Below are 57,671 nucleotides of genomic sequence, written 5' to 3' on the forward strand. Positions count from 1 at the left end.
TTCTCGTGCTCGTTGTCATAGAGAATTTTCACTAAATTTTCATCATCCGGGTTTTCGTTAAAATCACCGCACAACACTACATGCTCTTTCTCTTCATGTACCAATTTCATGATCCGCTGCCGGACCTCGTTCAATATAAAGGCTCTTTTGGGCTTATTAATATCTTTTTCTCGCTTAGAGGGAAGATGAGAGATAAAAACATTAATAAGAGTACCTTTGTATTTTACTTTTGAAAAGAGTACGTCTCTGGTTGTGTCGTAATTCTGTGTGTTTTTTTTTATTATTTCGAAGAAGAAAGTAATAGTTTCTGAGTCTATTATTTCTACTTTATTTTTATCATACAACATGGCTACATCTACCTTTCTTTCATCCATGGAATTATAATGAACAATTCCATATTCAGAATTAAAGGGATCCATTTCCACCAGATCTTCCAAAACTTTCCTTCCGGAAATCTCAGATAACCCAATGATAAACGGCAGAACACCATTTTTCTCCTTCATCAATTGAAAAACGTGTGAAATTTTAAAAAGCTTATTTCTGTATCTTTTCTCATCCCAATTCCTTAATCCTGATCTGGTTGGATCTAATTTATGAACGGGGACGGGGTCGGGCAAAAATAAATTTTCGACATTATAAAAAGAAAACACCTCCATCTGCACTAATTGCTATCTTTAAAATTGCCACTCACTTTTCAGACGTAAATTTATTATTTTTTTTCAAATTCTATTAATTTATTTATAATATTTTCATATTAATATTATGCGTAAAATACACAAACTTTAGTTTAAAAAATTAATCAAAGCACAATATAAACTGCAATTTATCAATATTTTCCATTTACAAATTAACATTCTGAAAATAAAACAACATATACAATTCAAAATAATAAGAATAAAATGACAAATAATAAATAATTATATTAATAATTTCCTGTGATTTTCAAATTACATCAATTCTTATTCCGTTATAGATATAACTTTTTAGAAATGTGAAAAAAAAGAATAGAATCGCAGAATTTAGCGATCATTTTTAAAGTAAATCGGGACGTTTTTCCTGAGTAATTCTTATGGCTTCCTCATGACGCCACTCTTCAATTTGCGCAAAATTACCACTTAAAAGAACTTTAGGAACCTCCAGTCCTTTGTATACTTCAGGTCTTGTATAAATTGGTGGTGAAAGGAGATCATCCTGAAAACTGTCGGTTAAAGCACTCTGCTCATCATTTAAGACTCCGGGAAGAAGTCTGATTACCGAATCAGCCAGCACGCATGCAGCCAGTTCTCCTCCGGTGAGCACATAATCACCGATTGAAATTTCTTTTGTAATATGAAGATCCCGTACTCTCTGATCAATTCCTTTATAATGACCACAGAGAAAAATCAGGTTATTTTTTATGGAAAGGGTATTGGCTATTTTCTGGTTCAAGGTTACTCCGTCCGGTGTAAGATAAATCACCTCATCATAGGTTCTTTGAGATTTAAGTTCGGAAATGCACTTATCCAATGGTTCCACCATCATGACCATTCCTGCACCTCCACCATAAGGTTCGTCATCAATCTGCCTGTGCTTATTGATGGCCCAGTCTCTGAGGTGGTGAAAGTGTACTTCTGCCAAACCTTTATCCATTGCCCTTCTTAAAATAGAAGTCTTAAACGGACTTTCCATCAATTCAGGAAGTACGCTTATTATATCAATTCTCATTGTAATGTTCCGTTTTTCTTAGTAGGTATAATAATTAATCTTAAAGAAGAATCTTTGTTGAAATAGCTCCACATCCAGTTAAAGAATATGGCCAGTTTATTTCGAACGCTCAAAATTAGCATTAAATGGAGAAACATCCAGAAATACCATGCCAGAAAACCCTGAAATTTTATAAAAGGTAGATCAACAACAGCCCTGTGCTTTCCTATGGTAGCCAAAGATCCTTTGTCATCATATTCGTACTCTTTCCATTCGCCCGGATTTTTCTTTAAAATATTTCTCCCCAGATTTCTCGCCTGATTAATGGCTACGTTGGCAACCTGCGGATGCCCCTGTGGATATTTAGGTGTTTCCATGTAGGCAATATCTCCGATGGCATAAATATTATCGTACCCTTTTATTTTATTATGCCGGTCTACAATGTATCTGTTTCGGACCAGTTTTTCTTCGGGGAAGCCAGCAACAACATTTCCTGTAACTCCGGCTGCCCAGATAACATTATTGGAAGGAATTGATTTTCCGCTTTTCAAATGCACTTTATCCCCGTCATAATCCGTTACAACCTCTCCGCTAAGGAAAGTTACTCCGAGATCTTTAAGGTATTTTTCAGATTTATCCTGAGCCTCACTGCTCATTACAGCAAGCGGTTTTTCTGTAGAGCTTACCAAAATAATCTTCAGCTGGTCAAAATTCATATAAGGGTAATCCCTTGGAAGGATTTCTTTTTTCATTTCGGCAAAAGCACCTGCCAGCTCTACCCCAGTTGGTCCGCTGCCAACAATCACTATATTCCAGTTTCCGTCGTCACTGCGGCTTTTTTCAAGGATCAGCTTTTCAAAAGTCATCAGTACATGATTTCTGATTCCGATAGCTTCCTGGGTATTTTTCATTCCGAAAGCTTTTCCTTCAAGATCTTTGTTACCAAAAAAATTGGTTTTACAGCCCGTTGCGATGATCAGTTTATCATAGGTGAATTCGGCTTCATCGGTGATTACTTTGTTGTGCACAGGATCAATTTCTTTCACTTCTGTCATCCGGAACTGTGTATTTCTGGAACGCTGAAAAATCTTCCTGAACGGGAAAGAAATATTGGAGGGTTCTATCCTTCCGGAAGCAACCTGATAAAAAAGCGGCTGAAACATATGATGATTCACCCGGTCCAGAACCATTACTTTTTTATTCTTGTTATTCAATGTTTTTGCAAGCTGCAGCCCCGCAAATCCTCCTCCTATAATGATGATTTTTTCGCGTGTTTCCATAATACACAAATTTACTGATTTTATTTAGCATTTAGAGGTGAAAAAAGTTAGTTTTGCAAAACTTTATGACACCGAAGAAGTACACCAAAAAAACTGCCAAAAAGGTACACGGGCACCGACGGAAGAACTATTTTTTCCGCAGAAAAGTAATTTTGGGCATCTTAATCATCGCTTTAATAGGAACAGGGTTTTATTTGAAGCAATCCATCAGCTATTATTACGCTTTGTACTTTAATAAATTCAGTCATAAAAAACTTCACAACAGCGAAAGAGAAACGTTAAGGATCCAAAAAATCCTGACTTCCAATCTGGACAAGACGTATGGTTTTGACATTTCACATTATCAGAACAGAGAGGATATCAAATGGGACAGTCTGAGTATCGGAAATAAAACAATTCCTCTGGAATTTGTTGTTATGCGCGCTACCATGGGAAACCGGAATGCTGATAAACATTTTGGCGATTTTTGGGAGCAGGCTAAAAAACATAACCTGATTCGTGGTGCTTATCATTTTTACAGGGCAGATGAAGATCCTGTGATTCAGGCCAATAATTTCCTGGACAATGTAAAACTGGAAAGTGGTGATCTGCCACCTATTTTAGATATAGAAAAGATCCCAAAACGCAAGACCAACAAAAAGCTGGTTGAGGATCTTAAAGTATGGTGCAGGATTATAGAAGAAACGTATGGTGAAAAACCTATTATCTACACCTATTATCATTATTACAAAGATTTTTTAAAAGGTGAATTTGACGATTATCCTCTCTGGCTGGCCAATTACAATGACGTGCCATCTCCTACTCCTGAAGGAAGCTGGGATTTCTGGCAGTTTACCGAAAACGGAATCGTTCATGGTATCAATACCAAAGTAGATCTGGATATTTATAATGGCAGCTCATGGTCTTTAAAGAGACTGACGCTGGATTAAAAGAAAGGAAGATGAGGATGGAAGCAGAAGGTTATAGAAGTACCTATAATAAATAAAGTCTCTTTCATCAACAGGTATCCTATTTAATGAAAGAGACTATTTAAATTTTATAGACCGTTCAAAAACTTCCGGTATTTATTTACTTCTTACCAAGAAAACTTAGAATATCTGCATTTAGTTCATCCGGCCTTTCATAAGGCACCATATGGGTTGTATCCTTATAGATTTTTTTCTCTCCGTTCGGAATTTGTTTGGAAATAAATTCGGTATGATCCGCCTTAATCACATCTCTGTCCCCGGCAATAACCAGAACCGGACTTTTAATTTTATTTAAGTCATTTTTATTGATATTGGGCTCTGTAAGCATGATTTTTAAAAGCCTGCGCTCATTGAATGTTTCAGCAGGGGCTAATTGATTCAGCTGTGTCATTTGATTGGTGAACCTTTCGATAAGTTTTTCTTCTACTCCTTCAGGAAAAGCATTGGCTCCGATGGTCACCAATTTATTAAGCCTCTCCGGATATTTCAATGCAAACTCCAATCCTGTGTTTCCTCCGTCACTCCAGCCAACAATATTAATTTTATCGAGCTTCAGATCGTCTGCTAATGCTTTTACATCATCTGCAAACAATTTATAGGTAAAATCTTTTTTGGAAGTATCTTTACTTTTACCCTGCCCTCTTGTATCCATCACAATTACTTTGTATTGCTTGGAAAGAACCGGGATCTGCTGGTAATAATCTTTTATACGTCCGGAGTTCCCATGAAGTAATACCAAAGGCTCACCTTCGCCATATACTTCATAATAAAGATCCGTATCCTTTAATTTCAGGTACTTTCCTGCCGATTCATTCTTTCCGTATATGGACTGATCTGCTTCCTGTATATTTTTTGAATTATCTGCAAGCCATCTCTCAGAAGCATCAACATCATCTGCGTATCCTCCATCATCATCTTTTGTATCTTTTCCGCTTTTATCCATTTTTACATCAATATTAATAGCCGGAGCTGCAATCGTCATTTTTTTCCAGTCGCCATAAAACTCCCTGATGAACCCTGTTCTGAACAGAGCCGCACTTATTTTAATGCTTCCGTTAAATTCTTTTAAAAACTGGATTCCTACAAAAAACTTTCCTTTAACCCAAATACCATAATCATTAACATCAAGGGTATAAGTTCCGTCTTTAATCATATCTTCAGTAAGCTGAACAGTAATTTCTTCCTCCAAAATATTTTTATCCGGGAACCCGTTTTTCTCACTGTAAATACTATATCGCATCAGAACCGGTTCTGTGGAAATATAACGGGCAATATTCAGATTAATATTCCTGATTTTTGATCTTTTCTTTGCATTGAATTCCAAAGCTGTTTCTCCCAGGAAATTTTCTTTGTTTCCTGCTGGATTAACGAAATATAAAACACTTTTGGTTTTCGTATTGACTCCCCAGTTTTTATCAACCAGCTTTTTAGCCTTAATGACAACTTCTCTAATAGATTTACTTTTTTCCTGCAGAAGGATTTTTTTAGGATTCTGTTTTTTAAAATCCTGTACGGTTTCGGAATAGGCTTCATATCCGGGAACTTCTATCCGTACTTTGTGCAACGGATCCATTCCTGAAAGATCAATGGAAAAGCTGCCCTTATTGTCTGATATCGTTCCTATCGTTTCTTTTTCCACCCCGATTTTTACGTAAGGAACCGGCTGATTCTCGTTTTTAGAAATTATACTGCCGGAAATAACCTGTGCATGGAGGCCATAAGCCATTAAAAAAAGAAATAAAGCGTTTAATTTTTTCATGTTTAAAAGTTTGGTGCAAAATTCCTTATTTCCGGGATTTCTTACTCATAATACATTATTAAATTTAATCTCAGTTTAGTTAAATTTATTGTAAAACATTCTTTATTTACGGGCATTATTCTAAAAAACAGATAAAATAGCCTGCTACAGAATCCGCATGATCTCTTCCCAGGAATTCACTCTTTTGTAATTTTCATTTTCCAGAAGCTCATTATGAGGCTGGGTAAAAATGAATTTTTCACCGGAAAAATGATCAGGATTTCTAGGATAATCATCAATCATTACATCCCCTGAAACTACTTTTTTACTTCCGCATAAAACAATCTGTTCCCAGGAGATAAACGGAAAATGTTCTGCCAGCCAGTCAAACTTTTCCCTTAAGCTGTTGGAAAATTCCATTCCCGCTGAAACAATATACAGTTCATATTTATCATTTAAATATTTCAAAGCTTCGCGGCTTCCTTCCATCACCGGAAGTGTTCTGAAAAAACCAATTTCATTGACATGTTTTTTACCATTCGGAAAAGCTTCAATTTCAGGCAAACCTGCCAGACCACTGATCTCAATTTCATCTCCTGAATCTCTTTTTTCAAATTGTAACAATTGATGATAAACATCTGCCATCACCCCATCCATATCAACAATTACTTTTTTCATAGTATTTTAAATGGCAGGAAGATGGAAGAATGAGGCTGAGGGTTATTTTTAGTTATAAGTATTGAAGTCCATTGTAAAATCAAATGATTTTCAGAATGACGCTTATTATTGATGACTTTCATAACTTCCCTCTTCCATTACCAGCTTCCAACCTGTATAAATCAGAAATTATGATCCCGAGCTGAAACCAAAATACAATGGGAGATATAAGGCAAAATACCCATTCACTTTCCTTTGTATAAAAGTTTTCTAGCTACATTTTCGTACTTTTGCGGCTCAATTGAAAACCAAAATCAAACCATTACATTCCAATGAATTACGTTTCTGCAGAAAACCTGACCAAATCTTACGGCATCAAAGTTTTGTTTGAAAATATCTCTTTCCACATCAATGAAGGAGATAAAATAGCTATTGTTGCCAAAAACGGAAGCGGAAAATCTACCCTTCTTAAAATATTGATGGGTAAAGAAATTGCAGACAGCGGAACGGTGGTCATCAATAAAGATATCCAGGTTGTTCTGTTTGATCAGGAAATTGATTACAATCCGGATCTTACCATTGACGAATTTATGATGACTCTGGATTCAGAACCGATTCTGGCCCTTAAGAATTATCATCAATCCTTGCATTCTACAGACTCTGCTTTTATTGAAAAGGCTTTGGCTGATATGGAAGTTCATAAAGCCTGGGACCTGGAAAATGAAATGAAGCAGATCCTTTCCCAGCTGAAGATCACAGATCTGGAAGCTAAAATGGGAACTTTATCAGGAGGGCAGATCAAGCGTGTTGCCCTGGCCAAGCTTTTAACAGAAACCAGAGCCGAGCACAGACATACCCTGCTGATTATGGATGAACCTACCAACCACCTTGACGTGGAAATGGTTGAATGGCTTGAAAATTATCTGAACAAAGCAAAAATCACCTTACTGCTGGTTACCCACGACCGTTATTTCTTAGACAGCGTTTGCGATATTATCTGGGAAATGGAAGATCAGAATCTTTATCTTCATAATGGTTCGTATGCCGTGTATCTGGAAAATAAAATGATCCGCGAGGAAAATATGAATGCAACGATTGACAAGGCCAACAATCTTTACCGGAAGGAACTGGAATGGATGCGCAGACAGCCGAAAGCCAGAACTACCAAATCAAAAAGCAGAATTGACTCTTTCTATGAAACAGAAAAAGTAGCCAAAACGGACACCAGAAAACAGGGGCTTGAACTGGATTTTGAAATGAAACGTCTGGGCCAGAAAATTCTTGAACTTAAGCATATTGATAAAAGTTTTGGTGACAAGCTGTTGCTGAAAGATTTCAGTTACCAGTTCCAGCGTGGTGAAAAAATAGGCATCATCGGAAAAAACGGTGCCGGAAAATCTACCCTTCTGAATATTATCCAGGGATATGAAAAAGCCGACAAAGGTGAAGTAGAAACCGGGGAAACAATATCTTTCGGGTATTTTTCACAAAAAGGACTTACCTATAAAGAGGATGAACGGGTTATTGATTTCATTAAAGAAATTGCAGAATTCTATCCTCTTGCCAACGGAAAAAGTCTTTCCGCTTCACAGTTCTTAAGGCTGTTCCTGTTTGATGACCAGACGCAGTACTCCCCTATTTCCAAGCTTTCCGGTGGGGAGAAAAGAAGGTTGCACCTGATGCATATCCTTTATCAGAACCCTAATTTCCTGATTTTTGATGAACCTACAAATGATCTTGATCTTCCAACACTTACCGTTTTGGAGAACTTCCTGCAACAATTCCAGGGATCACTAATCATCGTATCTCACGACCGTTATTTTATTGACCGAATCGTAGATCACATTCTGGCTTTCGAAGGAAACGGAAAAATAAAAGATTTTATTGGAAATTTCTCAGAATACAGGGAAGCCAAAAGCAGAGAAGAAGCTCTGGAAAAGAACACAGCACCAAAACCTGAACCTGCTAAAGAAACAACACCTGCTGCTGATATTTCAAATTCCAAGAAAAGAAAACTGACTTTCAAAGAGCAAAGAGAGCTGGAAACGATTGAAAAAGAAATGCCTGAACTGGAAGACCAGCGTTCTAAAATCCTTGATCTGCTTAATAACGAAACCGACTATGAAAAAGTAGCCAAACTTTCTGACGAGCTGGAAACTGTTTCCGAAAAACTTGGCGATCATGAGATGAGATGGCTGGAGCTTCAGGAGCTTTTATAAATACAAATGTCGGAGGGGTAAAATAATACCTCTCCGACATTCATACTTTCTGACTTTATAGCTCAATAACTCTTCCTTCCTTGGCACTTTTCAGAGCAGCATCAATGATTTTCATGTTCTGTACCACTTCTTTTCCCGGAGAGGGCAGTGGATATCCGAATACGATGTGCTCATAGATCTGTTGGTAGTAATCCATGTAATTGCCGGGCTCGCTCAGGGTTAATGCTCTTTCAGTTTCGTTATTTTCATTTAAAAAATTCAGAATACCGTCATCCTCTTTTAATACAACAGTCCATTCTTCTCCATATACAGGAATGGCTCCGGCTACAAGCTCATTTTCCTGATTATCGGTTCTTTCCTGAAGGAAACTTCCTTTTTCGCCGTGGATGGCATAAGCATAATGAGCCTCTTTGGTGAAAACTGATGACTTCAGCCTTACCCGAAGTTCATTTTTATAAAATAACAGGAGCTCAAAATAATCATTGGCAAACTCGGGACCTTTCATAGAAAATACATCCGCAAAAAGTTTTTCCGGATACCCGAAATACTGTACAGCCTGATCCACAAGGTGGGCGCCAAGATCATGCAACGAACCTGAACCGTCCTGTTGTGGATTTTCTTTATGCTTCTTCCCGCTTGGAGAAGTACGGAATCTGTCGAAACGGATCTCAGCTTCTTTTATAGAGCCTAGTTTTCCGCTGTTCAGGATATTTTGTACCTGCAAAAAATCACGGTCAAATCTTCTGTTCTGATATACACTTACAAACAGTCCTTTTTCATCTGCCAGTTTCACCAGCTCTTCTGCTTCTTCAACATTGACTGTAAATGGTTTTTCAACAATGATATTTTTCCCGGCTTCCAGTGCTTTTTTGGCATATTCATAATGAGTCTGAACGGGGGTATTGATAATCACCAGTTCTATTTCTGCATTATGAAGCATTTCTTCCACAGAGCGGTAGATTGTTGTCTGCGGATATTTTTCTTTAGAATCCTCTTTGCTTCGTTCAACGATACCGGAAATAAAAAATCCGGGATGTTCCTTTAAAAAAGGGGCATGAAATACCTTCCCACTCATCCCGAAAGCGCAGAGACCAGCTTTTACCAATTGCATATTTATAATTTTTCAACAAAGATATTCAATATCCTCCAAATGATCAGTCTATCAAAGAAATAGAGTATTTATCGTATTACAAAATAGATGATAAAAATCATAAAATTATTTTTAACTATTCTAAACAAATACTTACATTTGCGCCTTATTTAAAACTGTTCTACATAAAAATAAAATGAAAAGACAACTACTTTCTTTAGGCCTTCTATTTACCGCTGTTTCATTGGGCGCACAGCTAAAAAACGTTGAGGCAGATACCATTAGAACCCAAACTATTGAAGACATCAATCTTCATAAAACAGGGAACCCGAACCAGGCTAGGACTTTATCTACAAAATCCAACCTGACGGTAATGGAAAATCCACAGGCAATTGCCATTGTAACGCATGAAATCATTGAGCAGCAACAGGCCAAACAGTTAAGTGATGTTCTTCAGAATGTAAACGGAATGTATGTTACGTCTTCAAGAGGAAACTCTCAGGATAGTTTTGGAGGAAGAGGCTATATGCTGGGGAATGATAATATGTTTAAGAACGGTACCAGAATTAACAGTGGTGTTTTTCCTGAAGTAAGCGGTTTAGAAAGAGTGGAAGTTCTGAAGGGAGCTAATGCTATGCTTTACGGAAATACAGCAGCTGGTGGGATTATCAATATGATCACCAAGAAGCCTAAATTTAATTTCGGGGGAAGTATCGGCATGAATGCAGGAAGCTGGAATTCTTATAAGCCAACTGTGGATATTTATGGGCCGTTGTCTAAAAATATAGCCTTCAGAGTAAATGGTGCTTATGAACATTCTGAAAGTTTCAGAGATATAGTAGAATCTGAAAAATATTATTTCAATCCATCATTCTTATTTAATATCAGTCCAAAATCACAATTAATTGTAGAAGCAGATTATTTAAAAAATAATTTCACACCGGATTTTGGTTTGGGAACTATTACCAACAGGGATAAAAGCTATTCATTAGTTACCGGGCTGCCAAGAAATGCATTTTTAGGAACAGACTGGCAATATCAGAATGTAGAACAGGTTTCTACCAATGTTACCTTTAATCACCAGTTTAATGAAAAATGGTCATTAAACACAGTAGCGTCTTATCAGAATTATACGAAAGATTATTTCTCTACAGAAAGAGTACAATGGGAATATGCTCCTGACAGCAGACTGGCATGGAAAAGACCGTTGAACAGAACATACAACGAGCAGAACTATACTTCATTACAGGCAAACATTAATGGTGAGTTCAATACAGGAAAGATCAGTCATAAGATTTTGATGGGAGCAGATGCAGATTATGGTACTGCAGATGCTTACACTTACTATAACCCTTCCAACGGACTTACCTATGGTTCAAATTATGTGTATGGTACCAACGGCGGTAATAGTCTGCTTTACCTGGATGATCCTGCCACATGGGCTGGCGGAGCTATTCCAGCAGCGGAAAAATCTGATAAAACCCGTATCAATACAAGAAGAATTGGGGTATATGTTCAGGACTTCATCAGCCTTACCAAACAATTTAAAGTGATTGCAGGTTTACGCTGGTCTTATATTGAGAATATGCCAACCCTCAATACTAAGTTCAGAACCGATCTTAAAACTGAAACTCCTAATTCAGCGACTTCTGATCAGGCTGTATCTCCAAAAATCGGGTTAGTGTATATGCCTGATGATAATTTATCTGTATTTGCAACCTATACCAATTCATTTGCGGCCAATGCGGGATATATGTCTAATGAAATTGATAATCTTAATACTACAGGAACAGCAAATGATGTAGTCAACAGAGTAAGATTGCTGTCTAAACAGGCGATAAGACCTACAACCATTGATCAATATGAAATCGGTGCTAAGAAAAACTTCTGGAATAATGCGCTGGCAGTAAATTTAACATTGTATCAGATCAACAACAATAATACCTACCAAAACTATTTTTATCTTGATGCAGCCGGAAGCCCACAGACTCCAGACAGCAATTTAAAAGAATTCGCAGGAAAAACCAGAAGCCGCGGGGTTGAATTGGATATTACCGGAAATCCTAATGAAAACCTTTCCATCATCGGAGGTTTCTCATACAACAATACGGTTTATACCAGCACTCCGGAAAAAGGGTATGTTGAAAACCAGAGACTGGTAAGAACTCCGGCCACAACAGCCAATCTATCTGTTTTTTATAAATTCTCCAATTATGTGAAAGGCTTGAAAGTAGGAGCCGGAATTTATTATATCGGGGACAGGCTAGCAGGATGGAATGATTCAAAATCAACAAATGTAAGCAGAAATAACGTTACCAGAATGTTTGAGCTGAAAGATTATATGACGGTAACTCTATCTGCTGGATATGACTGGAAAAAATTCTCTATCCAGGGGAAAGTGGGTAACTTATTCGATGTCGTAAACTATAATGTTCACGAAAATTATTCTGTAAATCCTATCACCCCGAGAAACTTCTATTTCACATTGACTTACAAGCTATAGGAATTAAATATTTATAATAATTTCATCAATCAAAGTGGAAATTGCATTTTTGCAGTTTCCGCTTTTTGAATTTAAAAAAACAAACAATACGATATGGACAAGATTAAAGACACGAGAAGTTTCATGAGAATCACCCATCGATATCTGGGTTATTTCCTTGCCGGAATTATGGTAATTTATGCGGTGAGTGGTGTACTGCTCGTTTATAGGGATACTGATTTTCTGAAGAAAGAAAAAAAGTATGATAAAACCGTAGCGGTTCACCTTTCAGAAAAGGAATTGGGAAAAGAACTGAAAATTAAAGGGCTGGAAGTTGAAAAAACAGAAGGTACTATCCTTCACTTCAAACAAGGAACTTATGATGCTTCTACCGGAAAGGCAAAATACGCTAAAAAGGAACTTCCTTTTGTTCTGGATAAGATGGTAAAACTTCATAAATCCCAATCTAAGGAACCGCTATCCCCATTGAATACATTCTTTGGAATCTCTTTATTTTTCTTTGTTATTTCAAGTTTCTGGATGTTTAATCCTAAAACTAAAGCTTTCAAAAGAGGAATTAAATTTACCATTGCAGGACTGGTAATTTCGATTATTCTATTGTATATCTAAATTGTAAAATCTTCAAAAATTTAACTAAATAATTCCTATTTTCATTCTTCTAAAATTAACACTTATTCTGAGTTTTTATCTAAAATTAAGAATCTTGGCACATTTCTTGTTTTTTTTCTTAAGTCTACAAATGATAACATTTAATTATTAAAATAATAAATTATGAAAAAACTAATTTTTGCAGGGATATTGGCAGCAGGTTTAACAACAACCGCTAATGCTCAGATTCAAAAAGGTAACTGGCTGGTAGGAAGTAGCCTTTTAACAAGTAATTTCGGATTAAATACTGGTGGTGGATACAGCGTGGCCCTTCAGCCAAAAGGTGCTTATTTTATAGAAGACAATGTTGCAGTTGGGGGATATGTTAATTTAGGTATAAGCAAAGTTACAAACGGAAGCCCAACCAGATTTGATTATGCGGTAGGTGGATTAGGACGTTACTATCTATCTCCGGGTGAAAAAGGAGTAGATAATTTATTAAATCACGGACGTTGGTTCTTTGAAGGTAACGTAGGTATCGGAGGATCATCTGTTGAAAACGGTAATTCTACAACAGGTCTTGACTTCGGTGTAGGTCCTGGTTACTCTTATTTTATTACTCCAAATATCGGACTAGAAGGTCTTGTTAAATATCAGGGACAAACTGGTTTTGGTAGTGAAGGTTTAAATTCAAATATTACATTCAACGTAGGATTCAGTATTTATTTACCTACTTCAAAAGCTAAAGACATCGCAAGAGATGTAAAATAATCATTTTACACTAACTGATACAAAATTGAAAGCGCCCCGGAAATATTTCCGGGGCGCTTTTCGTACAAATTAAAACTAAACTATAAAAAATCAAATAAATCATGTATTGGGCTGGGGCGTATATCTCAGATACGGCTTTATTTCTGTTACTCCTTTCGGAAATATTTTCCGGGCATCTTCTGTAGAAATGGTTGGAGGTACAATTACATCATCACCGTTTTTCCAATTGACAGGAGTGGCTACTTTATGAGAGTCAACCAGCTGCAGGGAGTCTAATACTCTGATAATTTCATTAAAGTTTCTGCCTGTAGAAGCCGGATAGGTAATAATCAGTCTTACTTTTTTGTCAGGATCAATAATCAGCAGAGAGCGTACGGTAGCCGTTCCTGAAGCATTGGGATGAATGAAATCATAGAGTTCAGAAATTTTCCGGTCTTTATCAGCAATAATAGGAAACTGTACTTCTGTGTTCTGCGTTTCATTAATATCTTTAATCCAGTTCTGATGATCTTCTACTCCATCTACACTCAAGGCAATTACTTTTGTATCCCGTTTCTCGAATTCAGATCTCAATTTTGAGGTATATCCCAATTCAGTAGTGCATACAGGTGTATAATCAGCAGGATGAGAGAATAGAATTCCCCAGGAGTTTCCTAAGAATTCGTAAAAATTAATATCTCCTAATGAGGTCTCTGCTTTAAAATCCGGTGCGGTATCTCCTAGTTTGATTGACATATTATTTCATTTTATTAGTCTACAAATTTAGTAGACTTTTTGAAACTGGCAAAACTTTTGCTAAAAATTAATATATTTATTTAAAAATAATTTATTTATGGAGAAAACAGGGCTCAGTTATGTAGATATGGTTTACAAAGTATTGGAAAACTGGTATATAACATTCGCCGAACTTACCCCTAAACTGATTGTCGGAATTCTGGTATTTACCTTCTTTCTTATTACCAGTAAATATTTAAGCCAGATTGCGGTAAAATTATTCCATAAATTTTTTCCTAAGAGCCAAAAAGAAAGTTCTCTGGTAACACTGATTGGTGTATTCCGGTTTTTGATTATGCTGATGGGATCCTTTATTTCCCTGGAAATTATGGGCTTCAGCGGATTCCTTTGGAAATTTATCGGAAGTCTAGGGGTAGCCGGGGTTATTGCCGGGGTTGCGTTGAAAGATCTTGTCTCAAGTATTTTTTCAGGAGCACTTATTGGTATAGACAAAGCTTTTAAAGTCGGGGATTATATTACCATCGGGGCCCATTCAGGAACGGTTCAGGAGATTGGTTTTTTAACGACAAAAATTCTTACAGATGATGGAAAGAAAGCTTATATTCCCAATCAGGTAGTATTCAATGCACCTTTTTACAACATCACCGCTTCGCCACAGCGCAGAATCATTTTAAATTTTGAAATCCCTGCCGATGAAGATATCAGCAAAGCACAGAAAGGTATTCTTGATGTGGTAAAAAACCTTGAAAATGTTGATAAACTGGATACCGCAGAAGTGATTTTCACAGATCTGAAGCAGGGTTCATTTAACCTTCAGGTTAAGTTCTGGATTAAAATAGGGGCCAATCTGGCGCAGATAAAAAGTAAAGCCTATCTGAATATCAAAGAACGTTTTGATGCGGATAAAATTCTGCTGGTAACGCCTACGAGTATTAACATTACTACCGGGGAAAATAGTTTACCGGAAAGTCAGGATAAATAATTTTTTATTTCCCGCAGATCGCTCAGATTTCACAGATCTTTGTTAATATTTTTCCTTCTTTTGATTTTCCTAATACAAGAAAACCGTCCCACAAGTGAGACGGTTTTCTTATTTATTTAAAAATTTTAGATTATGCTAAAACTTCTTTTACTTTGTTTGCAGCTTCTTCTAAAGTAATTGCAGAGTGAACCGGAAGACCAGACTCGTCAATTAATTTTTTAGCTTCTACAGCGTTAGTTCCCTGTAATCTTACGATCAATGGAACCGGAAGGCTTCCCATAGCTTTGTAAGCATCTACAACTCCCTGAGCTACTCTGTCGCATCTTACGATACCTCCGAAGATATTGATCAGGATTGCCTTTACGTTCGGATCTCTTAAGATGATTCCGAAAGCAGTCTGTACTCTCTGAGCATCAGCAGTACCACCTACGTCTAGGAAGTTAGCCGGGTTACCACCTGATAATTTGATGATATCCATTGTAGCCATTGCAAGACCAGCACCATTTACCATACAAGCAACGTTACCATCTAGTTTTACGAAGTTAAGACCAGCTTCACCAGCTTCAACATCCATTGGATCTTCTTCTCTTGTATCTCTTAATTCAGCTAAATCTTTGTGACGGAACAATGAGTTGTCATCCAAAGTTACTTTAGCATCTACAGCGATAATTTTGTTATCAGAAGTCTTCAATACAGGGTTGATCTCGAAAAGAGAAGCATCTATTCCTGTATAAGCATTGTAAAGAGAACCAATGAATTTCACAAATTCTTTGAAAGCATTCCCTTCAAGACCTAGGTTGAAAGCAATTTTTCTAGCCTGGAATCCCTGAAGACCTAAAGCTGGATCAATGATTTCTTTGTGGATTAAGTGAGGAGTTACTTCAGCAACATGCTCAATATCCATTCCTCCTTCAGTAGAATATACGATAGTATTTTTACCTTCAGCTCTGTCTAAAAGAATAGAAACATAAAATTCTTTAGTTTCTGTCTCACCTGGATAATATACATCCTCTGCAACCAAAACAGAATTTACTTTTTTACCTTCAGCAGAAGTCTGAGGGGTAATAAGCTGCATTCCGATGATGTTCTGAGCGTTTTCTTTCAACTTGTCCATGTTTGGAGAGAACTTTACACCACCACCTTTACCACGACCACCTGCGTGAATCTGTGCTTTTACAACCCAGCCTTGAGCTCCGGTTTCAGCAGTTAGTTTTTCTGCAGCAGCAACAGCTTCGTCTACATTGTTTGCAACGAAACCACGTTGGATGGCTACTCCATACTTTGATAAAATCTCTTTTGATTGATACTCGTGAAGATTCATATTATTTTTATTATTTTATTTTAAAATTTAAAGGTTGACAAATTTACTAAAAACAGATGAAATATCAATTTTTATTTTAAAGAAAGCAATGCATTCTGAAGAAATTTAAAGGAGATAAAAATCATGTTTTTGACCTGAAAAAAGGACTATAGACAATCTATCGTTTTTTATCCTACAATTCCAAATTTTTTATTCATAAAATCAATAATTACAATTTTGTCCATGAAAAAAACGTTTCCTATAATTCCGTCAATCCCATCCTGTTTCAAAGAAAAATAATCTTCATCTGTATACCAGAATTCCCGGGTTCTGAAATATTGATTTCCAATCTGAATCTTTTTATCTGTTTCCACCGCTTTTACAACCAGTGGATTGTTGAAATTACGAATATTCAGTTCTTCTTTATACTTTGACTGGTTAATCAGGTCTGCAAAATTCTGTTTGTAGGTAACAATCGGAAATATGCTGGCTCCACTGTCATACTGAAAATTGTATATTTTATTTTCAACTTTCAAAGGAATAACCGGTTTGTTGTTTTTGATCTGCATGGTGACAAAATCAGCCTTAGATTCTAATTTCCGGCTCAATTTATTGCTTACTGTGATCTTCTTGCCAGGAAAATCAATCACAAGATATTTGTTCTGAAAAATATCAGCGCCCACTATTCCACAAACTTCTCCCTGATCAAAATTTAAAAGCCCCTGCAGCTTATAGTTCTTTATAGCATACTGATCGATACTGAAATTCTGATTTTCAACAAAAAATACCGGATGTCCGGCTGCATCGGATGTGGGATCTATTTTTTTAGTTTTCAAAAGCTCTGTATTTTCAAAGCATTTATCATAGATCAGCGTATAATTGGCTCCCAGATCGAAGTGGAAAGGATAGGTTTTATTTTCGATGGTAAAAGGAACACTCATCGCAATATGATCAATTAATTTGTTTCCGATAGAGTCTTTTTCCCATTTGAAATGGATGGTCTGTGCATTGACTGCTGCGGACAGAGCAAGAAATACTGATGAAATAATGGTTTTTAGTTTCATATGTGATTCAAATATATTTAAGAAATCATAGTTAATTTTCAAATATGCAACTATTTATAAAGTCAGCAAAGCTTTGGCAGAGTTTTAACTGATTATTAACCTAGTGATACAAAAAAAGCTCTCCGGTTAAGGAAGGCTTTGTGATATTCATAAGATTATTTATTTTATTCCTCAGTCTGTTTTTCCGACTGTGAACCGATAAACGGAATTCTTGGAGCCAGAAAATATCCGGTTAGACTCGCAAAAAGAATCGGTACAAAATAGGTAAACCCGGTAAGTGTTCCCAGAATAATGGTGGTACTCATCGGTGTACGGGTAACACAAGCATTGATGGCAGCCATACAGCTCACAATCGCTAAAGTAGTATCTACATTCGGGAACAGATTGTGAATAATTAATCCTAATGTTGTTCCTACAAAGAACAGCGGAATAATAAAGCCTCCTCTCCATCCTGAGGTTACCGTTATGGCAATCGCCAATATTTTAAAAACTAAAATAATGATCAGAAAGTTCAACGCAAAATTTCCGTTGATCAGTTGATTAATTTCGTTGTGTCCAAAATATCTTGTAAGGGGAAAATAGTAAGCAATAATTCCTAAAATAATTCCTCCTGTTAATGTTTTAATAAAGATTGGAAATTTTCTGTACTCAAAAACTTTTTTGAAAAATTTCACCACAAAAATAAAGATCCATCCAAAGGCTGTGGCCACTACTCCGAATAAGGAAGCATACAAAAAATCATACACTCCGGTATAGTGATAAGCCTTCAGATTCCAGGTTGCCCCGATTCCCAGATGAATAATCAGAGTAAACATCAGATAACTGAAGCAGCTTGCTACCAATGCAGGGATAATCGCTTTGTAATATTCCACTGCATGTTTATGATGCAGAATTTCAAGGGAAAAAAGACTTCCTCCAAGCGGTGCTCCAAACAGGGCTGTAAATCCGGAAGCCATCCCGGCAATACTCAAAGAACGCAGCTCTTCCCCTTTTAATCTGAAAATTTTCCCAAGCCATGTTCCGGTAGAACCGGTAACCTGCACCAAAGGAGCTTCCGGTCCCAGACTTCCTCCTGATGCTACACAAAAAAGCGAGGAAAGAATCATTGACGGATTGTTCTTCGGATCTAATTTTCCTTTATTGAATCTGATGTTATTAACAATCAGGTGAATTTCTCCCGGATCGCCGATAAAATGAATAACCAGCCCGGCCAGAAGACCACAGATCGCCATAGTGGGAATCACCATCCATCCTTGGAATTCAGCCAGAAATTCGGTAAAGTGCTCTAAAACGATCCAGTAAAGTCCGGCTATAATGCCGCCTACCAAACCTGTAAAAGCCCACATAAAAAAAGTACGGCTAAATACAAAAGGATTGAATCTTATAGGCTGATCCAGAAGATTGAATGTCTGTATTAGACGTCTTCTTCTATTGATCTTCATTTCTAGATTTTATTTTTGGCGAAATAAAAAATCAGCATTCCCCAGCTTAAGATCATCAACAGGCCTCCAAGTGGGGTAATTGGACCTAAGAATTTCAGATTTGCTCCTAAATAATCCTGTAAACTCAGGAAATAGATGCTTACTGAAAATAAAAATGTTCCTGCAATCATCAGGATGGAGGTCCATTTTTCGGAAGAGGTTTCAAACTTCAGGATATATCCGATGATCAGTAAGAAGAACGCCGCATACATCTGGTATCTTACTCCGGTTTCAAAACTTTCCAGTCTTTCCACAGATAATATTTTCTTTAAGGCATGTGCTCCAAATGCTCCCAGGATCACTGAAAGCATTCCATAGACTGCTCCAAAAACTAAAGTAACTGTTTTCATTTTATAATTCTTCTAATTCTAGGGTTAAATATTTTTTTGTTTTATAATCCTGCCAGGTTCCGGAGATTTTATTTCCTTTTATATCTGCTTCTACGAAACCTTTCAGCATCCATTGCCTTGTCTCTTCACTATAATAATCACTTTCTGTAAGCGAAAGATGGCTGCCTTTCAGCTTTCCGTGCCATTCGATCAGTTTTTTATTTTTATCATACCAATATACCGCGGCAACGGAATTATCATCCTTATCGCCATAAACCTCTTTAATTAAAACAGTTATCGGATATTTCCCGTCAATTTTTCCTTTATACAGCTTATTGAGCAGGCTTGTTTTTTCCACCAGATCAGATCCGTTGAGTAAATTCTTGGCATAAGGGCTCAAATACTTGTCCAGATCTTTGTACGAAAACTCCACCACGTGTTCAGCCAGTTCATCCAGTGCCCTCATCGCATGATTGGAACATCTTTCTGTAATAAATTTTATCTTGTCTGTTTTGAAATAATATCCAATACTTACTAATGTATAGTTTGTATAACATTCTTCATACATTCCAATCTGGCTCAGAATTTCTTCAGTCTGCTTAGGCTCGGCTTTCAACCGGACAATAAAATCATTAATTTCCTTTTTTACTCTTTTCTGAATTAAACTTTCTATTGTTTTAACAGCCTCTGGTCTGAACAGATCCTTGGCATTGATGAGATTCCCTGTCCGCAGATCAAAATTTTTCCAGAGAAAAAAACTTTCCGGGTAAGCCCCTGAACTTTCACCATCCATAGCGATACTCAGGATATTCTTCGGCGTATCCATTTTTTCCCAGCTGTAAAAATGAACATAGTTGGCGCCTTCTCCCCCTGAGACAAGATTAAAAGGGTTCCCTCCTGCTCCTGGAACATATTCCAGTTGATCTACCTGTAAAAGCGTATTAATTTTATTGGCTGCAACAGGCTTTTCAGCATAGGTAACAACAGGAAAATAGCGGTTTTCAGATGCTGGCTGCAGATGGGATATTTTCACATTCTTCTGTTGTGAAAAGCTTAAAACTGAGATCAGTGTACATAACAATAGGGTTCCTTTCATTATTCTGCTTTTACGTAGTATAAAAAAATTCCTTTTACCAGACTGGAAATTCCCAATATAATCAAGACATTGGAAACTTTTTTAGGATCAATCAGACTTTCCCACGACATTTTTCTCAGAACAGTTCCGAGTATAATTAATAATATGGGTATAATGAGTTGCCCCATTATTGTGCCCTCATTCGGTTAAACTCATTGATCACTTCGTGGTGGCTTACCGTTTTATCTTTAAAATAAGTTACAAAATGCTGTTTTTCTTCTTCCGTAGCTCCTAATTGATTTAATATATTCAACAGGTGCATTTTCATATGCCCTTTCTGAATTCCGGTGGTTACCAGAGAACGAAGCGCTCCAAAATTCTGGGCCAGTCCGGAAACTGCCAGAATACTCATTAATTCCTGTGCAGAAGGTTTTCCCAGAAGTGCTAAAGAGAATTTTACCAACGGATGAAGATTCGTCAGACCGCCTACAACTCCTACGGAAATCGGAAGATCAATCCAGAATCTGAAAATCCCGTTATCTGTTGTACAATGAGTCAATGATCTGTACTGTCCGTCTCTTGCGGCATAGGCATGGGCACAGGCTTCTGTAGCTCTGAAGTCATTTCCTGTAGCAATCACCACTGCGTCTACTCCGTTCATTACCCCTTTGTTGTGGGTTGTTGCACGGAAAGGTTCTATTTCGGCAATGGTAACGGCCTGCTTGAATTTTGAAGCAAATTCTTCAGGAGAAATTCCGCTATCGTCTTTTAAATCTTCCATTTTACAGGAAACCTCAGCTCTTACCAGACAGTCCGGTGTGAAATTGGAAAGAATATTCATCACGATCTGAAGAGAATCTTTTTCTTCTTTTGTGAAGTCTTCGCTTACTGCCACTTCCTGTCTCAACGTTTTTCCAAACTGCTCCAGACAAGAATTGATAAAGTTCGCTCCCATGGAATCTACTGTATCAAAGCTGACTTTAAGCTGGTAATAATTCGGCATTTCTGCGGTTTTATCTACCAGTTTAATATCTAAAATACCACCGCCACGTTTTCTCATGTTTGCGGTAATATCTTCTGTAGTTTCAAATAATTTTTTCTTTAAGCTGAAATTAAAAAAATGAAGCAGCTTATGAGGTTCTACATTGAATACGAAATGGGTATGTCCTAATTTTTCGTTGTTGATGATCGTTGTTTTAAAACCACCTTTATCGATCCAGAATTTAGCAGCTTTGGAAGCGGCTGCTACTACTGAACTTTCTTCCACAGCCATCGGCAGGGCCAGTAATTTACCATCGATTAAAAAATTCGGGGCAATTCCGTAAGGCATATAAAAATTGGAGATTGTATTTTCAGAAAACTCCTCATGAAGCTTCTGAAGATCAGCATTATCGTTCCAGTATTGTTTCAGTATAGTTTGATATTCCTCGTTTCCTTCAAGATATTCATTAACGAGCCAGTCGATCTTCCCCTGCTTGGTCAGCTTGGAAAAACCTTCAATTGGTTGATGATTCATAATCTAATTTTAATGAAGCGTAAATATAGTGATTTTGAGACAGTGTTTTGTGGATAACTTCTATGAAAAAAGATTGATATTTATCAATTTTGGAACTAAATTTGAACAAAATTCAGATACAAATTATAACACCTCTTCAAAAATATGAACTTTGAACGCCTGAAAGAAAAACTTGAAATCCTTGCCGATGCCGCGAAATACGACGTTTCCTGCTCATCCAGCGGAGGAACAAGAAAAAATAAAAAAGGCGCTTTGGGCGACAGCTCCGTAAGCGGAATCTGCCATACCTATACTGAAGACGGACGATGTGTTTCCCTGCTCAAAATTCTGCTGACGAATCATTGTATCTACGACTGCGCTTACTGTGTATCCCGAAGTTCCAATGATATTAAAAGAGCTGCTTTCACCGTGGAAGAAGTGGTTGATCTTACCATCAATTTTTACCGCAGAAATTATATTGAAGGACTGTTCCTAAGTTCCGGGATTTTCAAAAATGCAGATACCACCATGGAACGCCTTGTGAGGGTAGCCAAAAAATTACGTCTGGAAGAAAATTTCAACGGATATATTCACTTGAAATCCATTCCCGGAGCAAGTGATGAACTGATGGAAGAAGCTGCCCTGTATGCAGACCGTCTTTCCGTTAATCTTGAAATTCCCACAGAAAGCGGACTAAAATTACTGGCACCGGAAAAGAACCGTCAGGATATGATCAGTCCGATGCGTTATATTCAGAAAGGTATTGATCAATACAAAGACGAAAAGAAAATTTTCAGAAAGGTCCCTAAATTTGCTCCAGCCGGACAGTCTACCCAAATGATTGTAGGAGCCACCAATGAAAATGACCTGCAAATTATAAAAGTTGCAGATCATTTTTACAGAAATTTCAACCTGAAAAGGGTTTATTATTCGGGGTATGTTCCTGTTCTGGAAGATAAAAGATTACCATCATTAACGACAGAAGTTCCTATGCTCCGTGAAAACAGATTGTACCAGTCGGATTGGCTGATGAGATTCTATGGTTTCAAAGCAGAGGAAATTTTAGATCCGAATATTCCTTTCCTTGATCTTGAGATTGACCCCAAATTAAGCTGGGCGCTCCGGCATCTGGACCAGTTCCCTATTAATCTTCAAACTGCCGATTATCAGATGATTTTAAGGATTCCCGGAATTGGAGTAAAAACCGCACAGAAAATTGTCAATGCAAGACGTTTCCAGGTTCTGACAATGGACCATCTGAAAAAGCTGGGCGCTGCTGTGAACCGGGCTAAATATTTCATCGACTTTAATGCGGGAAATGCTTATCTGAGATATCTTACGGATAAAAATTTCAGGAAATTGCTTACAGCAGGAAGCTCTTCCAAATTCCACAATCAATTTTCCCAGCAGCTGAGCTTGTTTTAGTTTTCCAAATACTCTTCTGCAAACTTCACCCAGTCTTCAATACTGCTGTCGAGGTAAATCTTTAATGAAATGAGCCTGATCATAGTATTGATTATGATAAGCAACTGCAGCCAGTGAATTTTCCGGTTTCAGGAAGTCATTTAAAACATTCCTGAATCTTAATGTTTTTAAATATGACTTGGGATTCTGCCCCAGCTGACTTTTAAACAACCGGAATAATGTTGCTTCACTTATTTTAAGTTCTCCGGAAAGATCATCAATATTTAAAGCTTTATGGCTATTAATCAGGATAAGGGCCTCTTCTATTTTCCCGGGAATATTATCTCTTAAGTTTTCACAAAGAAAATATTCCAGTTTTTCTGCTCTTTTGGGGAAATCAGTTATTTCGAAGATTTCTTCCAGAATGTTTTTGCCTGTGGGGAAAATATCATCAATACATGTTCAGATTGCATAAGATCATCATAGGATGCTCCGGTAAAGGCTCTTAAAGCAGAGGAATGGAAGACAATACAAACCTGGTCAAGTGAGGAATGGATATTGACGTGAAAAGGCATTTTATGAAATCTGTACAGCCTGCTGCTAAAAGTATTGCCGATTTCAATATCACAAAAGCTGGTTTCTGCCCCATACCTATACGAAACTTTGTTATGCTTATAGATCGCCAGACAAAGGTTGGTATTCGGAAAAGTAGTATATTCTAAAAACTCATGATCCGTCTTTTTGAAAAACAGAAAATACTGAATGTATTTCTTCAGGATCTCATTTTTAGGTTTTATGATAACTGAATTCATTGATTAGGTCTGAATTTTATGGTATCTTCGTACTGAACTTGAAACCGGATTCTGAAAGCCTAAATTTAAATAAACTTTCTTTTGTCTGAAAATTTTTAAAACCTGTTTAAGGATTCAGGATTAATTTAATCAACATTTTACTCATGATTACCCTTCTCTATGATGGAAGCTTTGACGGCCTTTTCACCGCAGTATTTGAAGTTTTTGAATACCGCTACAAAGATATAGAAATCATCAGCAGGGAAAATTTCAGACAGGAAAATATGTTTGCAGAAATTCATGAAGTGATCACACAGCATGAAAAAGCAGAAAGAGTACTGAATAAACTTGAAAAACAAATTGAGAAGCAAGGCATCCGGGAACTGCTGAAAGTTTATTTATCTGAAGATCCTGAACGTGAAAACCTCATTCTGTCAGCCGTTAAGCAATCCGTACAGCATCCGGAAGAAAATATTCTTCATAATTATGCGGATCAGGACATCCTGAAGATCTCAAAGATCAGTAAATCCGTAGGCCGGGAAAGCCACAGAATGACGGCATTTGTCCGGTTTGAAAAAATGCAGGATGGTGTTTTCTTTGCTAAGATAGATCCGGATTTCAACGTACTTCCTCTCATCAGAAAACATTTTACAGACCGTTATCAGGATCAGAAATGGATGATTTTCGACCTGCGGAGAAACTATGGTATTCTCTATGATCTTGAGACATCCGAATTCTTTTACCCTGAAGAACGATTAAATTTAAATCAGTACCAACAGCACTTCCATGACGAAGAAAAAAATTACCAGACGCTATGGCAGCGGTATTTTACTAAAACCAATATTACAGAAAGGAAAAATTTAAAACTTCATATTCAGCATGTCCCGAAAAGGTATTGGAAATATCTGACGGAGAAGGGATAATTTGAAGATTTGAAAATGGAATCATTTGAAAATTGGAGTCTATTAAGCTTAGATACTTTAAATTTTCTTTTTCCCGATCGTCCTCAATGCTTTTTTAACGATATAGGCTGTTTCTTTGGAAGGACTTTCTCTTAGCCATTCATCACAGATTTCCACTACAAATTCCGGCTGGGATTTGCTGGCATCGTTCAGCCAGTTTCCTACGCTGTCCTGTACATAACGGGAAGGATCTGACCTCAACGGTTCTAAAATCTGAAGCCCTGGGGTTGGACTTTGTTTTAATGCTTCAATATGAGCACACCATACTCCGCGAGGTCTTGTGGATTCACTGGCAAAACGTCTTACATTCGGATCTTCATGAGCGGTCCAGTCTGCGAGTATAGATAAGCTTTCTTCAAGTTCTGTTGCAATAGAAGGTCTTACAGCCATCCAGCAGATCTCCCGGACCCCGAAATGTCCGTCTGCTGCAAAGTGTTGTATCTGATTCAGCTTTTCTTTTAAAGGTAAAGCATCATTCCGTCCTATCATGTAGGCAGCCCAGCATCTTACCAGATCGGAAATATGACCGGAAATAACAGTCAGAAATTCTTCATCATTATTTTTCAGGGTTTCAATAAGAACTCCTGTTCCAATAGCTTCATTTATAGTATTAACAGTCTGCTTTTTTAATCCATCAATTCGTTTCAGAACAGAACTCAGATATTCTGAACGTTTATTTTGTATCAACAGATTCTCTAATAACCTTCTTTGATCTACAGCCAGCCATTCCGTAAGGTTTACTGTTTCGGTTTCTCCGTGGTTCAGCTGTTCTAGGATCGTAGGTGGAATATCTTTTATTGAACGGGCTCCTTTTCGTTTTTCGATCATCCTATTTTAATTATTAACTTTACAAAAGTCTGAAACTATCTTAATATAAGCAATACCGCATATTTTCTGCCCATAGGGATAAAAAAGTCAATATTATGAAAACAAAGGAGAAAACGGAGGAAAATAAAATCTGTCCATTGGAAGTTGCTGTCAATACCATCAGTGGAAAATGGAAAATTCCTATCGTCTGGCAGATTAATGAAGGGAAAAAACGGCCGAGTGAATTTCTGCGCGGCATTGCCAAAGTGGACCGGCGGGTATTGAATCAACAGCTCAGCGAAATGGTTACTGACGGAATTTTAATGAAAGAATCTTTTAACGAGCTTCCTCCCAGAGTTGAATACAGGCTGACAGAGCTGGGTGAAAAACTGGTTGAAATCCTGTGGCAGCTGAATGACTGGGGAAAATTGCTAATCCCGGAAGAGGAAATAATTTCCCGAAGATCTCCCAGATAACACAGATCTTTATATACATTCTGTATTAGTATTTATTAATGGCTGTTTTTTAACAAATGATAAAAAAAGACTGCTCAATAAGACTTTCTTAAAGTGCTTAAGCCCCCATTCCATTTTTAAGTTTTATCTTTGCAAAAAATTAAAAAATGAGCAAACCGATAACTGAATTCATAGAAAAGTATTACCTGCACTTCAACGCAGCTGCATTGGTGGATGCTTCTAAAGGATATGTTGCCCATCTTAAAGATGGCGGAAAAATGATGATTACTTTGGCAGGAGCAATGTCTACTGCTGAATTGGGAAAGATTCTTGCTGAAATGATCCGTCAGGGCAAAGTAGACTTTATTTCTTGTACAGGAGCGAACCTTGAAGAAGATTTAATGAATCTTGTGGCACACTCTCATTACGAAAGAGTTCCTCATTACAGAGATTTAACGGCTCAGGATGAATGGGATCTTTTAGAAAGAGGTCTGAACAGAGTTACAGATACCTGCATCCCTGAAGAAGAGGCTTTCAGAAGGTTACAAAAACATATTGTAGAGATCTGGAAAGATGCAGAAGCTAAAGGAGAAAGATATTTCCCGCATGAGTTTATGTACAAAATGATCCTTTCAGGTGTATTGGAGCAGTATTATGAAATTCCAAGAGAAAACTCATGGATGATTGCTGCTGCAGAAGCTAATCTGCCGATTGTAGTTCCGGGATGGGAAGATTCTACAATGGGTAACATCTTTGCTTCTTACTGTATCAAAGGAGAGCTTAAAGCGACTACAATGAAATCAGGTATTGAATATATGACATATCTTGCTGACTGGTATACTAAAAATTCAGGTGGAAAAGGAGTTGGATTCTTCCAGATTGGTGGAGGTATTGCAGGAGATTTCCCTATCTGCGTAGTGCCTATGCTGTATCAGGATATGGAAATGCATGACATTCCGTTCTGGTCTTATTTCTGCCAGATTTCTGATTCTACAACGTCTTACGGTTCTTATTCAGGAGCGGTTCCAAATGAGAAAATCACTTGGGGTAAACTTGATATTACTACACCGAAATTTATCGTTGAAAGTGATGCTACGATCTGTGCACCATTGATGTTCTCTTACATCTTAGAAAACGCATAAGAATAAAATTCTCACCAGAGATTATAATATCAGCGCTTCAATTTTTGGAGCGCTTTTTTGATGTTTTTTTAAGTCTCGTAGATCAAGCAGATTGTTTTGATTGTTTTGTTGGGTTTACGCAAAGACACTATTTTTTTACTTGCTTCATGGGTATAAGGGCGCAAAGATTTTATCTCCGATAAAATTTGATGCTGTATAACCTGCTGAAAATATCAGATTTTCTAGCGCCTTAAAAACAACATAATAATAAAAAATCCTTGCGGCCTTGCGTAAACCCAACAGAAAATCCTGAACCATCCGCATGGTCTGCGAGCCTATATTTCAATCCCATTGGTGTCTGTAAAAATCTGTGTATTCTGTGGGAAAATAAAATCAATCCAAAGAATTCACCAGTACAAAATAACGATACGCCAGAATTCCTTTCTCTATTTGGGTCAGTTTGGCAGGATCCTTCTTACTCAGCTTCGGAAGAACCTTTTTATTGATGGCATTCAACAGCCGGAAAAATGATTTTTTCATATCTTTATCTTTACAATGAAACATCATTGGGTACAGAAGAGTTCAAAAATGATGCAAAAGCTGTGATATCAATACAGTACATTTTCAAACAGATAAAAAAGAACATATGGACGAGATTTTCAAACAACAGGTATATGAAGTTTCAAGACTTATTCCCAAAGGAAGAGTTTCTACCTATGGAGCTATCGCAAAAGCGGTCGGCTATCCTAATCATTCGCGTCATGTAGGAAAAGCAATGGGAGGCTGTCCGGAAGATGTGCCTGCTCACCGTGTTATTTCAAGTTCGGGCGTGTTATCTGTTCCTGAATTTCAACCTAAACTGGAAGCTGAGGGAATTACTGTAAAAAATCTTAGAATAAAGAATTTTAAAAAGCTCTTCTGGGATCCAATGAATGAATTATAAATACCTGATTATAAAATTATTTAACTTCAGTTCGGGATAAGAATATCTGATAGATGTAGGTTTGAAGCTGGATGAGGGAAGTTATGAAAGTCATTAAGAGCAAATATTGATCTGTTTTTATTTAATTTTCTGGAGGTTTTCAATATATATAACTAAAATTAACTTCCAGCCTCCTTTTTCCATCTTCCTGCCTTTTACATTTAAACTCCTTAACCCGAACTCACGTTATTTAATTTTTTTTTGCAGGACAATATATAAAAATACCCAAAAACATCCGTGAAATTTGCGGGATCTGTGGGAAATTCATTTAAGCACATAAAAAATGTCACTCATATCATGGATACAAGTGACACAAATATTTTTACAGTCTAAAACCGTATTATTTCTTAATTCTTGAAGGACTTTGAGAGCCTTTCAATTCTTCCTTCAGCCTTTCGTTTTCTTCCTTCAGTAACGTAATATAAGCTTGCAGGTTTTCAATAATAGCTCCAGGAATATTATCATAATTATTCTGGTTAGTAATTACTCCCGCGGAAGAAGATCTATCATTAAATACCGGATGATCATTATTAACAATTATTTTAGAATCTTCTTCTTCATAAATTTCCTCAATCGGAACCTCTAGAAAACGGGCAATTTTGTCCCATTCATCAGGGATGATTCTTACATCACCACTTTCTTTTCTGCTGTAGTTAGATACATCCGTTGCAATAAAATCAGCTACCTGTTGCTGCGTGTAGCCTTTTTGTTTTCTGATAAGACGTAATTTTTCTTTTTGCATGTCCGACATTTTATACAAAAATGGCAAAAAAGCACAATGTATACAACAGAAAATATAAAAAAATGCGATTGCCCTTCTTGTATTTTAGAATCACCAGAATCGATGAAATAAAAAATGAACGCGGATATTTACGTTTTATACTAAACCTTATCGTTTTTTGAAACCTATAAAGTTTGTAAGATTTTTATTTATACTAATTTTTAAAAGAAAAATATTATAAATAAATTTAAAATCACTTTAAATAATGATTTTATTATTTAAAATCCCTGTATTCTTCGAGCTGAAAAATTCGTACAGATTAGAAAATATCTACACTTTATTTAGAAATCCGCTTTTTGAAATCTGAAAACCTATCTGATGGTTTGAATTTTCTTTCCCGGGTAAAAAGCATTTTCATATATCCAAAAAAAGAAGGAATAAGAATGGTAACAAAGAGGCTGCAGATTCCCAATGCCCAGAGTGGCATATCATCTCTCCTGCCTTGAAAATACTCCCAGATTACCCAGGACATCACTCCTAAAAAAAACAGCATCCCCGCCGGAAAAACAAAATAAATTACAAAGCCTAACCCTATACTGAAAACAATTGATGTATCCCAACCTAAGGAATAGAGAGTAATCCATGCCATGGCCAGACCGAGAACAAACAGGAAAAGGGCCACAATAAAAATAATAAGTTTTTGTGTTCCAAAGCTTAAATTAGCCACACTCTGATCTCCGTTTTTGTAACTGATGGTAATGGTTTTCCCAACTTCCACAGGGTGGCTGCTTCCATAGTTTAAAGGCTTTTTGATCAGCTGGTTTTTATCATTTTTAAACTCCACTACCGCTGTATAGGTATTGTCTCCGTCACTGGAATCCATTATTTCGTGGGCAACTACCCTAGCTTCATATTTCGGACCGAAAAAAAATTTAATAACGGGGGAAACGGCAATTGACACCAGCCCGAAAAACAGACTGGAAACTACGTAAACTACAATTCCCGGATAGATAAAAGAAATGATAGAAACCGGCTTTCCGTCATTTTTTAATTTCTTCTTTCTATAATTAAGCAGAAGGATAAAGGCTGTAAAAATAAGAGGTGCCCATATTATAAATTTTCCCATAGTCTTATTTTAAAGATTTTGTTTGTCCTTTAATTTGGAAGTGTCTTTTATAAAATTAATGGTTTCTTCTGTATTAAATAAGGTAAAAACGGTGACACATATAAGAATTGACAGATAAATCAAAGCTAATTTCAGTTTTTCAAAATCGGCAAAAGCAGAGAAGAATACAAAAGGGATCAACAGGATTATGGAAAGCCCGAAAGTGAGAATAATAAATCTCAGAATTTTTCTGATAAAGAAAATCTTTTTGAAAATACTGTATAATACAAACAGCCCTATAGTCAATACAGGAAAGCCGATGGCAAGACTTCCGAAAAATTGCCGGGAGTTAATAAAATCTCCAAAAATTCCTAAATCAATTTCCATAATTATAGTGTTGCAGGGTTATTTTGTTTTTCTGTATCAGAAAACTGAAGCATTTCTTTTTTCCGGTAGCTCATCATTTTCGCGAAAATACTATCAGGAAAAGTTTCAATTCCGGTATTGTAAAGATTCACAGATTCATTAAAAAAAATTCTTCGGGCAGCAATAATCTCTTCCAGGTCGCTTAATCTTTTCTGAAGTTCAAGATACGACTGGTTCGATTTTATTTCAGGATAATTTTCAATAATAAGCATCACTGATTTTAATTTTCCGTCCATCCGCTCTGCAGTCTTTATTTTTTCATGAACCTGATGGGCACCTAGATATTGAGAACGAAGAGTAACAAGCTCTTTAAGAACCGTGTTTTCATACAAGGAAGTCGCTTTTACAACACGTACAAGATTGGGGATTTCATCTGCACGCTGTTTCAGGATCACCTCTATATTGGCAAAAGCTTTTTGTGAATTGTTGTTCAGGATAACCAGCCTGTTGTAGGTGTTGATTAAAAAAGTAACCAGACCTACAATGACAATAATGATTATTAAAAGAGAAATAATAGAAATCATGGGCAGTCTGTTTTTAAGGATTAAAAATGTCTTTAAAAGGATTAGACTGTAAAGTTTCTTTCCAGTTTTTCTGCTCGAAAATAATTTTACTGCCATTTATTTTAACAGGAGTAAAAATAATAATGGTCGCCAGAATTGCAATGCAGGCCAGTGTAGTAAGCGCTCTTAGCTTTAAAGGTCTCCATTTATTGGCGAAATTAACAATGTCTAAAGGAGCAATTCCAAAAACTTTTCTGCCTTCATCAAAACGGAAAACAGAGTGTGAATCTTCATAAAAAACCTGCCCGATTAAAAGAAAAACTGTTTTTTCATCAATGATAAATTCCTGATACCGTCTGTTTCCGGTTTCCCGCGAATGGGCAGGTAAAAAACTGATCCATTCCAATTGATCGGGAATAACTTCTATCCTACCCGTTTCATCTTCCATATAAAATCTTTTGATCTTAGTTTCCCTTGAAATTTCGTGGTATGATGTAGAAGTTCTGCCATCATCGTCCCGCGTTGTGCGGATTTCGTCAACAGTATAAATATAGCCTACACATGAAGTGTCTGTATCCGGCGAGATAACCGGTTCAATAGCCTTTGCCTTCCCAGAAATCTCAGCAAGACCCATTGCTGCACTTTTTAGAGTGGAAGTTGGCAGAGTTCTCTGATAAAAATAAAAACGGTTCTTATTGTTGGGAAGAATAGAGCTTAAAATAATCAGAAAGAAAATAAAAAGGACAAAATAAACTCCGAAATAAAAAAAAGCAAGATAAGACAAAAGGATCAGAAAGCCACCGCCGACAATTTTCCATACAGGCTTATTCTTTCTTCTCTGTTCCCTGAAAGATTCGATGCCGGATTGAACGCCATGTGTAATCATTCCAATAATACCCAATACAAAAACAGAGAGAAATAGCCCGATAAATACAATTCCGGATTCTTTTTGGAAGAATAGAAATGCAACTCCTAAAATTGCAGGATCGATGAGAAACATAATCCATGACGGTCTCAGTTTTACATTAAAAATTCCCGATAAAATAAAAGTATGAAATAATGCAATCCCTAAACTAAACAGGAGCAGAAAAGGGAAAATTTCAGCAGGTATTTCAAACATGATCTGATGTTTTCACCAAATATAATGAACTCTTTTAAATCAAAGAAAAATTGAACATTAAAAGGTAGAAAAGTTTTAGAGGTTGTTTAAGTTTTTGCCACTGATGCACGAATGATTTTATTCATGTATTAGTGGCAATGATTTTTTAAACTACAAAAGTCTTTTACACTTTAGCCTCAATAGATCTAAAGCTTTATGCATAAAAAGGACTCATTAGTTTTTAGAAATCGCCGATTTCTATTAATCACAGAAGAAAAAATCTGTTCAATCTGCTGTATCAATGAGAGATTAAAAAAAATATCGGAGATAAAGTTTCTTAAAATATACATTTGTAAAATACCAGGTTCTCCAACATTCTAACCCCTTACAACAAAAAAAAGACTGCTTCAAATGAAACAGTCTCTTGTGTATTATTTTTCAAGTTGCTTATAGCTTCTCTGTATAAAATCTGTCAGTTCTTTTCCTTTCAGTAAGTTTTGTGATAGTTTGGCGAGATCCAGAGCATATTTGATCAGGTTTTCCTTTTCTTCAGCATTTTCCGTTTTTAAGATCTGACCGGATAGCTCACTGTTGGAATTCACCACCAGGTTATACATTTCCGGGAAACCACCCATTCCAAACATACCGCCTCCGCCTGTTGCCTGCATATCTTTCATTCTTCTCATGAATTCCGGCTGGGTGATGGTGAAAGGAGCATCAGTACTGTCAAGGTCTTCAAGCTGAACCGTGAATTTAGTATCTTTTACCGCTTCTTCAATATTGGTTTTTAAAGTTTCCTTTTCAGTTTCGTTTAGTTTAGAAATAACCGGTTCATCTTTTTTGATCAGGTTATTGATGTGGTCCGCATCCACTCTGGCAAAAGAAATTTTCTCTTTTGAGGTTTCCAGCTTCTGAATCACGTGAGGAATGATTGGAGAGTCCAGGAGAAGAACCTCATAGCCTTTATCTTTAGCAGATTGAATGTAGCTGTGCTGTTCGTCTGCATTGGTTGCATAAAGGATCACCAGCTTATCGTCTTTATCAGTCTGTGAAGGTTTGATCTTTTCAACCAACTCATCCCACAGGAAGTATTTTCCGTCTGTTGTAGGATATAATGTGAACTTATCTGCTTTCTCAGAGAATTTTTCTTCTGTAATGATCCCGTATTCGATAACGATTTTAATGTCATTCCATTTTTTCTCGTAATCTTCACGGTTTTCGTTGATCAGGGAAGCCATCTTATCAGCTACTTTTTTGGTGATGTAAGAAGAAATCTTTTTTACAGCACCGTCTGCCTGCAGGTAAGAACGGGAAACATTCAGCGGAATATCCGGAGAATCAATTACCCCTCTAAGAAGCATTAGGAAATCAGGAACAATCCCTTTTACTTCATCTGTTACGAAGACCTGATTTTGATATAATTGAATTTTATCTTTATCAATATTTAAATTATTGCTCAGTTTCGGGAAAAACAGAATTCCGGTAAGGTTGAAAGGATAATCAACATTCAGGTGAATATTGAATAAAGGTTCTTCAAACTGCATCGGATACAGCTCGTGATAGAACTTCATGTAATCCTCATTATTCAGTTCGCTTGGAGCAATTGTCCATGCCGGCACCGGATTGTTGATGATGTTGTCTACTTCTTCTGTTTCTGCCACGGCATCTTCAGGAGCATCCTCTGGTAATGGCAGCGTATGTGTTTTTGTTCCGAATTTAATAGGAACAGGCATAAATTTATTATACTTCAGTAACAGTTCACGGATTTTTCCTTCTTCCAGAAACTCTACAGAATCTTCTGCAATGTGAAGAATAATTTCCGTTCCTCTGTCTGTTTTATCCGTTGTTTCTTCAAGGGTAAATTCAGGGCTTCCGTCGCAAATCCATCTTACAGCAGGTTCATCTTTGTAAGATTTGGTAAGGATTTCCACTTTTTCAGCCACCATAAATGCAGAGTAGAATCCAAGTCCGAAATGTCCGATGATGCCTGAATCTTTCGCGGTATCTTTATATTTTTCCAAAAACTCTTCCGCTCCGGAAAAAGCCACCTGATTGATATATTTTTCAACCTCTTCTCCGGTCATCCCGATTCCCTGGTCGATGATGCGTACCGTTTTCTGGTCCTTATCGATCTTTACTTCAATTTTCGGATTTCCATATTCTACTTTAACTTCCCCGATACCTGTCAGGTGCTTTAATTTCAATGTAGCATCCGTTGCATTGGAGATCAGCTCTCTTAAGAATATTTCGTGGTCACTGTAAAGAAATTTTTTGATAAGCGGGAAAATATTTTCCACAGATACATTAATATTTCCTTTAGTCATCATATTTTTTGATTTTTATTTTCTACATCTTTCTCAAAAAAAATACCACAAGGCAGAATGTGACAGAATGACATTTTTCAGCTTATCATGAAACCAACGGAACATGTAGATTTGTCAAAGAAATAGCTTATTTTTAATCCTTAAAATTATTTAAAAATGAAGTTGAAATGTACAGTTTTCATTCTGTTCATCATGACCTGCTGGGCGTATGGACAGAAAAAAACCTTAGACCATTCTGTTTATGACAGCTGGCAAAATATGGGTGCGAGAAAAATCTCAAATGACGGAAAATGGATTGCTTATTCTGTAGATGTTCAGGAAGGAAACTCTAATCTTTTTTTATATTCGGTTAGAAATAAAGTTTCAAAGCAGTTTGCAAGAGCAGCCAAAGTGGATTTTACGAATGATTCCAGATTTGCTGTTTTTCAGATTCGTCCGTTGTATAAAGATATCAAAGCGGTAAAAGATAAAAAGCTTAAAAAAAATAAATTAACAAAAGATAGCCTTGCAATAGTTGATTTTTCAAGTGATAAAACGGAGAAAATCCCCAATGTAAAAAACTTCAAAATTCCTGAAAAATCCGGTTCTTATGTTGCCTATCTTCTGGAGGATGTCAAAGATAAATCTAATGATGTTTCTGGTAAAGAAGAGGAAGACGACAATAAAGAGGAAGATAAAAATGTAAAGCCATTGCAGCTGGTCGTTCGAAATCTTTTGAACGGAAAAAGTACAGCCTATGATAACGTTATCCGTTATGAATTCAGTAAAAATGGAACGCAGCTCGTTTTTGTGACTAAGAAACCGGAAGAAAAAGCCAGTAAGAACAAAAAAGAGGAAAAAGATTCAACAGATGAGAAATCTGTGGATAAGAAAGATACTGACAAATCAAAGCCAAAGAAATATGCACTTCAAACGGTACAGGTAATTGATCTGCAAAAGGAATCAGTGACTAAAATCTCAGAAATGGAAGGAGATTTTTCACAGTTGTCTTTTGATGAAAAAGGAAATCAGCTGGCGTTTGTAGGAACTTCTTCTGCACAGAATGATTTAGTGAAATCCTATCAGTTATATTACTTTAATTTTAAAGGAAATAAAAAGGAAACAGTAACCAATGAAAATGCCCATATGAAAAAGAATTGGGTCATTTCGGAAAACCGTCTGCCTATATTCAGCAAAAACGGGAAACAGCTGTATTTTGGGGTTGCTCCAAAACCAATTGCAAAAGATACTGCCATGATTGCGAATGATCATGCTGTTGTGGATATCTGGAATTACAGAGATGATTATCTGCAAACAGTACAGTTAAAGGAGTTGAAAGATGATCTGAAAAAATCTTATGCAGCAGTAATGCAGACAGAAAAACCGGATTTTTTCAGAAATATTGATGATGCAGATCTGGATACTTTACGATTGGTAAACGAAGGAAATGCTGAATATGCACTGGGAATTACCAGCTTGAATAACCGTATTGCTTCACAGTGGGAAGGCTCAACCAAGAAAACTTATTTCGTAATTGATCATAAAACAGGAGAAAGAACGGAAATCATCCGAAATCTGGACGGGTCGGTTGCCCTATCTCCGCTTGGAAAATTTATTGTGATTTTTGACAGTGAAAAAGGCAATTGGTTCAGTTATAATGTGAAAACCAAACAAACTCTGCCACTCACCAGCGGATTACCGGTTTCTTTCGTTGATGAGGAGTTTGATATGCCGGATTTTCCAAGTTCTTATGGTATCGCTTCCTGGACGGATAATGATGAATCTGTGATTATCAGAGATCGTTATGATCTTTGGGAGTTTTCCTTAAACGGTTCAAAAAAACCAAGAAATATCACCAATGGATTCGGACGTAAAAATAAAATAACATTTGATACATACGATCTGGATAAAGACATTAAAAGTTTAAACCGAAAGTCTTCTATCTATTTATCAGCATTTGACAATACATCCAAAGCGAACGGAATTTTTAAAACATCTGTTCAGTCGAACGCAGATCCTGTAAAAATTCAGATGGAAAATGTCTGGGGATATAGAAGCATTCAAAAAGCAAAAAATGCAGAAGAATATATTATCATAAAAGAATCCTACACTGATTCTCCGGATATTTTTGTCACAGCAAATTTCTCAGAACAGCAGAAACTGAGTAAAACCAATCCACAACAAAACCTTTATAATTGGGGTACAGACGAATTGGTACGCTGGACAACACCAAAAGGAAATACATCCACAGGAATTTTATACAAACCGGAAGATTTCAATCCGGATAAAAAATATCCTATGATCGTCTATTTCTATGAGAAACTTTCAGATAATCTGAACCGTTATGTAGCACCCGCTCCAACACCTTCCCGATTAAATATTTCTTATTTTGTGAGCAACGGATATCTGGTTTTCACTCCTGATATTTCATACACAGACGGCTTACCGGGAGAATCGGCGATGGAATACATTAATTCCGGGGTTGAAAAGCTGAAGCAAAATTCGTGGGTGGATGGTGCTAAAATAGGAATTCAGGGACAAAGCTGGGGAGGTTACCAGGTAGCCTATCTTATTGCTCATACCAATATGTATGCCGCTGCCTGGAGTGGTGCTCCTGTTGTCAACATGACGTCCGCCTACGGAGGAATCCGGTGGTCTTCAGGAATGAACAGACAGTTTCAGTATGAAAAGTCACAGAGCAGATTAGGGAAAAATCTATGGGAGGCACCGGAGCTCTATATTAAAAATTCACCGCTTTTTACCATTGATAAGGTGAAAACTCCGGTAGTTATTATGAGTAACGATAAAGATGGAGCTGTTCCATGGTATCAGGGAATTGAAATGTTTACCGCGTTACGCCGTCTCGGAAAACCGGTTTGGCTTCTGAATTATAATGGTGATGATCACAATCTGATAAAACGCCAGAACAGAAAAGATATCCAAATCCGCGAACAGCAGTTTTTTGATTATTATCTTAAAGGGGCTAAAGCTCCAATATGGATGACAAAAGGTATTCCAGCCACCCAAAAAGGAAAAGATTGGGGTTTTGATCTGACAGATGATAAGCCTTAATAAAAAAGAATCGGCGGAGCCCCTTGGGCTCCGCCGATTCTTTTTTAGATCTGTAAAAACAACTACTTTTTAGCAGTTATTTCTTCTTTGACTTTATTTTCTAATTCCTCAGCAAGTTCAGGATTATCTCTTAAAACATCCTTCACCGCATCACGTCCCTGTCCTAGTTTGGTTTCTTCGTAGCTGAACCATGAACCGCTCTTCTTCACGATTCCAAGATCTACTGCAGTATCAAGAATTTCTCCTGCTTTGGAAACTCCTTCTCCGTACATGATATCAAATTCGGCTTGTTTGAAAGGAGGCGCAACTTTATTTTTTACGATCTTCACTTTCACACGGCTTCCGATAGCTTCGTCTCCCTGTTTGATAGGTGCACTTGCTTTTCTGATATCGATTCTTACAGAAGCATAGAATTTAAGAGCGTTACCTCCGGTTGTTGTTTCAGGGTTTCCGAACATAACACCGATTTTTTCTCTCAACTGGTTGATGAAGATCACTGTACATTTCGTTCTTGAAATGGTAGCCGTTAATTTTCTCAATGCCTGAGACATCAACCTTGCGTGAAGACCCATTTTAGAATCTCCCATTTCACCTTCAATTTCTGCTTTTGGAGTAAGAGCTGCTACAGAGTCGATAACGACAATATCAATTGCTCCTGAACGGATCAGGTTATCTGCAATTTCTAAAGCCTGTTCTCCGTTGTCCGGCTGGGAAATGATCAGGTTTTCAAGATCGATACCCAGTTTCGCGGCGTATGTTCTGTCGAAAGCATGCTCGGCATCAATGAATGCGGCAATACCTCCGGCTTTCTGAGCTTCAGCAATAGCGTGAAGGGTTAAAGTGGTTTTACCTGAAGATTCAGGACCGTAAATTTCAATAATTCTTCCTCTCGGATAACCGCCAACGCCTAAAGCAATGTCCAGTCCTAAAGACCCCGAAGGAATTACTTCTATGGTGTTGTCTACGGAACTATCTCCCAAAGTCATTACTGTTCCTTTTCCGTATGTTTTATCTAGCTTGTCAAGCACTAATGCCAGTGCTTTTTTCTTATCATCAATGTTACTCATCGTCTTTAAAATAATTTCTCAAAAATACATAATTTAAATATCAAATGCTAATATTATTTAGGTTGAAAAATGGTTTTTAAAGTTAAAAAATAATAAAATTTACAGGATGATATTATGTATAACAAAAACGGCTTCAGAATATCTTCTTGAAATTTAAAAACACAGATATACATCTGATTTACAATTAATTTCAATGAAAATTCGAGTTCTTTGTAATGGCCAGATAATCTTCCAGGACTTTCATCTGGTCTTTATTTCCTTTGGCTATTCTGGCTTCCCGGCTTACAAGCTTATCATATATTTTATTGATAAATATCTTAGACCAGGGAAATAACTTCTTCCCCCAGACTTTAGGGATTTCCAGTCTTTTACATACTTCATCATCCAGCAGAAACCATGTGCAGCAGATGTGAAGATATCTCAGATTTTCCCGTTCCAATTTATACTTTAATATAGGATTTTCCAGCGATTCATTTAATAAAGAATGGGCCAGAAGAACAGAATCTTTATCGGAAGGAGGCTGTACAGAAGTCCAGAGATAGAAATATTCTGTTGCCTGCTTTTTATCGTCAGGAAGAAGATGTTCCGGAATTCCCAACAGGTATCCGGTATATTTCCAGAGATGGAAAATTCCCTGTTCTTCCTGTACGGAAAAAGTATTGCCTAATTTTTGAAGACTATGCAGGAAAACAAGACTGAAACCAATATAAGTAGCCATCATATCCCATGAGTTAATAGGTTCACCCCAGTTTTCCGTATCCCAATCTTTATAGTGCTTTTTTATGGAAAGCCTTGCATACGAATGAATCAGACGGGTTTTTATAGCAAACTCATATCCTTTTGCATGAATTTCCAAAGCATTGTACCGTGTAGCATTCACCCAAAAGTCCAGTGTTTCAGAGAGACGCTTAACGGCTCCCTTTTTCAGAGCTTCTGTAACAATCAGCGGTTTATTAAGATAAGCATAATCATACCCGCCGATCAGGCAGTAATCTCTCAGAGAAATAAGGGAATCCAGATTACTTCTCATGCAGAGTTCTGCGCCGGCTTTCAGGAGATCATGATCCAGCCATTCAGGAATATGCTGTGTCTGGGCAAACAGTTTTTTTACACTTTCAGGAACTTCATCTGTTTCAGAAACCCCTTTTCGGATGTATTGTTCAATTTCTCTGGAAGCTTCATGGAATTTTTTAGTAAAATAGACCTCCTTCACCAACTCATCTCCCACTTCATCTACATGATAAAAGTTGGGTGAGAATTTATCGAAATCTTTAAAACTTACTTTTGCTCCGGAAAATTCAACAAGTTGTTTTCCGTTACCTCTTTCCCAGAAATCTTTGAAATGAGGAGCGTCTTTAAAACGGGGCTGTATGATCATTTGTTCCATTACCGATTAAAAATACAAGTTTTACACCGAAATTCCTTTGTGAGATTTATCAGTCTGATGATCCGGGATTTTTGAAAAACATCAGACAAGCCCTCTTTCAAAAGCTTTTTTAATCAATTCCTTACAGTTTCTGGAGGATGTTTTTCTTAAAATATTTTTACGGTGTGTGCGTACCGTGTGTTCAGACAGTACAAGCATTTTTGCAATCTCCGGCCCGGAGTAGCCTTTTGCAATAAGTGAAAGAACTTCAGTCTCTCTCTGGGTAAGGTGTTCTTTAGACGCAGTGGATGAAAAATGATTCAGTTTAATCTGCTGGAAATCATTTCTTGGTCCTATACCTGAAATCAGAACAGTATATGGGTTTTCTTTGGTAATATGATGAATATTGGTATGGATATTTATAGCTTGTACAGGCTGCCCCGATTCATCTTCCATGGTAATAATAGCCTGGTGATGAAACAACTCATAATTTCCTTCTGCTGTTTTCATACGGAAACAGTAGCTTGATTTCAGATAAAGCTGATGCTCAAAACCGATTTCAATTATTTTTTCAATAACAGTCTGCTCTGCTTTTAAAACAAAACCCATGTCATCAGGATGGGTAAGATCAATAACCTCTTTTAAATTTTCAGGAAAAGAACTTAACCCATGAAGTTTCAGAATGTTTTTATGATGATGGGAAAGAGTACTGTTGGTTAAATTCAGAACATAGTAATAAAACTCACCAATGGCAAACATCTCACCAATAATACGTTCAACAGGAGGGATATTCAGAATTTCCCGATCCTTCCTTACCCCCGGATAGGTATTCCAGACCTCCACCAGAGGGTGATTTTGTTCTGAATTTTTCATGGACATTTGTTTTTTAAGCTAAAATAAGTAAAATACTAACAAAATACCACAAAAGGGGGATTTTTTTACTTTGATAAAATTCCAAACTTTGTAGTAGCTAATAATCAGGAAAACTCAAATTTATTAAGTTCTATTTTATACCAGTTTTTCTTTTTGTTAGCTGAATGAATTCAATGGCGAACAGCCTGTTTCAGCCGTCTGTTATCTCGTAAGCTATTAATGAATATAAAAAACAGTTTACTCTTTTCTTTATTAGTTGTTTGAAAATGATAAACTAATGGCCTCTCGTTGCTGGAGAGGCCTATTTTAATTGATCTTATCTTTTCTTTACCTGTAGTCATGATAGCTCATGTTATTCTACAAATATCCCCATTCAAAAGCCTTTTTAACGAGTTCTGAGCCATTCTTACAATCAGCCTTTTTTAAAATATTTTTTCTGTGTGTACGTACTGTTTCTTCAGAAATATTCAGGAAATCGGAAGCTTTCGCAGCAGAATACCCTTTGGCGATACAGGTAATAACTTCAACTTCCCTTTTGGTAAATATGACAGAGGGCGCGGATGTTTTATTATTATTTATCCACTGCATCTGATGGAAGTCTTTTCGGCCGTTAATTCCCGAAAGTAAAACTGTGTAGGAATTCTGATGGGTAATATGTTCAATGTTGGTATGGATATTAACAGTCTGCAGAAGCTTTCCATTCTCATCTTTATAGGTATGCAGTGCCTGATGGTGAAACAATTCGTAATTCCCTTTTGCTGTCCTCATCCGGAAACAGTAACTGGACTTTAATTCCTGCTGATAATCAAATCCATTAATTTCCATCATTTTCTCTATACACATCCTTTCAGCTTCCATAACAAATTCAAGATCATCGGGATGAATAAGGTCTATGATTTCTTTAAGATGTACCGGGTACTTGTTGAAACCATGCATGCTTAGGATATTTTCATGATGGTTGCACAAAGTACTGTCTGCAAAATTAATCACGTAATAATAAAACTGGCCTGCGGCGAATATTTCTCCGATAATGCGCTCAATAGAGGGAACCGGCAATACACTGGTACTGCTGTTTTGAAAAAAATCAGGATAACTGTTCCAGACTTGTGTGAGGGGATGCTGCTTTTTGGGATGATCCAGATTCTTTTTATCCATGGTTAATGTTTTCATAAAAATATAAAAAAAACAATTTTAAAAAATCACCTTTTTGCGGTATTGTAAAAGACTTGCCATTTGGGGAATTTTGTAGAAAAATTAAGCTATGAAAACAAAAATTTTAAAAGATTTTTTTTGGAAAACATTTTTGTTGATTTCATTTTTGGGAGTTGAATATGGTGTAAAAGCACAAGGTGCAACTTTAACAAAAGAAGAAACTGTAAATTATATCAATAAGAAACTGGCAGAATCTAATGAACATAAAAAGACAGTAAGTGATGGTAAAATTACTGCAACTATTAATTGGCAGACAATTGAAATGTCTAATAATGGAATTATCACAAGAGCTATAAGTCGATCAACAAAACTTGAAAACCTTGACTGTCCAGATGTTAATTTATTTGATGAGGATAAATTTAATGTATCACATATTGTTACTATTGAACTGGCTAAGAATTACAATGAAAATGAAGCTGTGGGTACTCTAAAGATTAAATTACTACCTAAGACCGGACACTCTTCAGGCAAATTTTCTGCTTATAGTAGAGTATTGATGGGGCGGTGTGTTGACAGGGAAGAAAGATCTATATATGATCTGACTGTAGATGAAATATCAATATACTATTTGAAAGGTGATCCTACAAATTTTAAAAAAATAAAAAAGGCGTTTGAATATCTAAGAGATTTGAATAAAGCTGAAGATGACCCTTTTGGAGATTAAAGATACTGAGATATGGAAAAGAAACTCGGAATATTATTTCTCTTATTTTTTCTGTTTCAGGCAAAAGCTCAAACGGTAGGGGTAAATGAGGTGATCTCTATAGAAACAAAATCTGCTCTTATTGAAAGCAACAATAAAAAAATGGCAGACTATAAAATGATGCTTCCTGAACTGGAAAAACAATGGAAAGCAAAAATCCAGAAATTAAAAGATGAGTTGTTACAACTGCAAAAGGAAAGAGACAATTTAATTGCAGATATGAAGATTGGGGCAAGATGCAGCCAATGTAATAAGTGGAAATCGGAATTCGAAAAAGAAGGAGTGGATTTCCAGAAACATCTTGGAGAAGTGAAAGGATATGCCGTTCCCGCCACGACATCCGAATTAGAGGAAGTCAGAAAACGCTATTCGGAGAAAATGGCAATTATAAAAGTGCAGATTCAGAAATTGGAGAAGAGTGACAATGAATACACAAAAATGCTGGCAATGATCAAAAATCTTGAAGATGGAAATGTCAAATTATGTAATGAAATAACAAAGCATAGTGAATACTATGAAAAAAAGGTAACAGAGGATGGGAAAAAATATCATGAAGAATGGGCCAATAATTTGATGAGCTATGTGTGTCAGATGTTAATACACCAGGATAAAATCTCGATATACAATGAACAACAAATTCTTCTGGCTAAAAAATTCAGTGAAGAAAGTGAAAAAGTTAAACTCCAGGTAAAAGAAGCTATTGAAAAAGAACGGCTTGGTTTACTAGGTAAAATTGTGTTGAATAATCAATTCATGAGTGATCTTGAAAATACTAAAGAAATATTCTTAACAAAAATAAATGAAGAAATAAACGTAAAAAAGAGACAAAAATCAGATGTAGAAAGTGAATTGCTAAAGTCAGGGATTACTGATGATACTCAATCAGAATTAAAAAAGAAAATAGAAAATTTAGCAGCAGAAATTTCAGAAAAAGAAACGGAAAGAAACAATTATATTTCCGAAGCCGAAGCAAAAATAGAAAATATGAGACAGCAAAATTTCCAATTCAACAATGAGATATTACAGCTGCCAATAAAGATGAATAAGGTTCAGGATGAAGAAATTGCTAAAGTTAAATCTGTGTTTGATAAAGAGATCTCTGATGCTAAATATAAACAGGAACAGGCTGTAACAGACTTGGAAAAATCCCGAAAAGAATATAATGAAAAGGTAAAAGAATATAAAGCGAAAAATAATATTTTAGTAGAGATGGTGAATTCCGAAGTTGGAAGAATTGTTATCTCTTCACAGAAAGTTAGCTGTGCCTACAGGAATGACAGCTACAGCATCATTAATATGAATTGGAGTAATGTTTTTTCTTGTGTAAGCAGTGTTGCAAAATCGGCAAAACCTTATTCTATGAATGTTTTCAATCCATATTGTTCTGAAAGGCTTAAAAAATCTACAATTGATGCATACAAATCATTTTTATCCACTTTAAATGAAAATGAATTCGAAATTGTTAGGGCAAACAGCAACCATTTTTGGTTTCAATCTTTAATTAAGAAGTAATACAGCTAACAAAGAATAATTTAATAGCCTCTCACTACCAGAGAGGCTTTTTTCTTTCTTCATCTTACATCTAAAATCACCCGAACGGGTACTTTACTTGTGTTCATGGAATGATAAACTTTGCATAACACAAAAACCAATAACCATGAAAACTCATTTTTTACCATTACTTTGCTTATCTGGGCAGAAATAGCCCGGGGCAGGAACAGATCTGAAGATATTGGAAAACATATTTGATAAGTAAAATAACAAAAAAACCTTCCCATCCGGGAAGGTTTTATATTACTCATTGCTTATCGCACATTACCGATTACAAAGAAGCAGCGTGTACAAGCATATCTACTAACTTGTTAGAGTAACCCATTTCGTTATCATACCAGGAAACAAGTTTTACGAAGTTAGGAGAAAGCATGATACCAGCATCTTTATCGAAGATAGAAGTTCTCTTATCTCCTACGAAGTCCTGAGATACTACGGCATCTTCAGTGTATCCTAAAATTCCTTTCAATTCACCTTCAGAAGCTTCTTTGATAGCTGCACAGATCTCATCGTAAGAAGTAGCTTTTTCTAATCTTACGGTAAGGTCAACTACAGAAACGTCTACTGTTGGTACTCTGAAAGACATCCCTGTTAATTTCCCGTTAAGAGAAGGGATTACTTTTCCTACCGCTTTAGCAGCACCTGTAGAAGAAGGGATAATGTTGTTTAGAGCAGCTCTACCACCTCTCCAGTCTTTCATTGAAGGACCGTCAACAGTCTTTTGAGTAGCTGTTGTAGCGTGTACTGTAGTCATTAAACCTTCAACGATTCCGAATTTATCGTGAATTACTTTAGCTAAAGGAGCTAAACAGTTCGTTGTACAAGAAGCGTTTGATAAGATTTTAATATCGTCAGTCAGTTCTTTGTGGTTTACTCCCATTACGAACATTGGCGTATCATCTTTAGAAGGAGCAGAAAGGATTACTTTTTTAGCACCTGCGTTGATGTGAGCCTGAGCTGAATCTTTAGATAAGAAAAGACCTGTAGATTCTACGATATAATCAGCACCGATTTCGTTCCACTTCAGGTTGTTAGGATCTTTTTCTGCAGTTACTCTGATTCTCTTTCCGTTTACCACAAGGTCATTTCCTTCAACAGAAACTTCACCTGGGAAAATCCCGTGTACAGAGTCATATTTTAACATGTAAGCCATGTATTCTGCATTGATAAGGTCATTGATTCCTACCACTTCAATATTGTCTCTTTCAGTCATTGCTCTGAAAACAAGACGTCCAATTCTACCAAAACCGTTGATACCTACTTTAATTGTTGACATAATAGTTTGTTTTTATTAGATTTTAAAAATAATTAGATTGCTAAAATTTCTGAGATCAACATCAGATCTTTGTTGATTTCGTTATGTTTTTTAATGGCTTCTTCAATAGCGGTATATACCAGATCGTTGGAACGCATTCCGGCCATTACATTTGTTTTTCCGTCCATTAATCCTACTACAGCTCCATATCCAAGTCTGCTGGCTAAAACTCTGTCTGCACAGCTTGGTGATCCCCCTCTCTGAATGTGACCTAAAATGGTTACACGAATATCATAATCAGGAAACTCCTCTTTGGTCTGGTTGGCAAGATCGTAGATGCTACCCAGCTTTTCACCTTCTGCTACCACAACAATACTGGATGCTTTTCCTGTTTTCTCAGCTTTTCTGAAATTGGCAAAAAGATCATCCATGCTGTCTTTTTTCTCAGGAATAAGAATATCCAGAGCACCTGTTGCCAGTCCGCTGTTCAGAGCAATAAAACCTGCATCACGTCCCATTACCTCAACAAAGAAAACCCTGTTGTGGGAAGTTGCCGTGTCACGGATTTTATCGATAGCTTCCATGGCTGTATTCAAGGCAGTATCATATCCGATGGTGTTGTCTGTTCCGAAAATATCATTGTCGATGGTTCCCGGTACCCCAATTACCCTGATCCCGAATTCCTCACTGAATATTTTTGCTCCGGTGAATGTTCCGTCTCCTCCAATACATACCAGGCCTTCTATTCCAAGCTTTACACAATTGTCATAAGCTTTCTGACGGCCTTCTTTTGTTCTGAATTCTACTGATCGGGCAGATTTCAGAATCGTTCCGCCCTGGTTGATGATATTTTTTACGGAACGGGGACCCATTTTCAGGAAATCACCATGGATGAGCCCGTTGTAGCCTTCTCTTACTCCGTAGCATTCGATATTATAATAATTGGCGGTTCTTACTACCGCTCTTAATGCCGCATTCATACCCGGAGAATCACCTCCTGAAGTAAGAACTGCAATTTTTTTTACAGCACTCTCTTTCATCAAGTAAAAAATTTCGAACACAAATTTACAAAAACAAGTTCAGATAATGGCAGTAACTTCATAAGAGTTTTGAATATAAATAATTAAAAGCTTCTGAAATTTGTTGGTTTAAAAAAATACCTCGCCGTTCTCGTTTCCGGAGCATTGGTATCAAGGTCGTACCACGGTGTTGTATACGGATTAAAAGGGTTCGAAAGGACATGAACCGATTGTGCCGGAGTAAATCCTTCACTTAACAGAAATAATCTCTTCCCGTCTTTATTTTCACAAACACCGGAAATAAAAACAATATGTCCGGGACTGCCCGGTGTGATGAGAATATCACCGGTTTTCAGATCAGAATTTTTCGTTACCGGCTTTGTTTCTTTGTTTAATGAGATGGTTCCGGCATAATTAAAAATCAGATCCAGATAATTCCTGAAACTTTGGTAGGAATCATCAACAGCCGCCGTTTTCCGGAAACTGACCGAGTTACCATTAACAAAAGCCCTGACCCCATTTTTATAATCATTCCAGGAAAGCAGGTCTCCGCTCGTAAAATGAAACTGAATCTCGTTAAATCTTTTCGCTTTGTAAAGATATTCTGCTCTCATACGAATAGCGGCATCAGCACACTGCTGAAGATCTTTATCTCCGGTATCGATATCAAAAACAGCTTCATGAAGATGCTGGGTAGTAATAGGAACGCCATCATACCGTAAAATCTCAGAACCGTACGGTTTCAGCTTAAAATGTTCGATGAAATATCCAAATGAATCTGCTTTTTCTTCAATCCATTCATAGCCTTCGGGTGGAGAAAACCTTTCCCGGATGGTATTCTTACCTTTATTGATTTTTAAAGCATTTTTTGCAGCCAGCTGTTCATTTTTATCCGGCTCAGCCAGCAGGCGGTCTGATAACTTTTCTTTTGTACATCCTGTGAAAAGTACAAAAGCTGTGATTCCTATACCAATTTTTTTCATGCGTTTTTCATTGAACACAAAGATCATTTTTTTTTCATCTATCCACCAATAAAGAATCTGAAAATCTGCCAGATCCGCGAGAGAAAGTAACAGAAGGCATCGGTGTCAATTTGTGTGATCAGCAGAAAATAAAAAGTACAGCCCAAAATGAGCTGCACTTCTAGTATTGTTCCACTTAAAAAGTTATCCTTTCCAGGGTTCCACTTTCAGGATTTCTATTTTCCGTTCACCCTCTCTGAAAGGCCAGCTGATAACGTCTCCTACTCTATACCCTACTACAGCAAGCGCAATATCAGAAAGTATAGAATGTTTGTTTTTAGCCGGTTTTGACTTAGCTGAAGAAACAAAAATATACTCATGTTCAAAATCCAGAGTATGATCTTTCAGGGTTACTTTTCTTTCTACGGTTACGATGTCTTCCGGCAAATCTCTTCTGAGGACCTGTTTTGCTTTCCTGAGTTCTTCGGTCAGTCTTTTTTCTTCTTCCTTACTTACTTTTTTTCTTCTCAGGGTATCTTTAATAGCATCGTATATTCCGGTGGTTACTGTAATATGATCAGACATTTTTATTCTTTTTTAAAATTAAATGATGCGGCTATTCTTTATGATCCAATGCAGGAATACAGACCAAAAGGTCTTTCCCGTAGAAAACCGCAAAAAACAATGAGTAAATAAAATTAATCCGAAGTATTTCCCTGTCCTGGATCCTGACAGGGCTTAATTGATAAAGTCCTTGGAACTTTTCAGAAAAGAATCTGTATGTAAATACAATAATGACAGCAGCAATCCTGATTGCCGGCGTATCGCAGATAAAAAAATCGTTGCTGTCATTATATAAGTTGTTCTGATTTCTTACAAATATAAGACTTAAAAACGGAATGCGGCCACTGCACTTAAAGAAACTCTTGTCAGCCCTTCTTTCTGATCATTCCCGAAATTAACGGTCTGCCCATTGTAGCTCATTTTGCTCAATGTTCCTGCTGTAGCCCCAAATTTTGGCCCTATCATCAGGTTTTTGGTAACGGCATACTGATAGCCTGCCCCTACTTCTATACCAAAAGTGGAACCGGTAGCTTTTACAGATCCTGTCTTCGTAGTGTAACTGATTACCCCCATCGATGCATCCGCTGCAAATTTGTGTTTTGTAGGCTGAGTATGATTGGAAAACATCACGGAAGGGCCAAAGAAAGTGATATTATCTTTTGTATTAACCGATACATAAACTGTCTGTCCGTTCATATTATTACCACGTAACAAACCACTGCTCGATGCGCTGTAATTGGAAAACTTAGCCCCGATCCCGATATGCTTCACGTTATAATAAGCAGCCATTTCAAAATTGACACCGCTTTTCAGTCCTTTTATGTAATCTTTTTCTTCTCTTGAAAGCCCGGAAGCGGTTTCAGCAACCCTCCATCCGAATCCTACGGCAGGCATAATGGTTATTTTTTCCTGAGCAAAAGAAAGTAAAGAGCCCGAAATAGCTCCTAATAGGATAAGTTTTTTGATCACGATTAAAAGTTTCCAACAAAAATACTATTTTCAGGTAAAGGGACAACTAAAACTTGAACCGTCTGTTTTCTTTTTTATCGGAAAGCTTTTTCTTACCATCCAGCCTTTTTTGTTTTTGAGCTCTTGAGGGTTTTGTTGCTGTTCTTTTTTTAGGAACAATCAGGGCTTTGTTGACAAGATCTATTATCTTTTCGATGGCTTTATTTTTGTTCATCAGCTGGGTCCTGCTTTCAGAAACCGTCAGAAATAATAACCCCTCTGCGTTAATTCTGTTTTTCAGTTTTTGCTGTATCAGCTCTTTCTGGTCATCATTGAAAAACTCTGACTCTACCACTTTCCACAGAACGGTAACGGCGGTCTCCACTTTGTTGACATTCTGCCCTCCTGCTCCACTGCTGCGGGAGGTTTTGAAACTGAGTTCTTTGGAAAAGTCTTTCATTTTTTTAGATGATGAATTAAAGAGTAAAGATAAAAACTATTGATTGGTCTCCACTATTTTTTGAAGTTCAATCCGGTTTACTTTACCATTCGGTGTTCTTGGAATCTGTCTGATAAAAATAACTTCCTTGGGTTTATGAAAACTCTTCTCAAAAGGAAGCTCAGAAGTCTGTCTGATCAGCTCTTCTGATTCTTCGCCTTCTATAACCACTATCAGTTTCTGGCCCAGGCTTTCATCTTTCAGGCCTAAAAATACAACTTCATTCGGGATTTCTTTTTTCACTAAAGCTTCCAATGTTTCCGGAAATATTTTTGCTCCCCCCGAATTGATAACATGATCAATCCTTCCTAAAAATTTAAATTGTTTTTCGTTTTTAATTTCCACCAGATCATTGGTCTGCAGAACTTCAGGATTCAGTTCAGGAGCAGAAATCTTCAGACAGCCTCTTTCATCTTTTGAAATCGACACGTTTTCAAAGGCTGTAAAATATTCTTCAGAAACAGGAAAAACTTGTTTCAGGGCAATATGGGAAAGAGTTTCAGACATTCCATAGGTTTCAAATATTCTGCCCGCATTGGCACTTTCACTGATTTTTTTCTTCAACGATTCTGAAACTGCGGCCCCGCCTATGATCAGGTTTTTGATCAGATGCAGTTTATCCAGGGAATTTTCAACCTGAAGAGGGGTCATGGCACAGAAATCTATTTCTTCATTCAGATTTTCAACCGGATTTAGGGATGGATCTGCTGTGATTAACTTTAATTTTCTCTCCACAGAACGTACCAGCATCATTTTCCCTGAAATATATTCCACAGGAAGGCAGAGTAAAGCTTTATCGCCCTTTTTTAATCCTAAGAAGTTACACGTCATCATCGCAGAGCTGAGCATTCTCTTTTTCTCTATTCCGAAAATTTTAGGCTGACCCGTGGAACCGGAAGTCTGTACATTAACCGTCTCCCCTTCCGAAAACCATTCTTCCAGAAAATTTTTGGCTTTTTGCTCAAATTCTGTTCCCGGAGATAAATTATTAATATTGAGATTATTGAAGTCTATCAGCATATTTTCTTGGAATAAATAGGACCGTAAATTTAAAAAAAAGTTTAAAAATTTCTTGTATCTAAAGAAAAAAGCTGTAAATTTGCACCACTGAAATAAACAAAGACCCATGGTGTAGCGGTAACACTACTGATTTTGGTTCAGTCATCTGGGGTTCGAATCCCTGTGGGTCTACAAACCATCCTTTTTGAGGATGGTTTTTGTTTTTTATATCTCTCTTATGAATAAATAAAAATACTCTTCCTTACTTTAAAACTGATCACTATTTTTACCCCTCCTTCAGCAATGCATTCAATCCATATTTATCAAACAAAATTTTCCCTATTTCAATTTTAGACCAGCCTTCTTTTAATTTATAGGTGAACAGCAGCTGCTCGTCTTTCACAAAAGATTCTAAATTCAATACGAGGATGTTTTCATTTTTTGCCAGGTCTTTCTCAATAAGATTCAGATGGGTGGACAGGATAAACATTGAATTTTTGTATCTGGACAATCCTTCAACAGTGTTTATGGTAATCTGCGCCGCATCATTAATATTGGTTCCTTTAAATATTTCATCAAATACCGCAAAACAGTTTTTTGATTTCAGTTCCAGAAGAACCTCTTTTAAGTTGATGATTTCCTGAGCAAAATAGCTGTAGCCTTTTTCAAGATTATCATCCACGGAGAAAAATAAAAATATCCTGTCATAAAACGGAATATTACAATACTCTGCAGGTACAGCCAACCCCAGATGAGCAAGCAAAACAACAATACTGATGGATTTCATCGCTGTAGACTTTCCGGACATATTGGCTCCAGTAAAAACAACGGTATTATTTCCGTTAATGTTGATTGAGTTCTTCACAGAATCGGTGAGGTTCAGGTGATAAAATTCATTAATCGTAAAGATATTATCAGAATTAAAATGAGGAAATACCAGATCAAACTTTCTGATTCCTTTCGCCATCCCGCAATACATATCAAATCTGTAAAAGAAATCCCAAAAAGAAGTTAAGTTTCCGTTTTCCTTTTCAGATTCAATCTTTATTAAAAAGGCTTTTCTGTGCTTAAATTGTAACTCTTTACTGTAATATTCATTGACTGATAATGAATTAATAAACAGGATCATCTTTTCAATTTCCCGGGCGTATTCTGCGCTGGTATTGGTAAGATTTAAATTTCTCAACAATAGCCCCAGCCGGTAAAAGAATTCTATAAATAAAGAAATATTAAAATTGGTTTCTTTATAAAACTCCCGGTAGGTAAAGTTGGTTAAATGAGTATAATTACGGCTCTCGATTTCCTCTGAAAATTGATGAATGGAAGAAACCGTCTGATCATTAATTTTATAGTTCTGTAGTAATGAAAAGTTATCTAAAAACAACTTTAATGTATTCTGAACTTCAAGAGTTTGTTCTAAGCAATAGTTTTTCTGATTGAAAAAACGGGTTAAATACTGTTTGGATCTTCTGGTCTGGGTATGATCAAAGTGAATTAATACTTCTGAAATATTTTTCATAGTTTATCTCTTCCAGAATCTATTGATTTTTATAATGAAACGGAAGTTTCACAAGATCAATTACTTTTTCTCCGCGGTTATTTTTACCTGCTGTCCACACCACATTATCTGTTGCTTTTGCAGCCGCAGCCTTTACTTCATTATTAAAAGTCTCATTTTTTCCATAAGTAGACACATTTAATACTTTGCCACCATCATCCACCTTTATAATGATCTCCGTATTCAGGTTTTTCCCTAAAGATTTTACTGCATCTTTATTCAGGAGCTGCTCAACTTTTTTCATAAAAGCTTTGTTGCCTCCGGGAAACTGTGCCGGAAAATTATTAACAGGCGGAGGCGGTACAGAAGGATCCTGCGGCTGTCTTGATTCATACCGGTTGACAATTTTAGTATCTCCTTTCGTTTTCTGCGCAAAAGCTATCGTAGATAAGCCTATCAGGCTGGCAAGTATAATTTTTTTCATGGATATTGTATTGGGTTGATTAGTTTTTATGTAACATAATTGAAAAATAAGCATAATTTACATGGGTATGCAGAATAATTTGGAATTTAACAAACTATAAGATTAAACTTTATGAAAATATTAAGATAAAGCAATAAAAAAGACTTCCGGAGAAGCCTTTAATTTATTTATATAGAATTCCTATTCTACTTTCGTCTTTTCAATTCATCAATTTCTTCCTGAACAGACCTCATCTTATTTTTCAATTCTTCGCTTATTTTTTCAGGGAATTTTTTAAGCTTTCTAAGATCTAAAGCCAACATGACAGATGCCACTCCGATAAAGATAAAAGAAACCGCCGTAAGCGTAACCAGGGACATTCCTGTAAACACCGGATTAAATATCAACAGTAAAGAGAAAATAATTCCACCTGCACTTGCTAATGCTACATTTCCCCAGCTTAGTATTTTCTGGCTCCTAAGATCAAAAGCAAATCCCAAAAGCTGAAAGGAGCGGAACAACAACGTAAATCCTACCACAAACGGAAGAACCGACATGGAAATCTCCGGATTCGACACAAGATACAAACCAATAGCCGTAGTAAGCAGCCCGCTTACCAGAAACCATCCCCATCCCTGCAGGGATTTATTATTCTGTATGGAAAAAAAGACTTCCGTAATTCCGGAGACCAGAAAAGATACACTGAAAATAACAGAAAGCGTTACATACGTTGCCAAAGGCACACTAAATACGTAAAAACCACAGATAAGAAAGATAATTCCAAAGATCAACGGAATATACCAATGCTTCACGGAATTCGTAAGAGTCTGAAAAAAGTTCGACATAAGCTGTATTTTAGGCTGCCTACTTTGTACCACGGCGTTCGGCTTGTCCGCAGGAAATTTCAAACTGATCATATTTTCACATTCATTTGAAATATAACCTATACTAATTTACGGAAAATCTTTTACTCAAACCTGAGAAACACCAATTAATATCTTTCCCCTAAGCACAACTTCTATCTGGCAACCGGCTGCTGCTGAGTAACACAGTGTACCATTCCTCCGTTTTCATACAGGTTTCTTACATCTATCCCGATCACCTTTCTGCCCGGATACTGTTCCTGAATCATTTTATTGGCTGTACTGTCATGCGGATCACCATAATTAGGAACCAGAACTACCCCGTTGGCCACATAATAATTGACGTAAGAACCTTTTTCTTCCAGCTGTTTTCCATAGGCTGTTTTCACCTTATTTTTAGTGGCCGGCAGGTATACTTTCTTATATTCTTTTCCTTTTACATTGGAAGCGGTGTACAGGGTTTCAATATCCTTATCAGAAAGTCCCATTTCAAAAAGGTCGTCTTCATTCATGGTGATCATTGTATCTGAATTGACAAATTTCATGAACCCATCAATATGCATATCTGTTACATCCAGACCGGTAATTCCGTCCAGCCAGATGACTTTGGATACTCCGTAATATGTTTTGAACATCTCTTCAGCTTCTCCCTGCGTGATTCCTTTATTTCTTATGGAACCTTTTTTCTGGCTGATCACTGAACTTTTACATGCCATCAATACTCCGTTCCCGTCAGTTTCAACAGAACCGCCTTCATTCACCATTTTCTCATTCAGATCCAGTACTTTTATCCCAAGATCTGTTCCGATTCGCTGAGGGATCTGATCACAGTTTTCAAAATCATATTTTTCACCCCAGCCATTAAATCCCCAGTCTGCAATCAGTAGCTTCCCTTTGTTGTCTTTCACAAAAACAGGCCCGTTGTCTCTTACCCAAACGTCATCGGTAGGATAAATTTTAAAATCAACATTGTTTAACGGAACTTTATTCTGTTCCAGAAGACTGATGATTCTTTTCTTCTCTGAATCATTATAGGCAATGATGTATACTTTCTCGCCATTTTGCAATGCTTTGGTCATGTCTATCCATGTCTGCTCTACCCTTTTTCTGTAAGTCATTCCATGCTGGTAATGATGAGGCCACTGAAGCCAGGTTCCTTCATGCGGTGAAGATCCTTCGGGAAAATGATACGTCTGTGCCATACTCAATATACTGCTCAATAATAAAATGAGCCCTGATAATTTATTCATATGATTAAAATTTCTTTCCTATAAATATTCCGAAATTAACTTCGGTTTCAAGACTATTCCCCGTCTGGGAAATGTTGCTTCCTATTCCCAATTGAAGTCTTTTATTGTTTTCAATACCTAAACGGATGATCTGACTGCTTTCCTGATGTTCCTTAAAACTGAAATCAGATTCCAGCATCAGCATACTGTACAGATTAAGATGTTCATTGATCTTAGGAGTGTATTCTAAAAGAGTATAAAGCCCTAATCCCAATTTCCCGGTTTCAAAGGAATAAGTAATCGCCGGAAACAGATTGATCCCAAAATTGCGGGTTTCCTTAGCGTAAGCCAAACCTAAAGAAGGCATCATATCTTCATCTGAAATATAAACACCTCCTGATACTCCCCAATGGTTCCCTATAAAATAATTAAGGTTCTGATAAATTCCGGGAGTTACTTTTCTAGTATCATACTGGTAGGAAGCTGTTCCTGATACAAAATAATTCCATCGGATTCCAAAGTCTTTGTCATAAATTCCAAGAACCTCTGCTTCTTTATTTCCTGCATACGCCTGAACAGAAATCTGTGATTTTGCATATATTGAAAATAATGAAATGAGAAGAAATGTGTTCTTTTTCATAAAGTGTTTTCCTGATTTTTCAGCAAAATTAACCCCTTCAAAAAAACAAAACTTGTCCCAAAAAGACATCTCTAAGAATACAGTGGGAAATAAATATACGTAACATTCTCTCCGGTTTCAGACAACAGATATTCTTCAATAACTTCTGAATCGTCAAGCATCAGGGATGGCATAGCAAGCCAAAAACGGTAAAAAGCACGGTAAGCTTCCAGAATATTCTCATACGTTCCGGAATGAGCAAACCGGACATATTTCCCTCCAAAAATTTCCTTCTTCTGAAATCCCTTTATATCTTTTCTCTCTTTTACAGCAGCTCCATACCTGCAATGGGAACGGCTGGTGATAAGAGGCTGGTCACAGATTATTCCGTAAGAAAACGGGGAAACTCCATTCTGTTTTTCAATTTCTCCCCAAAAATCATTGATTTCTTCATTATTATAATCTTTGGTTTTAATGAACTTACAATACACGGAAACAGCATCTTTGTATTTTATTTCATATTTCAGATCTATACTTCCACTATCAATAAACTTTTTAAAAACCGCCTCTTTTTGCTTCCTCGCTTCGGCCGGAGAAATATGAAACTGTTTTTTAAAGGCTTTGGAAAAAGACTGAATAGTAAAATACCCTACCTGCCAGGCGATATCTGAAATTTTTTCTTCGGTATAAATCAATTTTTTGTAGGCACTTTCAAGCCGGAGCCGTTTCTGAAATCCTGAAACTGTTTCATTGAATATCTTAAAAAATATTCTCTGAAAATTACGGTAAGAATAATGAGACCGCTGTTCTATTTCATAAGCTGTAATCTCCTGATCGAAGTTTGCTTCGATATAATCTACAATCTTCTGAATTTCGCTGAAGCTTACCGGCACGGCTTTATGTTTTTATCTATTAAATATACTAAAAAAATGATTTCGATGAAAACAGCATGTTTGGATCAGTATCGAAAAACATTGGGGTGCTTTTAACATAAACAGGGCCTCTTCGCTTATTTTTGAAATACAAAGACTATATCTAAAATTGATTACAACGAAAAAGGACAGACAAAGTCCATCCTTTATTATATTATTTTAAATAATTTTATTTTGAGATTCTTACTTAGAAGGTTTGTATATTTTATACATCACAAATAAAAACGCAATCCATACCGGGATCAGGATCACCTGAATTTCCATTCCTGTGAAGCACATCAGCGCCAGGATCAGCAATAAAAATACAATACAGATATAATTGGATGCCGGATAAAAGATCGACGGGAACTTCGACGGACTTCCTGAACTGATAATACTTTTCTTGAATTTCAGATGGGTATAGCAGATCATCAGCCAGTTGATAATTAATGTGGAAACCACCAAGGCCATTAAATACTGAAATGCTTTTTCAGGAACCAGCTTATTAATGATAATACAGATTCCGGCAAAGCATGACGAAATAAGGATAGCATTAACCGGAACTGAATTCTTATTCAGTTTTTGTAGGAATTTCGGAGCATTTCCCTGTTGGGCTAATCCGAAAAGCATACGGCTGTTGCTGTATACACTGCTGTTGTAAACCGATAAAGCGGCTGTTAATACAATCAGATTAAGAACATTAGCAATCAGTGTATTGAATTGGATTACTTTTCCAAACATACTGAATTCAAGTCCGTTAAGATTCTGGAAAACCATTACAAAAGGGCTTGTACCTTCCGTAATTTCCCTCCATGGGCTTAATGAGAATAGAATAACCAACGCTCCAACATAAAAGATCAGGATTCTGTAGATCACCTGATTGGTTGCCTGGGGAATTGTTTTTTCAGGATTTTTCGCTTCTGCCGCTGTAATTCCGATCAGCTCCAGTCCTCCGAATGAGAACATAATCATCGCCATAGCTGCAAACAGCCCGGAAAACCCGTCTGCCGTTTTATTAAACAGACCTTTCGGGAAAAAGCCTCCGTCATTCCATAAGTTCTGGATACTGGCTTTATCTCCTCCGGTACCGCTTACCAACAGGTAGATCCCGAAAATGATCATCGCTACAATGGCAACTACTTTAATAATAGAGAACCAGAATTCGGTTTCACCATATACTTTTACAGAAGCCAGATTAAGGGCATTAATGACGATAAAGAAGAATAAACTGGAAACCCAGAGCGGTATTTCCGGCCACCAGAAATGAACATAATGGCCAATAGCCGTAAGCTCGGCCATACTTACCAGAATATAGAGAATCCAGTAATTCCATCCTGAAGCAAATCCGGGAAAGTTCCCCC

General features: G+C 36.8%; 56 protein-coding genes and 1 tRNA gene (2 of these 57 running past the window's edge). 15 read left to right on the forward strand and 42 right to left on the reverse strand.

All coding sequences use genetic code 11. The features are described from left to right. From J2Y40_RS13250 to J2Y40_RS13260, 3 genes are all read right to left on the reverse strand, one after another. Positions 1–656, reverse strand: partial view of an endonuclease/exonuclease/phosphatase family protein gene (locus J2Y40_RS13250; protein ID WP_153395472.1) — the 5' portion only. The gene continues 274 nt to the left of window position 1, outside the view; the window shows 656 of its 930 coding nt (coding positions 1–656); its start codon is at positions 654–656; the stop codon falls past the left edge of the window. A gap of 376 nt (positions 657–1,032) precedes the next feature. Further along, positions 1,033–1,704: a tRNA (guanosine(37)-N1)-methyltransferase TrmD gene (trmD, locus tag J2Y40_RS13255; protein WP_062697706.1), complete on the reverse strand. Its 672-nt coding sequence runs from the start codon at positions 1,702–1,704 to the stop codon at positions 1,033–1,035. Further along, a complete protein-coding gene (locus J2Y40_RS13260) occupies positions 1,701–2,963 on the reverse strand; it encodes an NAD(P)/FAD-dependent oxidoreductase (RefSeq protein WP_153395474.1) in 1,263 nt (420 codons plus the stop codon). The genes trmD and J2Y40_RS13260 overlap by 4 nt, the downstream gene beginning before the upstream one ends. A 65-nt stretch (positions 2,964–3,028) precedes the next feature. Here J2Y40_RS13260 and J2Y40_RS13265 point away from each other — a divergent pair, with 65 nt between their 5' ends. Next, entirely contained in the window at positions 3,029–3,892 is an 864-nt protein-coding gene (locus tag J2Y40_RS13265) for a glycoside hydrolase family 25 protein (protein WP_153395476.1), read from the forward strand. Positions 3,893–4,031: 139 nt separating this feature from the next. Here the strand turns inward: J2Y40_RS13265 and J2Y40_RS13270 are convergent, their stop codons facing one another. Beyond that, a complete protein-coding gene (locus J2Y40_RS13270) occupies positions 4,032–5,690 on the reverse strand; it encodes an alpha/beta fold hydrolase (protein ID WP_309999405.1) in 1,659 nt (552 codons plus the stop codon). 144 nt (positions 5,691–5,834) lie between these two features. Further along, positions 5,835–6,347: a 5' nucleotidase, NT5C type gene (locus J2Y40_RS13275; protein ID WP_309999407.1), complete on the reverse strand. Its 513-nt coding sequence runs from the start codon at positions 6,345–6,347 to the stop codon at positions 5,835–5,837. Positions 6,348–6,658: 311 nt separating this feature from the next. On the opposite strand from J2Y40_RS13275, the gene J2Y40_RS13280 reads away from it, so the two are divergent. Next, positions 6,659–8,545: an ABC-F family ATP-binding cassette domain-containing protein gene (locus J2Y40_RS13280; protein WP_309999410.1), complete on the forward strand. Its 1,887-nt coding sequence runs from the start codon at positions 6,659–6,661 to the stop codon at positions 8,543–8,545. 55 nt (positions 8,546–8,600) lie between these two features. Here J2Y40_RS13280 and J2Y40_RS13285 read toward each other — a convergent pair whose 3' ends face one another. Continuing rightward, positions 8,601–9,656 (reverse strand): Gfo/Idh/MocA family oxidoreductase, encoded by a 1,056-nt coding sequence (locus J2Y40_RS13285; protein ID WP_309999412.1) that lies wholly within the window; start codon positions 9,654–9,656, stop codon positions 8,601–8,603. 175 nt (positions 9,657–9,831) lie between these two features. Here J2Y40_RS13285 and J2Y40_RS13290 point away from each other — a divergent pair, with 175 nt between their 5' ends. From J2Y40_RS13290 to J2Y40_RS13300, 3 genes are all read left to right on the forward strand, one after another. Then, positions 9,832–12,138, forward strand: coding sequence for a TonB-dependent siderophore receptor (locus J2Y40_RS13290; RefSeq protein WP_153395486.1), 2,307 nt, complete (start codon positions 9,832–9,834; stop codon positions 12,136–12,138). Between the two features lie 93 nt (positions 12,139–12,231). After that, positions 12,232–12,747: a hypothetical protein gene (locus J2Y40_RS13295; protein ID WP_153395487.1), complete on the forward strand. Its 516-nt coding sequence runs from the start codon at positions 12,232–12,234 to the stop codon at positions 12,745–12,747. Positions 12,748–12,909: 162 nt separating this feature from the next. Beyond that, positions 12,910–13,497, forward strand: a complete 588-nt coding sequence (locus tag J2Y40_RS13300; protein WP_153395488.1) for a hypothetical protein — start codon at positions 12,910–12,912, stop codon at positions 13,495–13,497. Between the two features lie 99 nt (positions 13,498–13,596). Here the strand turns inward: J2Y40_RS13300 and J2Y40_RS13305 are convergent, their stop codons facing one another. Continuing rightward, entirely contained in the window at positions 13,597–14,232 is a 636-nt protein-coding gene (locus J2Y40_RS13305; protein ID WP_153395489.1) for a peroxiredoxin, read from the reverse strand. Positions 14,233–14,329: 97 nt separating this feature from the next. Here J2Y40_RS13305 and J2Y40_RS13310 point away from each other — a divergent pair, with 97 nt between their 5' ends. Further along, entirely contained in the window at positions 14,330–15,214 is an 885-nt protein-coding gene (locus tag J2Y40_RS13310; protein WP_153395490.1) for a mechanosensitive ion channel family protein, read from the forward strand. 130 nt (positions 15,215–15,344) lie between these two features. Here the strand turns inward: J2Y40_RS13310 and sucC are convergent, their stop codons facing one another. The 7 genes from sucC to J2Y40_RS13345 form a co-directional block, all read right to left on the reverse strand. Next, a complete protein-coding gene (gene sucC / locus J2Y40_RS13315) occupies positions 15,345–16,535 on the reverse strand; it encodes an ADP-forming succinate--CoA ligase subunit beta (protein ID WP_065395119.1) in 1,191 nt (396 codons plus the stop codon). Positions 16,536–16,702: 167 nt separating this feature from the next. Next, positions 16,703–17,578, reverse strand: a complete 876-nt coding sequence (locus J2Y40_RS13320) for a hypothetical protein (protein ID WP_153395491.1) — start codon at positions 17,576–17,578, stop codon at positions 16,703–16,705. A gap of 164 nt (positions 17,579–17,742) precedes the next feature. Next, positions 17,743–19,020, reverse strand: coding sequence for a chloride channel protein (locus J2Y40_RS13325; protein ID WP_153395492.1), 1,278 nt, complete (start codon positions 19,018–19,020; stop codon positions 17,743–17,745). A gap of 2 nt (positions 19,021–19,022) precedes the next feature. Continuing rightward, a complete protein-coding gene (locus J2Y40_RS13330; protein WP_153395493.1) occupies positions 19,023–19,409 on the reverse strand; it encodes a DUF423 domain-containing protein in 387 nt (128 codons plus the stop codon). A 1-nt stretch (position 19,410) separates the two neighbouring features. Further along, on the reverse strand, positions 19,411–20,484 hold the full coding sequence (locus J2Y40_RS13335) for a hypothetical protein (protein WP_153395495.1): 1,074 nt from the start codon (positions 20,482–20,484) through the stop codon (positions 19,411–19,413). Continuing rightward, complete coding sequence (locus J2Y40_RS13340; protein WP_153395497.1) at positions 20,484–20,651, reverse strand: hypothetical protein; 168 nt, start codon at positions 20,649–20,651, stop codon at positions 20,484–20,486. Before J2Y40_RS13340 ends, J2Y40_RS13335 begins: the two co-directional genes overlap by 1 nt. After that, on the reverse strand, positions 20,651–21,979 hold the full coding sequence (locus J2Y40_RS13345) for a hydroxymethylglutaryl-CoA reductase, degradative (RefSeq protein ID WP_153395499.1): 1,329 nt from the start codon (positions 21,977–21,979) through the stop codon (positions 20,651–20,653). Before J2Y40_RS13345 ends, J2Y40_RS13340 begins: the two co-directional genes overlap by 1 nt. A 144-nt stretch (positions 21,980–22,123) precedes the next feature. Between J2Y40_RS13345 and J2Y40_RS13350 the strand changes: the two genes are divergently transcribed. Beyond that, the gene (locus J2Y40_RS13350; RefSeq protein WP_153395501.1) at positions 22,124–23,383 is read left to right on the forward strand and encodes a putative DNA modification/repair radical SAM protein; all 1,260 of its coding nucleotides are present in this window, start codon (positions 22,124–22,126) and stop codon (positions 23,381–23,383) included. A gap of 36 nt (positions 23,384–23,419) precedes the next feature. Here J2Y40_RS13350 and J2Y40_RS24010 read toward each other — a convergent pair whose 3' ends face one another. Further along, positions 23,420–23,818 carry a helix-turn-helix domain-containing protein gene (locus J2Y40_RS24010; protein ID WP_153399876.1) on the reverse strand — a complete coding sequence of 133 codons (399 nt, stop codon included), beginning with the start codon at positions 23,816–23,818 and terminating at the stop codon, positions 23,420–23,422. Continuing rightward, complete coding sequence (locus tag J2Y40_RS13355) at positions 23,764–24,174, reverse strand: hypothetical protein (RefSeq protein ID WP_153395503.1); 411 nt, start codon at positions 24,172–24,174, stop codon at positions 23,764–23,766. Before J2Y40_RS13355 ends, J2Y40_RS24010 begins: the two co-directional genes overlap by 55 nt. Positions 24,175–24,317: 143 nt before the next feature. On the opposite strand from J2Y40_RS13355, the gene J2Y40_RS13360 reads away from it, so the two are divergent. Continuing rightward, entirely contained in the window at positions 24,318–25,076 is a 759-nt protein-coding gene (locus J2Y40_RS13360) for a TIGR03915 family putative DNA repair protein (protein WP_153395505.1), read from the forward strand. 57 nt (positions 25,077–25,133) lie between these two features. Here the strand turns inward: J2Y40_RS13360 and J2Y40_RS13365 are convergent, their stop codons facing one another. Next, entirely contained in the window at positions 25,134–25,943 is an 810-nt protein-coding gene (locus tag J2Y40_RS13365; protein WP_153395507.1) for a DNA alkylation repair protein, read from the reverse strand. A gap of 95 nt (positions 25,944–26,038) precedes the next feature. Between J2Y40_RS13365 and J2Y40_RS13370 the strand changes: the two genes are divergently transcribed. Next, on the forward strand, positions 26,039–26,398 hold the full coding sequence (locus J2Y40_RS13370; RefSeq protein ID WP_153395509.1) for a helix-turn-helix domain-containing protein: 360 nt from the start codon (positions 26,039–26,041) through the stop codon (positions 26,396–26,398). 146 nt (positions 26,399–26,544) lie between these two features. Next, positions 26,545–27,519 carry a deoxyhypusine synthase family protein gene (locus tag J2Y40_RS13375; RefSeq protein ID WP_047097747.1) on the forward strand — a complete coding sequence of 325 codons (975 nt, stop codon included), beginning with the start codon at positions 26,545–26,547 and terminating at the stop codon, positions 27,517–27,519. A 372-nt stretch (positions 27,520–27,891) separates the two neighbouring features. Here J2Y40_RS13375 and J2Y40_RS13380 read toward each other — a convergent pair whose 3' ends face one another. Next, positions 27,892–28,038 carry a hypothetical protein gene (locus J2Y40_RS13380; RefSeq protein WP_185151969.1) on the reverse strand — a complete coding sequence of 49 codons (147 nt, stop codon included), beginning with the start codon at positions 28,036–28,038 and terminating at the stop codon, positions 27,892–27,894. A 106-nt stretch (positions 28,039–28,144) separates the two neighbouring features. Between J2Y40_RS13380 and J2Y40_RS13385 the strand changes: the two genes are divergently transcribed. Then, positions 28,145–28,441: an MGMT family protein gene (locus J2Y40_RS13385; protein ID WP_309999428.1), complete on the forward strand. Its 297-nt coding sequence runs from the start codon at positions 28,145–28,147 to the stop codon at positions 28,439–28,441. Positions 28,442–28,820: 379 nt separating this feature from the next. Here the strand turns inward: J2Y40_RS13385 and J2Y40_RS13390 are convergent, their stop codons facing one another. The 6 genes from J2Y40_RS13390 to htpG form a co-directional block, all read right to left on the reverse strand. Then, the gene (locus J2Y40_RS13390; RefSeq protein ID WP_153395513.1) at positions 28,821–29,222 is read right to left on the reverse strand and encodes a helix-turn-helix transcriptional regulator; all 402 of its coding nucleotides are present in this window, start codon (positions 29,220–29,222) and stop codon (positions 28,821–28,823) included. A 316-nt stretch (positions 29,223–29,538) separates the two neighbouring features. Next, a complete protein-coding gene (locus J2Y40_RS13395) occupies positions 29,539–30,327 on the reverse strand; it encodes a hypothetical protein (RefSeq protein WP_309999431.1) in 789 nt (262 codons plus the stop codon). A gap of 9 nt (positions 30,328–30,336) precedes the next feature. Continuing rightward, positions 30,337–30,693: a hypothetical protein gene (locus tag J2Y40_RS13400; RefSeq protein ID WP_309999433.1), complete on the reverse strand. Its 357-nt coding sequence runs from the start codon at positions 30,691–30,693 to the stop codon at positions 30,337–30,339. A 2-nt stretch (positions 30,694–30,695) separates the two neighbouring features. Beyond that, positions 30,696–31,256, reverse strand: coding sequence for a LemA family protein (locus J2Y40_RS13405; protein ID WP_153395517.1), 561 nt, complete (start codon positions 31,254–31,256; stop codon positions 30,696–30,698). Between the two features lie 13 nt (positions 31,257–31,269). Next, a complete protein-coding gene (locus tag J2Y40_RS13410; protein WP_153395519.1) occupies positions 31,270–32,355 on the reverse strand; it encodes a hypothetical protein in 1,086 nt (361 codons plus the stop codon). 410 nt (positions 32,356–32,765) lie between these two features. After that, the gene (gene htpG, locus J2Y40_RS13415) at positions 32,766–34,658 is read right to left on the reverse strand and encodes a molecular chaperone HtpG (RefSeq protein WP_153399878.1); all 1,893 of its coding nucleotides are present in this window, start codon (positions 34,656–34,658) and stop codon (positions 32,766–32,768) included. A 156-nt stretch (positions 34,659–34,814) separates the two neighbouring features. On the opposite strand from htpG, the gene J2Y40_RS13420 reads away from it, so the two are divergent. Beyond that, entirely contained in the window at positions 34,815–37,709 is a 2,895-nt protein-coding gene (locus J2Y40_RS13420) for a S9 family peptidase (protein ID WP_153395521.1), read from the forward strand. A 62-nt stretch (positions 37,710–37,771) separates the two neighbouring features. On the opposite strand, the gene recA is transcribed toward J2Y40_RS13420, so the two are convergent. From recA to J2Y40_RS13440, 4 genes are all read right to left on the reverse strand, one after another. Beyond that, positions 37,772–38,776, reverse strand: a complete 1,005-nt coding sequence (recA, locus tag J2Y40_RS13425) for a recombinase RecA (RefSeq protein WP_153395523.1) — start codon at positions 38,774–38,776, stop codon at positions 37,772–37,774. A gap of 190 nt (positions 38,777–38,966) precedes the next feature. Then, positions 38,967–40,163, reverse strand: coding sequence for an oxygenase MpaB family protein (locus J2Y40_RS13430; RefSeq protein WP_309999435.1), 1,197 nt, complete (start codon positions 40,161–40,163; stop codon positions 38,967–38,969). An 81-nt stretch (positions 40,164–40,244) separates the two neighbouring features. After that, the gene (locus J2Y40_RS13435; protein WP_153395525.1) at positions 40,245–41,015 is read right to left on the reverse strand and encodes a LuxR C-terminal-related transcriptional regulator; all 771 of its coding nucleotides are present in this window, start codon (positions 41,013–41,015) and stop codon (positions 40,245–40,247) included. Between the two features lie 357 nt (positions 41,016–41,372). Continuing rightward, the gene (locus J2Y40_RS13440) at positions 41,373–42,185 is read right to left on the reverse strand and encodes a LuxR C-terminal-related transcriptional regulator (RefSeq protein WP_309999436.1); all 813 of its coding nucleotides are present in this window, start codon (positions 42,183–42,185) and stop codon (positions 41,373–41,375) included. Positions 42,186–42,276: 91 nt separating this feature from the next. Here J2Y40_RS13440 and J2Y40_RS13445 point away from each other — a divergent pair, with 91 nt between their 5' ends. After that, positions 42,277–42,891, forward strand: a complete 615-nt coding sequence (locus J2Y40_RS13445) for a hypothetical protein (protein ID WP_153395527.1) — start codon at positions 42,277–42,279, stop codon at positions 42,889–42,891. Positions 42,892–43,047: 156 nt separating this feature from the next. Then, on the forward strand, positions 43,048–44,442 hold the full coding sequence (locus tag J2Y40_RS13450) for a hypothetical protein (protein ID WP_153395529.1): 1,395 nt from the start codon (positions 43,048–43,050) through the stop codon (positions 44,440–44,442). 310 nt (positions 44,443–44,752) lie between these two features. On the opposite strand, the gene gap is transcribed toward J2Y40_RS13450, so the two are convergent. The 7 genes from gap to J2Y40_RS13485 all read right to left on the reverse strand — a co-directional run bounded on the left by gap (position 44,753) and on the right by J2Y40_RS13485 (position 50,748). Next, entirely contained in the window at positions 44,753–45,757 is a 1,005-nt protein-coding gene (gene gap / locus J2Y40_RS13455) for a type I glyceraldehyde-3-phosphate dehydrogenase (RefSeq protein WP_053327139.1), read from the reverse strand. Positions 45,758–45,789: 32 nt separating this feature from the next. Beyond that, a complete protein-coding gene (gene pfkA, locus J2Y40_RS13460) occupies positions 45,790–46,776 on the reverse strand; it encodes a 6-phosphofructokinase (protein ID WP_153395531.1) in 987 nt (328 codons plus the stop codon). Positions 46,777–46,859: 83 nt separating this feature from the next. Further along, positions 46,860–47,738 (reverse strand): DUF4846 domain-containing protein, encoded by an 879-nt coding sequence (locus J2Y40_RS13465; RefSeq protein WP_309999437.1) that lies wholly within the window; start codon positions 47,736–47,738, stop codon positions 46,860–46,862. Between the two features lie 183 nt (positions 47,739–47,921). Continuing rightward, positions 47,922–48,302, reverse strand: coding sequence for a GreA/GreB family elongation factor (locus J2Y40_RS13470; RefSeq protein ID WP_153395535.1), 381 nt, complete (start codon positions 48,300–48,302; stop codon positions 47,922–47,924). A gap of 303 nt (positions 48,303–48,605) precedes the next feature. Next, positions 48,606–49,250, reverse strand: a complete 645-nt coding sequence (locus J2Y40_RS13475; protein WP_309999440.1) for a hypothetical protein — start codon at positions 49,248–49,250, stop codon at positions 48,606–48,608. A 46-nt stretch (positions 49,251–49,296) separates the two neighbouring features. Then, a complete protein-coding gene (gene arfB, locus J2Y40_RS13480; protein WP_153395539.1) occupies positions 49,297–49,689 on the reverse strand; it encodes an alternative ribosome rescue aminoacyl-tRNA hydrolase ArfB in 393 nt (130 codons plus the stop codon). A 36-nt stretch (positions 49,690–49,725) separates the two neighbouring features. Further along, entirely contained in the window at positions 49,726–50,748 is a 1,023-nt protein-coding gene (locus J2Y40_RS13485; RefSeq protein WP_153395541.1) for an AMP-binding protein, read from the reverse strand. 100 nt (positions 50,749–50,848) lie between these two features. Here J2Y40_RS13485 and J2Y40_RS13490 point away from each other — a divergent pair. Then, positions 50,849–50,919: transfer RNA gene (locus J2Y40_RS13490), tRNA-Gln, on the forward strand. Positions 50,920–51,013: 94 nt separating this feature from the next. Here J2Y40_RS13490 and J2Y40_RS13495 read toward each other — a convergent pair. The 7 genes from J2Y40_RS13495 to J2Y40_RS13525 form a co-directional block, all read right to left on the reverse strand. Continuing rightward, positions 51,014–52,246 carry a MutS-related protein gene (locus J2Y40_RS13495; protein ID WP_309999443.1) on the reverse strand — a complete coding sequence of 411 codons (1,233 nt, stop codon included), beginning with the start codon at positions 52,244–52,246 and terminating at the stop codon, positions 51,014–51,016. Between the two features lie 19 nt (positions 52,247–52,265). Beyond that, positions 52,266–52,709 carry a hypothetical protein gene (locus tag J2Y40_RS13500; RefSeq protein ID WP_309999445.1) on the reverse strand — a complete coding sequence of 148 codons (444 nt, stop codon included), beginning with the start codon at positions 52,707–52,709 and terminating at the stop codon, positions 52,266–52,268. 185 nt (positions 52,710–52,894) lie between these two features. Then, entirely contained in the window at positions 52,895–53,533 is a 639-nt protein-coding gene (locus J2Y40_RS13505; RefSeq protein WP_309999447.1) for a DUF308 domain-containing protein, read from the reverse strand. Positions 53,534–53,706: 173 nt separating this feature from the next. Beyond that, positions 53,707–54,801, reverse strand: coding sequence for an agmatine deiminase family protein (locus tag J2Y40_RS13510; RefSeq protein WP_309999449.1), 1,095 nt, complete (start codon positions 54,799–54,801; stop codon positions 53,707–53,709). Between the two features lie 4 nt (positions 54,802–54,805). Continuing rightward, the gene (locus J2Y40_RS13515) at positions 54,806–55,420 is read right to left on the reverse strand and encodes a hypothetical protein (protein WP_153395551.1); all 615 of its coding nucleotides are present in this window, start codon (positions 55,418–55,420) and stop codon (positions 54,806–54,808) included. A 71-nt stretch (positions 55,421–55,491) separates the two neighbouring features. After that, complete coding sequence (locus J2Y40_RS13520; RefSeq protein ID WP_309999451.1) at positions 55,492–56,292, reverse strand: AraC family transcriptional regulator; 801 nt, start codon at positions 56,290–56,292, stop codon at positions 55,492–55,494. A gap of 222 nt (positions 56,293–56,514) precedes the next feature. Then, positions 56,515–57,671: the 3' portion of an amino acid permease gene (locus tag J2Y40_RS13525; protein ID WP_309999453.1), read on the reverse strand. 268 nt of this gene lie beyond the right edge of the window; 1,157 of the gene's 1,425 nt are visible here — the last part of the coding sequence; the start codon falls outside the window, past its right edge; its stop codon occupies positions 56,515–56,517.

This window comes from Chryseobacterium sp. 2987 (genome assembly GCF_031456375.1).
Classification (GTDB): Bacteria; Bacteroidota; Bacteroidia; order Flavobacteriales; family Weeksellaceae; genus Chryseobacterium; species Chryseobacterium vaccae.

Bases quoted from the DNA above. Each gene is read 5' to 3' on its own strand.
- trmD (WP_062697706.1), bottom strand. From the start codon at position 1,704: ATGAGAATTGATATAATAAGCGTACTTCCTGAATTGATGGAAAGTCCG.
- J2Y40_RS13260 (WP_153395474.1), bottom strand. From the start codon at position 2,963: ATGGAAACACGCGAAAAAATCATCATTATAGGAGGAGGATTTGCGGGG.
- J2Y40_RS13265 (WP_153395476.1), top strand. From the start codon at position 3,029: ATGACACCGAAGAAGTACACCAAAAAAACTGCCAAAAAGGTACACGGG.
- J2Y40_RS13270 (WP_309999405.1), bottom strand. From the start codon at position 5,690: ATGAAAAAATTAAACGCTTTATTTCTTTTTTTAATGGCTTATGGCCTC.
- J2Y40_RS13275 (WP_309999407.1), bottom strand. From the start codon at position 6,347: ATGAAAAAAGTAATTGTTGATATGGATGGGGTGATGGCAGATGTTTAT.
- J2Y40_RS13280 (WP_309999410.1), top strand. From the start codon at position 6,659: ATGAATTACGTTTCTGCAGAAAACCTGACCAAATCTTACGGCATCAAA.
- J2Y40_RS13285 (WP_309999412.1), bottom strand. From the start codon at position 9,656: ATGCAATTGGTAAAAGCTGGTCTCTGCGCTTTCGGGATGAGTGGGAAG.
- J2Y40_RS13290 (WP_153395486.1), top strand. From the start codon at position 9,832: ATGAAAAGACAACTACTTTCTTTAGGCCTTCTATTTACCGCTGTTTCA.
- J2Y40_RS13295 (WP_153395487.1), top strand. From the start codon at position 12,232: ATGGACAAGATTAAAGACACGAGAAGTTTCATGAGAATCACCCATCGA.
- J2Y40_RS13300 (WP_153395488.1), top strand. From the start codon at position 12,910: ATGAAAAAACTAATTTTTGCAGGGATATTGGCAGCAGGTTTAACAACA.
- J2Y40_RS13305 (WP_153395489.1), bottom strand. From the start codon at position 14,232: ATGTCAATCAAACTAGGAGATACCGCACCGGATTTTAAAGCAGAGACC.
- J2Y40_RS13310 (WP_153395490.1), top strand. From the start codon at position 14,330: ATGGAGAAAACAGGGCTCAGTTATGTAGATATGGTTTACAAAGTATTG.
- sucC (WP_065395119.1), bottom strand. From the start codon at position 16,535: ATGAATCTTCACGAGTATCAATCAAAAGAGATTTTATCAAAGTATGGA.
- J2Y40_RS13320 (WP_153395491.1), bottom strand. From the start codon at position 17,578: ATGAAACTAAAAACCATTATTTCATCAGTATTTCTTGCTCTGTCCGCA.
- J2Y40_RS13325 (WP_153395492.1), bottom strand. From the start codon at position 19,020: ATGAAGATCAATAGAAGAAGACGTCTAATACAGACATTCAATCTTCTG.
- J2Y40_RS13330 (WP_153395493.1), bottom strand. From the start codon at position 19,409: ATGAAAACAGTTACTTTAGTTTTTGGAGCAGTCTATGGAATGCTTTCA.
- J2Y40_RS13335 (WP_153395495.1), bottom strand. From the start codon at position 20,484: ATGAAAGGAACCCTATTGTTATGTACACTGATCTCAGTTTTAAGCTTT.
- J2Y40_RS13340 (WP_153395497.1), bottom strand. From the start codon at position 20,651: ATGGGGCAACTCATTATACCCATATTATTAATTATACTCGGAACTGTT.
- J2Y40_RS13345 (WP_153395499.1), bottom strand. From the start codon at position 21,979: ATGAATCATCAACCAATTGAAGGTTTTTCCAAGCTGACCAAGCAGGGG.
- J2Y40_RS13350 (WP_153395501.1), top strand. From the start codon at position 22,124: ATGAACTTTGAACGCCTGAAAGAAAAACTTGAAATCCTTGCCGATGCC.
- J2Y40_RS13355 (WP_153395503.1), bottom strand. From the start codon at position 24,174: ATGAATTCAGTTATCATAAAACCTAAAAATGAGATCCTGAAGAAATAC.
- J2Y40_RS13360 (WP_153395505.1), top strand. From the start codon at position 24,318: ATGATTACCCTTCTCTATGATGGAAGCTTTGACGGCCTTTTCACCGCA.
- J2Y40_RS13365 (WP_153395507.1), bottom strand. From the start codon at position 25,943: ATGATCGAAAAACGAAAAGGAGCCCGTTCAATAAAAGATATTCCACCT.
- J2Y40_RS13370 (WP_153395509.1), top strand. From the start codon at position 26,039: ATGAAAACAAAGGAGAAAACGGAGGAAAATAAAATCTGTCCATTGGAA.
- J2Y40_RS13375 (WP_047097747.1), top strand. From the start codon at position 26,545: ATGAGCAAACCGATAACTGAATTCATAGAAAAGTATTACCTGCACTTC.
- J2Y40_RS13380 (WP_185151969.1), bottom strand. From the start codon at position 28,038: ATGAAAAAATCATTTTTCCGGCTGTTGAATGCCATCAATAAAAAGGTT.
- J2Y40_RS13385 (WP_309999428.1), top strand. From the start codon at position 28,145: ATGGACGAGATTTTCAAACAACAGGTATATGAAGTTTCAAGACTTATT.
- J2Y40_RS13390 (WP_153395513.1), bottom strand. From the start codon at position 29,222: ATGCAAAAAGAAAAATTACGTCTTATCAGAAAACAAAAAGGCTACACG.
- J2Y40_RS13395 (WP_309999431.1), bottom strand. From the start codon at position 30,327: ATGGGAAAATTTATAATATGGGCACCTCTTATTTTTACAGCCTTTATC.
- J2Y40_RS13400 (WP_309999433.1), bottom strand. From the start codon at position 30,693: ATGGAAATTGATTTAGGAATTTTTGGAGATTTTATTAACTCCCGGCAA.
- J2Y40_RS13405 (WP_153395517.1), bottom strand. From the start codon at position 31,256: ATGATTTCTATTATTTCTCTTTTAATAATCATTATTGTCATTGTAGGT.
- J2Y40_RS13410 (WP_153395519.1), bottom strand. From the start codon at position 32,355: ATGTTTGAAATACCTGCTGAAATTTTCCCTTTTCTGCTCCTGTTTAGT.
- htpG (WP_153399878.1), bottom strand. From the start codon at position 34,658: ATGACTAAAGGAAATATTAATGTATCTGTGGAAAATATTTTCCCGCTT.
- J2Y40_RS13420 (WP_153395521.1), top strand. From the start codon at position 34,815: ATGAAGTTGAAATGTACAGTTTTCATTCTGTTCATCATGACCTGCTGG.
- recA (WP_153395523.1), bottom strand. From the start codon at position 38,776: ATGAGTAACATTGATGATAAGAAAAAAGCACTGGCATTAGTGCTTGAC.
- J2Y40_RS13430 (WP_309999435.1), bottom strand. From the start codon at position 40,163: ATGGAACAAATGATCATACAGCCCCGTTTTAAAGACGCTCCTCATTTC.
- J2Y40_RS13435 (WP_153395525.1), bottom strand. From the start codon at position 41,015: ATGAAAAATTCAGAACAAAATCACCCTCTGGTGGAGGTCTGGAATACC.
- J2Y40_RS13440 (WP_309999436.1), bottom strand. From the start codon at position 42,185: ATGAAAACATTAACCATGGATAAAAAGAATCTGGATCATCCCAAAAAG.
- J2Y40_RS13445 (WP_153395527.1), top strand. From the start codon at position 42,277: ATGAAAACAAAAATTTTAAAAGATTTTTTTTGGAAAACATTTTTGTTG.
- J2Y40_RS13450 (WP_153395529.1), top strand. From the start codon at position 43,048: ATGATGCTTCCTGAACTGGAAAAACAATGGAAAGCAAAAATCCAGAAA.
- gap (WP_053327139.1), bottom strand. From the start codon at position 45,757: ATGTCAACAATTAAAGTAGGTATCAACGGTTTTGGTAGAATTGGACGT.
- pfkA (WP_153395531.1), bottom strand. From the start codon at position 46,776: ATGAAAGAGAGTGCTGTAAAAAAAATTGCAGTTCTTACTTCAGGAGGT.
- J2Y40_RS13465 (WP_309999437.1), bottom strand. From the start codon at position 47,738: ATGAAAAAAATTGGTATAGGAATCACAGCTTTTGTACTTTTCACAGGA.
- J2Y40_RS13470 (WP_153395535.1), bottom strand. From the start codon at position 48,302: ATGTCTGATCATATTACAGTAACCACCGGAATATACGATGCTATTAAA.
- arfB (WP_153395539.1), bottom strand. From the start codon at position 49,689: ATGAAAGACTTTTCCAAAGAACTCAGTTTCAAAACCTCCCGCAGCAGT.
- J2Y40_RS13485 (WP_153395541.1), bottom strand. From the start codon at position 50,748: ATGCTGATAGACTTCAATAATCTCAATATTAATAATTTATCTCCGGGA.
- J2Y40_RS13495 (WP_309999443.1), bottom strand. From the start codon at position 52,246: ATGAAAAATATTTCAGAAGTATTAATTCACTTTGATCATACCCAGACC.
- J2Y40_RS13500 (WP_309999445.1), bottom strand. From the start codon at position 52,709: ATGAAAAAAATTATACTTGCCAGCCTGATAGGCTTATCTACGATAGCT.
- J2Y40_RS13505 (WP_309999447.1), bottom strand. From the start codon at position 53,533: ATGTCGAACTTTTTTCAGACTCTTACGAATTCCGTGAAGCATTGGTAT.
- J2Y40_RS13510 (WP_309999449.1), bottom strand. From the start codon at position 54,801: ATGAATAAATTATCAGGGCTCATTTTATTATTGAGCAGTATATTGAGT.
- J2Y40_RS13515 (WP_153395551.1), bottom strand. From the start codon at position 55,420: ATGAAAAAGAACACATTTCTTCTCATTTCATTATTTTCAATATATGCA.